Below are 57,671 nucleotides of genomic sequence, written 5' to 3'. Positions count from 1 at the left end.
CTCCTGCTCGGTGAGAGCGCGGGTCTGATCATGGCCACCGACCGATCCCAGCAGGAGCGTGTCCTGCTGGTGCGCGACCGCGACGTACTTGGGCTCCTGACAAGGCTGTTCCGAACCCTGTGGGCCGGTGCGATCGACCTGGAGCTGTTCCTCGGACGCGGGGGTGACACGGGGGAGGAGAACATCCACCACCTGGTCCTGCTGTGCCTGTCCCAGGGGCTCAAGGACGAGGCCGCGGCACGCGAGCTCGACATGTCCGTGCGCACGTACCGCAGACACGTGGCGGACCTGCTCCGGAAGTTGGGCGCCACCTCCCGGTTCCAGGCCGGGTTCCAGGCCGCCGTGCGCGGCCTGGAACCCGGGAGCCTCGATGACGTGGGGCTCAACGAGCTCTCAGGGCGATCGGCAGGGACTCGTAACCCCAGATGAGGTTGGACCTCAGCCGGACGTGCGCGGCTGTGGGCTCGGCGCTCCCCACACGGGCCACCCACTCCTCGAACACGGCGCGCAGCTCCAGCGACGCCAGGGACGACCCGACGCAGAAGTGCGGTCCGTGGGCGAAGGCGACGTGTCGGGCACCGGGCTTCCGGTCGACGGCGAACCGTCCACCCTGGGGGAACACGCCCTCGTCCCGGTTGGCCGCACCGAGCCAGAGGGTCACCCGGTCTCCTGCCCGGACCGGTCGCCCGGCCAGTTCGGTGTCGCGCGCGGCCGTGCGCATCACATGCAGCGCCGGACTGGTGTGGCGCAGGATCTCCTCCACCGCGCCGGGCATGATCGCGGGCCGCTCACGCAGCAGACGCCACTGGTCGGGGTGCTCCATGAGGGCGCGCACCCCGCCCACCACGGCGTGCCTGGTGGTCTCGTTCGCCCCCGAGATGAGCCCGTCGCAGTTGAGCCGGATCTCGTCGTCGGTCAGGGGTCTGCCGTCCACGCGGCCCTGGACCAGGGCGCTGACCACGTCGTCCCCGGGGTGACGGCGCCGGTGCTCCATCAGGGTGCCGTAGTACACCAGGATGTCCGCGTGCGCCTCGGCCGCCTCCAGCGCCGGTGTGGAGCCGTCGAACGCCTTCGCCGTGCGGTCGAGCATGAACGACCGGTCCGACTCGGGGACCCCCAACAGGTCGCAGATCACAGCGACCGGCAGATGGGCCACGACCCTGGGCAGGTCGCACTCACCCCGCTCCAGCGCCTCCTCGACCACCTCCACCGCCGTGCGGCGCACGCCCGCCGCCAGGCGCTCCACCATGCGGGGGGTGAAAGCCGCCCCCACGACACGGCGCAGCGCGGCGTGCCGTGCGCCGTCCGAGACGATGAGCATGCGTCCGGAGGCCGCCCCGACGGCCGAGGGGTGGGCGCCCAGGCGCATGCCCCGGGCGGAGACGAACGTGTCCGTGTCCCTCAGGACCCGGGTGACGATGTCGTGCGTGGTGACGGCCCAGAAGGGGCCTTCTCCGCCCGGCCCTGCCGGGTTGAGGTAGACGGGCGACCGCTCCCGCAGCTGCGCCCACACCGGTTCGGGGTCCCCGAACGCGTAGAGGTCGGGGTCGGCCAGGTCGATGTCCCGCGGCTCGTCCGGCGCCGCCCGCGGTGGGACGGCGCCGACGGGCGGCGCGTGTTCGCTCCGAGTGTTCTCCACCGGTCGGCTCCTCAGATCGCGCCGTCCCGGCCCATGCGGTCGACCAGGCTCCGGGGACGCATGTCGGTCCACGCGGACTCGACGTACTCCAGGCACTCCTGACGTGGGGCGGGGCCGAACGCGTTGCGCCACCCGGCGGGCGCGTCGGCGAACGAGGGCCACAGGGAGTGCTGGTTCTCGTCGTTGACCACGACCAGGTAGGTGCCGTGCTCGTCCTCGAAGGGATTGGTGGTGGTGTCGTCCATGGGGTCTCTCCGATACGGTGTCGGCGCCGACCGCGGTGTGGCGGCCGGTCGCGTTGCGGTGGTCAGGGGCGACGGGGCGCCAGTGTCCGGCGAAGGACGGCGGCGACCTGGTCCAGGGCGGCCGGACCGATCATTCCCGCGTGGTCGGCAGGTACGTCGTGCGACGTCATCCCCCCTTCCAGGTAGGGCTCCCAGGCGCTGGGGGAGGGCGGTGCGCCCTCCCAGCCCAGTGCGGCGCGGAAGAACAGGGCGTGCGCGCGGACGGGCTCGGGCCGGTAGGACCTCGCGGCCCGGGAGGATCGGTCCAGGGCGGTCCGGATGGCCGCCAGACGTGTGGGGGCCAGGTCTGCCAGGCCCGACGCGCGGAGCAGCCGGGCCGCGTCCTCGGGGCCGGTGACGGCGTGGACCCCCTCCGCCCCGAAGTACTCCGAGAGCAGGAACCTCAGGGCCTCGTCCGGAGCTGGAGGAGTGTACGGGGGAAGGGTCTCGGGCGGATAGGCGTCGAGCAGGACGAGCAGTTCCACCTCCTCGCCCGCGCGTTCGAGCACGGCAGCCATGGCCTGGGCCACCTGGCCACCGAAGGACCAGCCGAGGAGCCGGTAGGGGCCCTTGGGGGCCACCTCCCGGATGCGGGCGACGTAGGAATCGGCCGTCTCCGGGACCGACGAGGGCGCGTCCGGGGCCGGACCGTTCAACCGCTCGTCCTGGAGGGCGTGGATCGGGATCCGGCGGTCCAGGCGGCTCAGCAGCCCGGTGTAGCACCACCCGATCCCCCCGGCCGGGTGGACGCAGAACAGCGGCGTCTCCGTCCCGTTCCCGCGCAGAGGGAGGAGGGGCGCGAACCCGTCCCCCGGGACCGCGTCCCCGCGCAGCCGGTCGGCCAGCCGGCGGGGGGTGGGCGATTCGAGGAGATCCCGCATCGAGACCCCCTTGCCCAGGTCGGCGCGCACCCGGGCGGCCAGGCGCGGCACCAGCAGCGAATGCCCGCCCAGGTCGAAGAAGTCGTCGTCGGCCCCGACCCGGTCCGCCCCCAGCACGTCGGCGTAGAGCGAGCACAGGAGGATCTCCACGGGGGTCCGGGGCGCGCCGCCGGAGGGGGAGGGGGCGGGAAGGCGCGCGCGGTCGACCTTCCCCGTGGGGGTCCGGGGGAACGCGTCCAGGACGACCAGGCCCGAGGGGACCGCGTGCGAGGGCAGGAGCCCCGACAGCCGCGCCCGCATGCCCGCTGTGTCCACCACGCCGGACGAGGACGGGTCGCGGACCACGTGGGCGACGAGCCGGTGCCGCGAAGGGGAGTCCCCGTGGACCGAGACCACGGCCTGGCGGACCCCCGGCAGGGAACGCAGCGCCGACTCCACCTCGCCGGGTTCGATGCGCACCCCCCGCACGGTGAGCTGGGCGTCGGCGCGGGAGACGAAGTCCAGCCTGCCGTCGGGCCGGCGCCGGACCAGGTCGCCCGAGCGGTACATCCTCGATCCCGGCGGCCCGTAGGGGCAGGGGACGTAGCGTTCGGCGGTGGCGCCCGGCCGCCCGAGGTAGCCGCGGGTCACCCCCGGCCCGGAGTAGTACAGCTCGCCCACCTCACCGACCGGGACCGGGAACAGGGCCGCGTCCAGGACCAGGGCGCCGGTGTTGTGGATCGGCCGCCCCAGCGGGGCGTCGTCGTGCCCGCAGACGCCGCACAGGCTCTCGCACGAGACCTCCGTGCACCCGCAGAAGTTGACCAGTCGTACGTTCGGGAGCCGCCGGGCCACCCGCGTGGCCAGGACGGGGGGCAGGATCTCCCCGCTGGCGGCCCACAGGCGGCAGCCGGAGAGCAGCGAGGGCTCCTCCTCGGTGGCGTCGAGCACGGCTTCGAGCAGGCCGGGCGAGGACACGAGGACGCCCGCGCCCGTCGCGGCGACGAACTCCGCCAACAGGCGCGGGTCCCGGGCGGTGTGGGAGTCGGCGAGGGCGATCCGCCCACCGTGGGCGAGCGTTTGCAGGATCTCCACCGTGCCGTCGATGAACGCCGGGGAGCTCTTCGCGCACAGCGTGACCTGTCCGCCGTCCCCGCCCGTGAAGTCGCACAGCTCGGAGAACCAGGCCAGCCGGTTCACCAGGCCCTCCTGGGTGCCGACCACCCCCTTGGGGGCTCCCGTCGACCCCGACGTGTAGATGACCGAGACCGCCGAGGCGGGGGTCAGCGGCGCACCGCGCTCCCGGTCGGACGGGGCGTGTCCGGGGCGCGCCGCCACCCGGGCTTCGGTGGAGCGGTCGCCGAGGACCACGATCCCTCCGGGCGGGGCGGACACCTGGTCCGGCACCGGCGAGGAGGCGTGCGCGACGACCACGTGGGGGCGGGCGTCCCGGAGCGTCGACGCCAGCCTCGCGGGAGGGTGGTCGACGTCGAGCGGCAGGTAGGCGCTCCCGGTCTTGACCGCGGCGAGCAGGGCCACGGCCAGGTCCGTGCGCCGGGGCAGCATCAGGGCCACCGTCCGCTCCGGACCGCAGCCCAGGGCCAGCAGGTGGTGCGCCAGCCGGTTCGCGCGGGCGTGCAGCTCCCGGTAGGTGAGTGCCTCGTCCCCGCTGAACAGGGCGGGCAGGTCGGAGTACGAGCGCGCCCCTTCCTCCAGGAGCTCGGGAACCGTCTCCGCGGGCGGCGTCGCCTCCTTCCCCCTCTCGCCCGTGCGGGGCCTGGAGGACAGGCCCAGGACGTCGATCCGCCCGACGGGCTCGTCCGGGTGCCCGGCGTACGCGATCAGGGTGCGCCGCAGGTGGCCGACCAGCGCTGTCGCCCTCTCCCGGTCCACCAGGTCGGGCCGGTGGTCCAGGCGCAGGTGCAGACGGCGCCCGGGGACCACGACCAGGGTCAGCGGGTAGTGGGTGCTGTCCAGGCCCTCCCGGGCACGGAAGGTCGGCGTGTCCTGCCCGGGCCGGTCCGTACGGGGCCCGGAGCGCGGGTAGTTCTCGAAGACGACGACGCTGTCGAAGAGCCGGCGCACCCCGCAGGCCCGGTGGATCTCGGCGAGCCCGGTGTACTGGTGGTCCATCATGCGGGTCCGGCGCCGCTGGACCTCCATCGCCGTCTCCACGGGGGAGGCGTTCGGGTCGAGGACCGTCCTCGCCGGGACGGTGTTGATGAACAGCCCGATCATGCGCTCCACACCGGGGACCTCGGGGGGACGGCCGGCGACGATCGCGCCGAAGACGACGTCACGGCGCCCGGTGAGCCTCGACAGCACCAGGCTCCAAGCCGCCTGGACGAGCGAGTTGAGGGTCAGGCCGCGCTCGCGTGCCAGGGCGGAGAGGGCCTCTGTCTCCTCCTCGGACAGTTCCTCCTGGACCCTCCCCGGCAGTACCGGGGCCGCCCCCGGCGGCAACGCGCCGGCCAGGAGCGTGGGGGCCTTCACCCCTTCCAGTTCCGTGCGCCAGGCCCGGGCGCCGGCCGCGGGGTCCTGCCCCGACAACCACGCCAGGTAGTCGCGGTAGGGGGGAGGCGGGGGCGGGGGCGCGCCGGTCCCCGCCTCCCGATAGCGGGCGGACAGCTCTTCGACCAGCAGCGGCGCGGACCAGCCGTCCATCAGGATGTGGTGGTTGGTCAGCACCAGGCGGTGCAGGCTCGGGGACAGGCGCGCGAGCAGGACGCGCACCAGCGGGGGGCGGTCGAGACGGAAGCGGGTCAGGCGCTCCTCCGCGGACAGGTCCGCCAGGGCGCGTGCGCCCTCTTCCTCTCCGAGCCCGCCGAGGTCGGCCTCGCGCCAGGGCACGGCCGCCTTCTCGGGGACCACCTGGACGGGAGGGCCCTCGCCGCGTTGGAGGAAACCGGCCCGGAGGTTGGGGTGCGCGTCCATCAGCCGTCCGAACGCCTCCCGCAGGCGCACGGGGTCCAACGGCCCGTCCAGGTCGAGGACGAGTTGGACGTTGTAGGCGTCGGGCCCCTCACCTCCGTCCGCCACGTGGTGGTACAGCAGGCCTTCCTGGAGGGGGGTCAGGGGCCAGATGTCGGCGATGGCCGGTGCGGTCATGGTGTGTCCCTCCACGCGGATTCGATCTCCTCGATCTGTGCCTGGTCCAGGTCGACCAGCGGCAGGTCGGAAGGGGTGCGGCCCCCCGCGCCGCCGGCGGCGACGTGGGCGGCCAGCACTTCCAGCGCCCGCCGCCAGTCCTCCGCCAGGAGGACCACCTCCTCCCGGTCGGCGGACGTCGGGGCCCAGCTCCACGTGGCCACCAGCCGGGACCCGTGGACGGCCGTGTTGAGATCCAGCGCGTGGGCCAGGGGCATCTCCGGGTCCGCGCCGCCGCCGACGGCGGCCCCGAGCGGCGACGGTGTCCAGGCGGACCCGCCGGTCCCCGGACTCCGCCCCAGGTAGTTGAAGCCGATGTCGGGCGGTGTCGGAGGTGTGACGCGACCGGCGGTGTCGGGGTTGAGGTGGCGCAGCAACCCGTGGCCGAGCCCTCGGTCGGGGTGGGCGCGCAGGGACTCCTTCACCCCCTTCAGGGCGTCGGAGAGCAGCGCTCCCTCGTCCGGGACCGTCGCCGGCGCCGCCGCGGGCCAGGAGAGCAGGACCGGGTGGGCGCTGGTGAACCAGCCCACGGTGCGCCCCGGGTCCAGGTGTTCGGCCAGGTCCTCTCGACCGTGGTTCTCCACCTCCACGAGCAGGCCGTGGGAGGGGTCTGCGCCCCCTGCGCGTGCCCGGTGCCGGGAGGCGGCGGCCAACAGCGCGGTGAGCAGCACGTCCGGCACACCGGCATGGAACGCGGTGGCCACCGGGCCGACGACGGCCGCGGTCAGCTCCTCGGGAAGCTCCACGACCAGGTGTCGGGCCCGCCCCCAGACGTCCTGTGCCGGGTCCGAGGGCGGGGGCAGCAGGGGCGGCGGGGCGCTGGAGAGAACGTGTTCCCACCGGGCGGCCTCGGCGACGCGCTCCGGGGACAGGGCCTCCTTCCCCAGCGCCTCGGCCCAGGCACGGAAGGGCAGGGGGCGGCGGAGCGCGGCCGGGGCCCCCTCGTCCAGCGCGCGCCAGGCGGCGGCCAGGTCGGCCCCGATGACGCCCCACGAGACCGCGTCGACGGCCAGGTGGTGGATGACCAGCAACAGGTGTCCTGGCTCCCCGTCCCCCCGGTCGAACCAGACCGCGCGCACCATGTCGCCCCGTGCGGGCGCCAGCGTGTCGGCCGCGGTATCCGCGGCCCCGGAGAGGATCGCCGACAGCTCTTCCTCCGACGCCTGCGCCACCGGAACCCGGCGCAGCACGTCCCCGGCCCGCACGCTCCCGGCCTCGGCGACCTCCAGCAGCCACCCGCCGTCCTCGTCCCGGCCCAGCCGCGACCGCAGCATGCCGTGGGTGTCCAGCACGGCCTGGAGGACCGACGCCATCCGCTCCGGGGTCGCCCCCGGCGGGGTCGCCAGCACCTGCGCCTGGTGGAACCGGTCCACGGGGGCGTTCTGCTCCCGGAGCCAGTGCATGACGGGGGTCAGCGGTACCGGTCCGCTGTCGGGAACGTCGTTCGCGTCGTCCTCGACGCCCGTGGCGGGCGCGGCGGCGACGGCGGCCAGCTCGGCCGCGGTCGGCGTGCGGAAGACGTCGCGCGGGCTGAGCACGAGCCCGTGCTCGGCCGCGCGGGCCACCACCTGCACGGACAGGATGCTGTCCCCACCCAGGGTGAAGAAGCTCCGGTGCGGGTCCACCTCCGGCAGCCCCAGCACATCGGCGAAGACGGCGGCCATCACCTCCGCGCCTCCTCCGGCGGCCTCCCGTTCCGGGGGCGGGACGGGAACGGGGGAGGCGGCCAGGGCCGCTCGGTCCAGCTTGCCCGTCTCCGTCAGCGGGAGCGCTTCGAGCACGACCACGTGCGAGGGCAGCATGGCCGAGGGCAGGATCCGGGCCATGTGCTCCCGGACCCCCTCGGGGTGGGGCCGCGCGGTGTCTGTGCCCTGGACCGGGGTCACGTAGCACACCAGGCTCTGTCCCGTCCGCTCGTGCACGCGCAGGTCCACCGCGGCGTCGGCGACCCCGGGGTGGTCCACGGCGGCGGCGACGATCTCGGACGGTTCCACGCGCTGCCCGCGCAGCTTGAACTGCCGGTCCGAACGCCCCATGAAGACCACGCCGCCGTCGGGGCGGCGCCGGGCCAGGTCGCCCGTGCGGTACATCCGAGTGCCGGGGGGCCCGTAGGGATCGGCGACGAACCGCTCGGCTGTCAGGTCCGGCCGTCCGAGGTAGCCCCGGGCCAGACCCGGGCCCGCCAGGTAGATCTCCGCCACGACCCCGTCGGGGACCGGGCGAAGGTCCGCGTCGAGCAGGCGCAGCGCCACGCCCCGGACGGGGGAGCCCAGGTGCGGCACGTCCGAGGCGTCCAGGGGCTCGGTGACCGTCGCCGAGACGGTGGTCTCCGTCGGCCCGTAGGCGTTGAGCATGCGGGTGTGCCCGTGCCAGAGGCGGACCAGGTGCTCCGGGCACGGTTCGCCGACGACGTACAGCACGATCCCCTTGGGGAGGCCGTCCGGGGGGACGGTGGCCAGGACCGACGGCACGATCGCGGCGTGGGTGACCGCCTGGCGGTGGGCCAGGTCCGAGATCAGCCTGCCCACCAGCGGTTCGCCGCTGCCCGGCAGGACCACGGCGGCCCCGCACAGGATCGGTACGCACATCTCCCACGCCGCGCCGTCGAAGGCGGGGGAGGCCATCTGCAGCACCCGCCCGCCCGTGCCGAGCCCGCCCAGCTCGCCGCGGGAGGCCGCGGCGGTGTTGGCGATGCCGCCGTGGCGGATCTCGACCCCCTTGGGCCGTCCGGTCGACCCGGAGGTGAACACCACGTAGGCGACGTCCTCGGGGTCGACGGCGCGGCCGCGCTCGGTGTCGGTGACCGGCGTCGTGCCGCTGCCGTCCCCGGGGGCGTCCGCGACCCGGACGTCGACCCGGGCCGGACCGCCGGGGACCGCGACCGGGTCGGCCCCGGTGATCAGGAGCCGTGCGGAGGAGGCCGTGAGCAGTTCGGCGATCCGGGACGCGGGGTGCCCGGTGTCGATCGCCAGGTATCCGGCGCCGGCCTTCCAGACGCCCACGATGGAGGTGATGACGTCGCAGTTCCGGGGAACCGCGATCGCGACGAGGTCACCGGTGCGCACGCCCCGTCCGATCAGGTGACGGGCGAGGCGGTCGCCCCGCTCGTCCAGCTCCGCGTAGGTGAGCTCGTCGTCCCCGCACACGACCGCGGTCGCCAGCGGGGTCGCGCGCGCCTGGCGTTCGAACATCGCCAGGGCGGTGTCGGCCACCGGCGCGGGAAGCCCCGGCGTGTGGTCGGTCCTGTCGCGTTCGACCCCGGTGCGCACGTCCAGCTCGCTCAGCCGCAGCCCCGGGTCGGCCGCCATGGCGGTCAGGACGCCGCGGAACCGGTCCGCCAGCGTCTCGACGGTCGCACGGTCGTACAGGTCGGTGCTGTACTCGATCCCCCCGGTCAGACCGCCCGGACCGGCCCCGTCCCGCACCTCGGTGAACCCGAAGGTCATGTCGAGGCGGGCCGTGCCCGTCTCCACCGGCAGGGCGCGCATCCGCACCCCGGGCAGCTCGGCGTCCACCGAGGGCGTGTTGTCCAGGGCCAGCTGCACCTGGAAGAAGGGGTGCCGGTCCGTGCTCCTCTCGGGGGAGAGCGCGCCGACCAGCCTCTCGAAGGGGATGTCCTGGTGGGCGTAGGCGTCCAGGTCGGCGGAGCGCACCCGGCGGAGCAGCTCCTCCAGGGAGGGGTCGCCCGAGGTGTCCACCCTCAGGGCGAGGCTGTTGACGAAGAACCCCACCAGGGAGTCCAGCATCGGGTTGGAGCGGCCCGCCACGGGAGTGCCCACCACGATGTCGGTCCCCGCCCCCATCCGGGTCATCAGCGCGCACAGCGCCGCGTGCAGCACCATGAAGAGCGTGACGCCCCGTGCGCGGGCCAGCTCCACCAGGTCCGCGTGGGACCGGGCGGGCAGGGAGAAGGGAACGGTCTCCCCCCGGTGGGAGGGGACGTCCGGGCGGGGCCGCGACGTGGGCAGGGTGACTGTTCGCCGCACCCCCTCCAGAGCGGTGCGCCAGTACGCGAGCTGTGCCGCCGCCGGTCCGGCCGGCGCCTCCAACAGCTCGTGCTGCCACAGGGCGTAGTCGGCGTACTCCACCGGCAGGGCGGGCCAGCCCGGCTCCGACCCGTCCAGTCTAGCGGCGTAGGCGGCGGCCAGGTCGCGGATCAGCGGCCGGAACGACCATCCGTCCCCGGCGATGTGGTGCAGCAGCAGGAACAGGACGTGCTCGTCGCGGGAGAGGGCGTACAAGGTCCCGCGCAGCGGCGGTTCGACGGTCAGGTCGAACGGTTCCCGGGCGGCCCGGCTCAGCTCCTCGGCCAGTGCGTCCCCGTGCACCGCGACCCTCCGCACGTCGATCCGGGCGGCCTCCGGCGGCAGGACCCGCTGGGTGGGCGTCCCTCTCTGCTCGGGGAACACGGTGCGCAGGACGGTGTGGCGGTCGACCACATCCTGCACGGCGGCGGACAGCGCCGCGTGGTCCACCGGACCCACCAGTGCCAGGGCCATCGGGATGTTGTGGGTGTGGCCGCCGCCCTCCATCCGCTGGAGGAACCACAGGCGCCGTTGGGCGTGGGACAGCGGCCGGTCGCCCTCCTCCGCCCGGGGGCGCAGGGGCGGCAGGGCCGGGACGGGGGAGGAGGCGGCGATCAGTTCCTCCAGGGCCGCCGGGGTGGGCGCCCTGAACACGTCGCGCACGTCGATCTGTGCCTCCAGCACCGAACGGACCCTGCTGACCATCTGGGTCGCCTGGAGGGAGTGGCCGCCCAGCCGGAAGAAGTCGTCGTCGGCCCCCACACCGTCCACACCGAGGATGTCGGCGAACAGGTCGCACAGGATCTGCTCCCTCGGCGTGCCCGGCGGGCGTCCGCCCCCGCGCAGCAGCGGGAGTCTGGGGAGCGCTGCCCGGTCGATCTTGCCGTGCCGGGTGAGGGGCATCCCTTCCAGCACCCGGTAGGAGGAGGGGAGCATGAAAGCGGGCAGCCGGTCACCGAGGTGGGCGCGCAACTCTCGGACCAGCGCCTCGTCCTCGCCGGCGAGCCGCGGCCGGTTGGCGGTGGCGGCTCGCCGGGAGCGCTCTGGCCCGGGGGGAGGGGGCGGGACGAACCGCTGCGGAGCGGCCCCCTCGGCGAGGATGTACAGGTCGAGCAGGAAGGGGGCCCCGGCGACCGGTCCGGCCACGGCGGCACGCCCCCGATCGGCCGCCGCCCGCAGGAGCTGTTCGAGGAGGGGCGCCCCCACGCCGGCCGCCGTGTCGAGCCCGAGCCGCAGGGCGGCGACGGTCGTGTTCCCGGGCAGCTCCTCCCAGAGGTCGTGCAGGGCCTCGGCCCTGGCCAGGAGGGAGTTGGGGACTCCGTGCACGGCCAGGACCCCGGCCGGGGCCCCGTCCAGTGCCCGCCCCAGGGACTCCACCGTGCCCAGGTCCTCCCCCCAGTCCAGACGGCGGACGCGGGGCGCTGGCCCGACGGCCGTCCCGCCGACCGCGTACAGGACGGCCTCGTAGCGGTGCGCGGCCAGCTCCCGGGGGACGTCCCCGGCGCCTTCCTTGACCCGGACGTCCACCCCCGCGGCCAGCGGATGCTCCTCGGCCAGTGCCCGGAAGAACGCGGGGGACAGGCACAGCTCCCGTTCGTCGAGGGCGCGCAGATCCGCGGTCGAGCGCACGTCGGCGAGAACGGTGGAGGGCCGGGCGCGGTCCAGTGCAGCCTCCGCGTGCAGGTGCGGCAGCGAGTCCAGGTTGCGGACGTCGCCGACGTAGAGCGCGCCGCCCGGGGCGAGCAGGCGCAGCAGGCCGTCCAGCACGGTGGCCAGGTAGTCCTGGTCCGGGAAGTACTGGACGACCGAGTTCAGCACGACGGTGTCGAAGTAGCCCTCGGGCAGACCGGACAGGTCGTGTGCGGTACGCGTGGACAGGCGCACCCGCTCGTGCAGGCCGGGATGCGCCTCCAGCCGCGCCGAGAGTGCCTCGACGGCCGTTCGGGAGATGTCGGTGCCCCAGTACTCCTCGCAACGGGGGGCGACCCCGGCCAGGATCAGGCCCGTGCCGACGCCGATCTCCAGCACCCTGCGGGGCTCCAGGCGCAGGATGCCGTCCACCGCCGAGTCCCGCCAGTTCCGCATCCCCTCCTGCGGGAGCGGGGAGCCGTCGGTGACGCTGTTCCACCCCCGGAAGTCCTCGCCGAGGAGGCTCCCGGCCTCCTCGTACTGGCTGTCGAAGAGGTTCCGCCAGTCGTCGAGGTGGTGTTCCCGGCGCTCGCCGCCGGTGTCGGCGGCCCGCCGGGTCACGTAGGCGGCCAGGGAGCCGCCCAGGCCGTCCTCGCGCAGGACCACCGCGGCCTGGGCGACCCCGGGGTGGGAGCCCAACAGGTGCTCGACCTCATGGGGCTCCACCCGATGACCGCGCACCTTGACCTGGTCGTCCGCTCGGCCGACGAACTCGATCTCACCGTCGGAGCGGAGCCGTGCCAGGTCGCCGGTACGGTACATGCGCTCACCGGAGCCGCCGAACGGGCAGGCGACGAACCGCTCGGCGGTCAGGCCCGGACGCCCCAGGTAGCCGCGCGCCAGTGCCGGGCCGGAGACGTAGAGCTCTCCGACGGCGCCCCTCTGCACCGGCCGCAGCAATGCGTCCAGGACGTGCAGCCGCGTGGTGGACAGGGGGTCGCCGATCGGCACCGAGGGGGCGCCGTGCCGCAGGGGCGGGCTCATGGACGCGCACACGGTGGTCTCGGTGGGACCGTAGGCGTTGACCATGGTCCTGTCCCCCGCCCACCGTTCCACCAGGGACGGTGAGCAGGCCTCCCCGGCCACCACCAGCGTGCGGACCGAGGGCAGGGTCTCCTCGGGGGCCAGGGTGGCCAGAGCCGAGGGCGGGACCGTCAGGTGCGTCACCCCGTGCCGGGAGACCGCGTCGGCCAGGTCGTGGCCGGACAGCACCAGCTCGGCCGGGGGCACGACCAGCGTCGCCCCCGACAGCAGGCCCATCAGCATCTCCCAGAAGGCCGCGTCGAAGCTGAAGGGGGCGAACTGGAGGACGCGGGCCCCCGCTCCGGCGCCGAGCCGTTCGCGCTGCGCCCGAACCAGGCCGGCGACGCCCGTGTGGGTGACGCCGACGGCCTTGGCGCGTCCGGTGGAGCCGGAGGTGTGGATGGCGTAGGCCAGGTGCGACCGGGACCGCGCCCGTACCACCCGGGAGGGAAGCCCGGCCGGCCGCGAGGCCACGCGCTCCGCGGTCCCCGGGGCGTCGAGGTCCAGGCGCGTGATCCCCCCGGCGGAGTCCGGCAGGACGGTCGCGCCCCGGGTCACCAGAACCGTCGGCGGGGCGTCCTCCAGAACGGCGGCGACCCGTGCCTCCGGGTAGTCGGGGTTCACCGGCAGGTAGGCGGCTCCCGTCTTGAGCACGGCCAGAGCGCACACCACCAGGTCGATCGACCGGGGCAGGACCAGCGCTACCGTGCGCTCGGGTCCGGCTCCCAGTTCCAGCAGCTCACCGGCCAGCCGTCCGGCTCGCGCGTCCAGGTCACGGTAGGACAGCTCCGTGTCGCCCCACACCAGGGCGGGCGCGTCCGGGGAGGCGCGGACCACCTCCTCGAACAGGTCGGCCGCGGTCTCGGCCCGCTCCTCGGCCGCGGAGGGGGCGAGGAGCGCAGGGGCGGCGTCGAGCGGGATCGCGGACAGGGGGGTGTCGGCGGCCTCGGTCACAGCAGCCAGCACCGAGGTCAGCATGGCGGCCATGCGCCGCACGGTGTCCGCCTCGTACAGCTCGGTGCTGTACTCCACGTAGCCGCTCAGCCCGGCGGGCTCGCCGTGGACGTCGTACTCCTCCTCCAGGCTGAACGACAGGTCGAACTTGGAGACACCGGGGGAGACCGGCTCGGACCTGACCCGCAGGTCCCCCAGGCGCAGATCGGCGTCGGGCGCGCTCTGGAGCACGACCATCACCTGGAACAGCGGCTGCATGCCGAGCGCCCGGTCGGGGTTGAGCCGTTCCACCAGCTGGTCGAAGGGCAGGTCCTGGTTCGCATAGGCCTCGAGGTCGGTCGCTCGCACCCGGCGCAGCAGCTCCGAGAACTCCGGGTCCCCGGAGGTGTCGGTGCGCAGCACCAGCGTGTTGACGAAGAACCCGACCAGGTCGTCCAGGGCCTGGTCGGTGCGTCCGGCGATCGCGCTGCCCAGGGGCAGGTCGGTCCCAGCGCCGATCCGTGTGAGCAGCGCCGCCACGGTCGCGTGGACCACCATGAACAGCGTGCAGCCGTGTTCGCGGGCCAGCCGGATCGCACGCCGGTGCAGGTCGGCGTCCAGGTGGATCCTGTGGATGTCCCCCCGGTACCCGGGCACCGGGGGGCGGGGCCGGTCCGCGGCCAGGTCCAGGCTGCGCGGCGCCCCCCGCAGCCGTGTCCGCCAGTAGGAGAGCTGGCGGGCGGCCCGGCTCCGCGGGTCGTGGACGTTGCCGAGCAGCGACTCCTGCCACAGCGTGTAGTCCGCGTAGTGCGCGTCGAGCGGGGGCCGCGGGCCGGTCCCCAGGGTACGGGCGTCGTAGGCGTCGGCCAGGTCTCGCATGAGCGGCCGCAGGGACCACCCGTCGCAGGCGATGTGGTGCACCAGGAGCAGCAGGACGTGGTCGTCCGGCGCGACCGAGAGCAGCACGGCCCGGACGGGGATCTCCGAGGCCAGGTCGAAGCGGTGGGAGACCGCCTCCGAGAGGTGCGCGGCCAGGTCTTCGCGAGCGACCTCGGTGTGGTGCAGGGGCACCTCGGCCCGGGGGAGGACACGCTGCTCGGGTGCGCCCCCGACCTCGGGGAAGACGGTGCGCAGGGACTCGTGCCGCGCCACCACGTCGCCCACCGCCGCCTCCAGGGCCGCGAGGTCGGGAACGCCGCTCAGTCTCAGGGTGAGGGGGATGTTGTAGGTGGAGGCGGGGCCCTCCAGCCGGTGCAGGAACCACAGGCGGCGCTGTGCGTAGGACAGGGGCACGCGCTCGGGTCGAGGCACCGCCCGTACGGCGGGCCTGGGCTCCCCGCCGTCGGCCAGCTTGGCGGCGACACCGGCCGGCGTGGGCGTGTCGAACACCGCCCCGAGGGGGACCTCGACCCCCGTGGCCGCACGGATACGGCTGACCAGGCGCGTCGCCGACAGCGAGTGCCCGCCCAGGGCGAAGAAGTCGTCGTCGGCGCCCACCCGGTCCAGGCCCAGGACCTGGGCGAACAGCGTTGCCACCAGCTCCTCGTGGGGGGTGTGCGCGGCCCGCCCGGACACCGGCGGGGCGGGTACGGGCAGCGCGTCGTGGTCGACCTTGCCGTTGGGGTTCAACGGCAGCCGGTCCAGGGGGACGACGGCGCTCGGCACCATGTACGCGGGCACGATCCCCCTCACGTGCGCCAGGACGTCTTCGGGCCGGGCCCCGCCCGCGTCCTCGGGGACCGCGTAGGCCACCAGGCGGTACGAACCCGCGGCGTCTTCCCGGACCGACACGGCGGCCTGCGCCACGCCGGGCGCGGTCAGGACCGCGGCGAGCACCTCGTCCGGTTCGATGCGGAATCCGCGGATCTTGACCTGGGCGTCGGCCCGGCCCAGGAACTCCACCTGCCCGTCGCGGTTCCAGCGCACCAGGTCGCCGGTCCGGTACATCACCGATCCCGGGGGGGCGAAGGGGCAGGCCACGAACCGTTCTGCGGTCAGGTCCGGCCGCCCGAGGTAGCCCCGGGCCACTCCGGCGCCGCTGATGTACAGCTCGCCCCGGACCCCCGGAGGGACGGGGCGCAGGTCCGCGTCCAGGACGTGGTGGCGCACACCGTCCATCGGCCGCCCGATCGGTGGCGCGGCATCGGCCTCGACGTGGGCGGCCTCCAGGGGCAGGCAGGTGCTGAACGTGGTCGTCTCGGTGGGGCCGTACACGTGGACCACCCTGGTGTCCGGGCAGGCGCGCGCCACCGCGCGCATGGCGCGCGCCGACGCCCGCTCACCGCCGGTCCACACCTGGCGCACGCCGCGCAGGGCCTCGGGGCGTTCCTCGGCGAGCAGGACGAACAGCGCGGTGGTGAGGAAGACCGCGCTCACCCGGTCCCGCTCCAGGACCTCGGCCAGGGCCTCCACGGACAGGGGCCCGGCGGGGGCCGCCACACAGGTGTCCGACCGGAGGAGCGGTACCCACATCTCGTAGGTGGAGGCGTCGAAGGCGTGCGGGGAGTGTGCCAGGACGCGTGCGTGGTCGCCGCCCTCCCACCGTCCGTCCCCGGCCAGGTCGAGTACGTTGCGGTGGGTCACGGTGATGCCCTTGGGCGCCCCGGTGGAGCCGGACGTGAACATCACGTACGCCGCCCGGTCCCGGTGGGCGGGCGTCTCCGGAGGCAGGGGCGCCCCCTTCCCGTCCTCCGGGTCGACGACCATGACGTCGGGGGCGAGGGCGCGTGCGCGCTCAGCCGAGGCGGGGTCGCTCACCAGCAGAGCGGCCCCGCTGAGGCGCAGCACGTCCGCCAGCCGCTCGTCCGGCTGGTCGGAGTGCAGGGGTACGTAGCACCCTCCCGCCTTGAGGACGGCCAGGGTTGCCGTGAACAGCCCCGGGGACCTGTCGTGCAACAGCGCCACCGGGACCTCCGGGCCCACGCCCCGCTCACGCAGCCGGTGCGCCAGGAGGTTGGCGCGCCGGTCCAGATCGCGGTAGGAGAGCGTGACCCCGCCCTGGACCAGGGCGGTCGCGTCAGGGGTCGACGCAGCCCTCTCGGCGAACGCCCGGTCGACCGTGGTGTCGGCGCCGCGCGCCGGCGCGGGGGCGGTCCCCCACGCGTGCAGGTCGGCCCGCTCCCGTTCGTCCAGGAGGTCGATGTCGGCCAGGGGACGGTCGGGCTCGGCCGCCGCACGTGTGAGCAGTGTGGTCAGACGCGTGGTCAGTGACCGCACGGTCGACGCGTCGAACATGTCGGTCGCGTACTCGACGAACCCCTCCAACCCCGACGGCTCGCCGTCGGGACCCCGGTGCTCGGCCAGGTCGAAGGTCAGGTCGAAGCGGGCGGTGCCTGTGGGCAGGGTGGAGGGGGACACCCGCACCCCCGGCAGGTGGAAGGAGGGCCTGGGGTTGTTCTGCAGCGCCAGCATGACCTGGAACAGGGACCGCTCGTGCCCGGTCCGCTCGGGCGACTGGTCCTCGACCACCCGGTCGTAGGGGATCTCCTGGCGGACGTAGGCGTCCAGGTCGGTCGCGCGCACCCGCTCCAGGAGCCCGCGCAGGGTGGGACGGCCCGAGACGTCCGTGCGCAGGACCAGGGTGTTGACGAAGCAGCCCACCAGACCGCGGGTGTGCTCGTCGTACCGGTTCGCCACGGTCGTGCCCAGCGGGATGTCGGTTCCGGCGCCCATACGGTGCAACAGGGCGGCCAGTCCCGCCTGGAGCACCATGAACAGAGTGGTTCCCGTCTTGGCCGCCGTCTCTGCCAGGGCGCCGTGCAAGGACGCGTCCACGCGCCAGTCCACCCGCGCGCCGCGCCCGTCCCGCCTTGCCGGGCGGGGCCGGTCCGAGGGCAGGTCCAACGTCTCGGGCAGGCCTGTGAGCCGGTCCCGCCAGTGGTCGACCTGGTCGAGGACCGCCCGGTCCCGGCTCCGGGCCAGGGCGTCCTGCCACAGGGCGTGGTCCCGGTAGCCGATCTCCGGGGCGGTCAGCCCGGCGGTCCCGCCCCGCAACCGGGCGGTGTAGGCCTTCCGCAGGTCGTCGACGAGGGGTTCCACCGATGCGCCGTCGGCGGCGATGTGGTGGAGGGTGAGCAGGAGGACGTGCACGTCCGGCCCCGTCGTGAACAGGCGTGCGCGCAACGGAGGCTGCGAGGACAGGTCGAAGGGCAGGGCCGCCTCGGCGAGCAGGGCCGCTTCCAGGTCGTCGGCGGCGGCCTCCTCCAGGCGTGGAGCCCGCTCCGGCCCCAGGACCCGCTGATGGGGGACCCCCTCGTGCTCGGGGAAGACGGTGCGCAGCGGTTCGTGCCGGGCGACCACGTCGTCCAGCGCCCCGGCGAGCGCCGCCTTGTCCAGTCGCCCGTGCATGCGCAGGACGAGCGGGATGTTGTACGTGGGCGCGTCGCTCATCCGGTTGAGGAACCACAATCCCCTCTGCGCCGGCGCGAGCGGCACCGGCCCGGTGTGGTCCGCGCGCTCGGGACGGGAGGGTCCGTGCGCGCCGCTGCGCGCCGCCCCGACCACGCGCTCGGCCAGCCCCGCCACGGTGGGGTGGTTGAACAGGTCGCGCACCGACAGGTCGACGCCCAGCTCCGTGCGGACGCGGGTGACGGTCCGCGCCGCCGAGAGCGAGTGCCCTCCCAGCCGGAAGAAGTCGTCGTGCGGACCCGGGGCGGGAACGGACAGCTCGTCGGCGAAGATCTGCCGCACGAGCTGCTGGACGGGGTCGTCCGGTGCGGGGACCCTCTCCTGCGGCTCCAGGGCGGCCAGCTGCGCGCGGGCGACCTTGCCGTTGTGGTTCAGGGGCAGGGAGTCGAGCGAGGTGATCCGGTGCGGGACCATGTACCCGGGGAGGCGGCGCGCCAGCAGCGCCTCCAGACCGACGGTGTCCACGCTCCCGTGCGGGGTGTCCGCGGTGACGTAGGCGTCCAGGGAGCCCCCCGCCCCGTCGGCGCGCACGACCACCGCGGCCCGCCCCACACCCGGGAACCCCTCCATCAGCCGTTCCACCTCGCCGGGCTCGACCCGGTGGCCGCGTACCTTCACCTGGTCGTCCGCGCGCCCCTCGAACACCAGGGTGTCGGGAGCCGAACGCCGGACCAGGTCACCGGTGCGGTACATCACCGATCCGGGCGGTCCGAACGGGCAGGCGACGAATCGCTCAGCGGTCTGGCCGGGGCGGTCGAGGTAGCCTCGCGCCACTGCCGGGCCGCGCACGTACAGTTCCCCCGTCCGCCCGACCGGCACCTCCCGCAGGCGCCCGTCCAGGGCGTACAGCGCGAGTCCGGGCAGGGGGCGGCCCATCGGCACCGGATCCGCCCCGTCCACGCCGACCTCCATGGACGCGCACACGGTGGTCTCGGTGGGACCGTAGGCGTTGACCATGGTCCGGCCGGCCGACCATCTCCTGACCAGCGAAGGCGGGCACGCCTCACCCGCCACGACCAGGACGCGGACGGTCTCCAGGTCCTCCCCGGAGTCCAGGGCGGTCAGCGCGGAGGGCGGAAGGGTCAGGTGGGTGACGCCCTCCGACCGCACCAGTTCGGCCAGCCCGGCCCCCGGAGCGACGAGGTCCTTCGGAGCCGTGACCAGAGTCGCGCCCGTGAGCAGGCCCATGGCCAGTTCCCAGAAGGAGGCGTCGAAGCCGGCGGAGGCGAATTGGAGCACCGTGTCGCCGGGTCCCACGCCCAGGTCGCCCGTGTGGGCCCGGACCAGCGCGGCCACGCCGCGGTGGGTCACCACCACCCCCTTGGGGCGTCCCGTCGAACCGGATGTGAAGATCACGTAGGCGGCCCGCTCGACGTCACGGACCCAGGGGAGCGGGGTGTCGGGGGCGGCGGCGATCCGCGCGACCGTGTCGGGGGAGTCCAGGACGACCGGTTCCCGGGCGGTGCCGGGAAGTCGCGAGACCACGGAGGAGTGCGTCACCACCAGGGAGGGCCGGGCTTCCGCCAGCACCAGGGCGACGCGTTCGTCGGGGTGGTCGGGGTCCACGGGCACGAACGCCGCCCCCGCCTTGAGGACGGCCAGGACCGCGACCGGGTGGTCCTCGCCCCGGGGCAGGACGACCGCGACGCGGTCCTCGGGCGCCACGCCCCGCGCGAGGAGGTGGTGGGCGAGTTGTTCGGACCGGGCGTCGAGCTCGGCGTAGGTGAGGGACCGGCCCCCGCAGCGCAGGGCCGTGGCCCCGGGGTCGGTCGCCGCCCGCGCCGCGAACAGCTCGGTCACGGTGCGGGCGTCCGCCCCCGGGACGGCGGAGGGGCGCGACGGGGGCGGAGCGGACGGGGCGTGTTCGCGCACGGTCGCCGCGGACGGGGCCGGTCCGCCGGGACCTGTGGTGGCGGCGGAGCCGCTCCCGGCGGCCACGCGCTCCAGCTCCTCGGAGACACCGGACAGGTACCCCTCGCAGGCGGAGCGGGACTGCACGGCGGGATTGGCCCACACGACGAGTTCGAGGCCTCCCCCCGGGTGGGGGTGCAGCATCACCTCCAGGTCGTCGACCGGTCCGATGGCGAACCACTGCCGCGTCGTGGTGCTCCGGCCGAAGGGGGGTTCGTCCGAGAAGCTCAGGACGTTGACGACGGGGCCGGGCAGGCGGGGCGCGCCCGGGTCCGGGTTCAGGTCGCGGCGCAGGTCGGTGTACGGGTAGCGCTGGTGGCGCAGGCTCAGGCGGATCTCCTCCGCGACGTGGCGCACCAGGTCGTCGAAGGGGCCCTCCACCGCGTCCCGGAGGGGCAGGGGCTGCAGCGTGGTGAGCATGCCCGGGACCGTGCGCTCGGCCTCGGTCGTGCGCGCGGTGACGGGCAGCCCGATCACCATGTCCGGGCGCCCGGCGCGGCGGGCCAGGTACCTCGTGACGGCCGCGACGGCGACCCGCGCCCATGAGGTTCCCAGGTGCGTGGAGCGCGCGCGCAGACCGTCCAGGACCTGGTGGCCGAGGGTGCGCGACAGGCGCAGGTAGCCGGGCTCGGGCGGACGCGGCGGTCCTCCCAGCTGGACCGGGTCGGGGAACCGGTCCAGCCGCTCCCGCCAGAACGCCCGGTCCCGTTCGTAGGCATCCGAGGCCTGGTAGGCCCTCTCGTCGCTGATCAGCTCCTCGAATCCGGGAGCGGGGTTCGCCGGCGGCGGGTCCCCGGCGAGATCCGCGGCGTACAGGTCGGCGGCCCGTCGGGACAGGAGCATGACGCCGACCCCGTCGAAGGCGATGTGGTGGTAGCGCTGATACCACAGATGGCGCTCATCGGACAGGCGGAGTACGGCCTGGGCGAACAGCGGCCCCCGGGACAGGTCCACCGGTGTGGCCACCTCCGCGCGCATCCATGCGAGGGCCGCGCTCTCGGGATCGTCCTCCCCGGCCATGTCCTCCACGTGTACCGTCCAGGCCCCGGGAGGCATCGGCCGCTGGACGGGGGCGCCCGCGTCCTCCTCGAACCGGCAGTGCAGCGCCGGCGTCTCGTTCACCGCGTGCGTCACCGCGCGGACCAGCGCTCCGACGTCGAGGGGGCCCCGGACGTCCAGGAAGGAGGCCTGGTTGTACACCGACCCGGTCGGGTCCAGCTCGTGTCCGAACCAGGAACCGGCCTGGGCGGCGGTCAGCGGCAGGGGGCGGGGGGAACTGTGGGGCATGGGTGACTCCGTTCAGGAACGCCGATCCGCGGGACGGCACAGCAGGAGGGCCTTGCCGCCGCCGAGGGGGCGGACCGCCTCCAGGGTGAGTCCGGCGGCCGTGATCAGGGAGTGGAATCCTTCGGTGTCGCGCTCGCCTCCGGAGAAGAGCGACATCATGTACAGGTCCATGAGCGCCGGCAGCGTCCGGTCCTCACCGGGCTCGCGGCCGTAGAGCAGCTCGACGACCGCCAGGCGGGAGCGCGGCCCCATGGCCCGGCGGCAGTTGCGCAGCAGGCGCAGGCACGAGGCGTCGTCCCAGTCGTGCAGGATCTCGCGCAGCAGGTAGACGTCGCCCTCCGGGAGGGGGGAGAAGAAGTCGCCCGGGACGGTGACGCAGCGGTCGGCCAGCCCCCGCTCGCGCATGCGTCGTTCGGCCGCCGCCGCGGCGGCGGGCAGGTCCACCAGGACACCGGACAGGCCGGGCCGGGCGTCGGCCAGGTGCGCCAGGAGGGCACCGTCCCCGCCCCCGACGTCGACGACGGTGCCGTCGAGGATGTCGCCGAGGGCCGCGCGGATCGCCTCGCACTCGCGGTCGACGTCGCGTTCCTGGGAGGTGTCGAAGGCGGCCCGCAGCTCCGGTCGGGCGTCCAGGTGGTCGAAGAAACCCTCGCCGTGGACGTGGGGGAACGCGGGCTCACCGGTGCGGACGGTGTGGCCGATACCGTTCCACGCCGCGCCCACGGCGCGTCCCGCCAACAGCGCGGTGGAGTGCAGCGAGGCGGGGGAGCGGGAGTCCAGCGTCGCTCCGAGCGGTGTGACCGCGAAAATGCCGTCGGGCGACTCCGCGAGCACACCGAAGGCGGCCAGCGACCGCAGCAGCCGCCGCAGCGAGGGCTCGTGCGCCCCGCACGCCCGGGCCAGCTCCCCGGCGGTCCGGGGACGGTCGCCCAGCAGATCCACGACTCCCAGCTCGCAGCAGGTGTACAGGGCGCTGCTGAGGAGCTGGCCGTACAGCATCGACCGCATGGTGTCGGTCTCGGAGCCGGGACACTCCACCGCAGCTCCGTGCGCCGCCGACCCGCCGGAGGAGGCGGGGCCGGTGTTCGTCGAGGGGTTCACCGGCGCTCCCCTCCCCGGCCCCGCGGCGTCCCGACCGGCGACGGTGCGAACCTGCGGGAGGCCTCGGCGGCGAGGCCGCGCATGAAGGGGTCCCTGAACGCGCCCGCGGCCTCCTCGGGGAAGTTCTCCCGGTACCGCTCGAACCATCGGCGCTCCCCGTTGAGGAAGAGGACGTCGTGCGGGGCCATGAAGCGGATCGCGAAGAGGGGGTAGGGGGAGCGGGCCACGGGGAACAGGGGGTTGCGCGCCGCCCGCTCGTCGCACGCCGGATGGAACTGCCCGAGCATGAGGCCCAGTTCCACGGCGACGTCCTTCAGCTCCGGGTGCACCTTGTCGATCACCGACCAGTGCGCCGGGCCGATCAGGGGGAAGGCCACCACCTCGCACTCCAGGCGGGTCCCCTTCAGGGGTTCGCCCTCCTTGCGGTGACGGGCAGTGAACGAGCGCATGGCCTCGTACACGACCGTCCGGACCAGGTCGGGCGAGCTGCCGTCCACGTCGTAGCGCAGGACGGAGTCCAGGGCGCCGGCCCTGAGGGCGGGGGTCGTGAAGGGGCACACGGCACCGGAGCGTCCGATGCGGGGCGAGGGCCGGCCGACGGCCTCGCGAAGCCAGTCCTCCAGTGCGGCCAGGTCACGGGCCGCTCGTTCCTCATGGCCGCTCGTCGGGTGGACGCTCACCGCGCCGCGATGCTCCGGTCGGCCTCCGGCCGTCGGTTCCATCGAGATCTCTCCTCGGTGCTCCGGTGCCCGGTCCGCGGGCACGGAAGGGCTTGTCGATCAGGTCGTCAGCTTCGTGAACACGTCTTCCACGCGGGCCAGGGCGGAGGACACGTGGGGGATCAGGAGGGGCTCGTCGGAGTCGAAGGCGTGGCGCCGCCGCTGTTCGGTCGTGCCGCACAGCAGGCTGGTCGAGGCACGGAAGCGCAGCAGGCGGGGGTCGTCCCCGAAGTGGTGTCCGCCGAGCACGGCGGTCTCGTGGTGTTCCAGCAGGTGGGCCTCCAGCGAGGGGGAGTCGACCACCCCGTGCAGGGCCAGCTCGTCGCGGTAGGCCTCGAAGTCGGGGTAGACGTAGAAGGCGCCGTCGGGACGCGGTGCGTCGGCCCCCGTCCGGCGGACGATCCGGTACACGGCCTCGGTGACCGTCCGGTGCAGGCGTGCCGCCCTGGCACGGTAGGAGACGATCTCGGGCGGCTCCGACAGCGCGTACTCGGCGGCCTCCAGCTGGGGGCCGGCGGTGGTCGACCACACCTCGCTGGCAACGGCCTCCACCCGGTGGAACAGGTCCGAGCCCAGGGGGCCGTCCGGGAAGCGGGCCAGGCCGATGCGCCATCCGCCCAGTCCCAGGCTCTTGCTCGGTCCGGTGGTGACCAGGACCCGCTCCGGGCAGAACTCGGCGGGGCTCGCCTGCGCGGCGGGGTCCACCGCCATGACGTCGCGGTAGATCTCGTCCGAGACCACGAGGAGGTCCTCCTCCTCGGCGATCCGGCACACCCGTTCGGTCTCCTCGCGGCCCGCGACGACACCGGTCGGGTTGTCGGGGAGGGTGAGCACGAGCACGCGGGGGTCGGCCCCCGCGGAGCGCGCGTCTCGCAGGCGCCGGGACAGCTCCGCCGGGTCGGGAAGGCCGCCGAGGCCGGGGGGGACGTCCGCCCAGACCACGCGCTTGCCGGACAGGACGGCCTGGGAGCGGTAGGTCAGCCAGGACGGCCGGGGGAGCACCACGTCGCCCGGCACCACTTGGAGGAGCGCCCACAACAGCGCCTTGCTGCCGGGCCCGAAGAGTATCTGCCCGGACTCGGAGGGCACTCCGCGACGCCGGAAGTAGGCCGCGGCCGCGTCCCGGGCCCGGGCGTCGCCCGCCACCGGTCCGTAGGAGGTGCGGGAGGCTCCCTGTGCCAGCCGGTCGGCCAGGTGCTGGTGGAAGGGCAGGCGGGCCTCGCCGAACCCCAGGTGCAGGATGTCGGAGCCCTCGCGTGCCATGCGCGCCACACGGGCGTCCAGGGCCAGATTGGCGGCCACGTGTGTCGGGGCACGGCCCTCCGACTGGGCCTTTCCCGGTTGTCGGGACACCAGCGGCTCACCTCCGGAACATTGCGGGGCGCCTGACGGCGCTGGAGCGGGATCCAGTGGTCAGGCTAGGGAGAGAAAAGGCATATGTCGGTAATGAGGCAGCAAGCTGCAACTCCAAGGCCAATTGCGGACAAGTCACCCATTGACGGTTGCAGCTTCCTGACAAAGGGCCGGTTGCGCCGGAGGAGACCTCTAACCTCTGTCCGGACGCGGTTCCCCTAGGCGAGGAGCACTCCCATGTCCGACACCTTCGAAGCGAAGCGCCCACCGACGGGGGTGGGTGACGGCGTCGACCTGATCGCGTGGTGCAGGCGCATGCGCGAGCACCACCCCGTGTGGCTGGACGACGAGACGCAGGGCGCGCACGTCTTCCGCTTCGACGACATCCAGACCGTGCTCTCCACACCCGAGGTGTTCGGGTCGGACTTCGGCGAACTCACCCCCGACTTCGGAGAGGACGTCCCCAACTTCATGGAGGGCGTGCTGACGATGACGGACCCTCCCATGCACGGCAAGCTGCGGAAGCTGGTCAGCCAGGGCTTCACGCCCAGGTCCATCGCCCGTCTCGAGCCCCGCGTGGCAGAACTCGCCGACGAGCTGTTCGAGTCGGTGGCCGGACAGGACCGGTTCGACTTCGTCTCCTCGATCACCTATCCGCTGCCGGTCATCGTCATCGCCGAGATGCTGGGCATCCCGGCCTCGGACCGCGACCTGTTCCGCCAGTGGGGCGAGGCCCTGCTCGCCAGCAACTACGAGCTGCCGGTCGGCGCGATCCCCGAGGGCGACATCTCCAGCGACATCGTCGACCAGATGAAGGAGATGCGGGACTACCTGCTCTCCCACGTGGAGGACCGCAGGAACAACGACCGGGGCGATCTGATCAGCCGGCTGGTGGCGGTCGAGGTCGAAGGCGAGCGGCTGAAGGACACCGAGGTCGTCGGCTTCCTCAACTTCCTGCTCCTGGCAGGACATCTGACCACGACCCTGCTGATGGGCAACGCGCTGCTGTCCTTCGCCGACGCCCCCGACGCCCTGGCGCGGGTGCGGGGCGATCGCTCCCTGGTCCCCGCAGCGGTGGAGGAGACCCTGCGCCACCGGCCGCCCGTCATCTTCCAGTACCGGCTGGCCAAGCAGGACACCGAGATCGGCGGCGTACACGTCCCGGCCGGGCGGCCCGTGGTGACGTGGCTCCTGGCGGGCAACCGCGATCCGGAGAAGTTCGCCTCCCCGGACCGCTTCGACCTCGACCGCGCGACCACCGGCCACCTGACCTTCGGCCACGGCATCCACTTCTGCCTGGGAACGCCCCTGGCACGGATGGAGTCGCGCCTGGTGATGGAACGCCTGCTCGACCGCTACTCCGACTGGTCGTTGGGCGACCCCGTCTACTACGAGCGCAGCCCCGACATCTTCGGCGTCAAGTCACTGCCCCTCGACGTCACACCGGCCTGACGTCCCGCCCGGATCCGCAGAAGGAGACGACGATGACAGCACAGTCCGACGAACCGGTGGCCGGCGGCCCTCCCCACGAGGTCGGTGACGGACACGAACTCCTGGCCTGGCTCAGACGCCGACGTGAGCACACGCCCGTCTGGGCGGACGAGGAGACGGGATCCTTCCACGTCTTCCGCCACGCCGACGCCGTGCGAGTCCTCTCCGAACCAGACCTGTTCTCCTCGGACTTCAGCGCCCTCGCCCCGCCGCCGGACCCAGGCTCCCCCGACTTCAGCTCCGGTGCGCTCTCCGTCACCGATCCGCCCTTCCACGGGCGCCTGCGCGGTCTCATCAGCCAGGCGTTCACCCCCCGCACGGTCGCCGGCCTGGAAGGGCGGATCGGCGAGGTCACCGACCAGCTCCTGGACTCCCTGGACGGCCGCACCGAGATCGACCTGGTCTCCGACATCGCCTATCCCCTGCCGGTCACGGTCATCGCCGAGCTCCTGGGCATCCCCAGCCAGGACCAGGACCTGTTCCGCAGCTGGGCCGAACTGCTGCTCCCCGACGTCCAGGAGGTCAGGGTCGGCCGACTCGGCGACGGCCCGCAGCCCGCCGAACGGGCCAGGCGGCTGAACATGATGCGCGACTACCTCCTCTCCCACGTCCGCGACCGGAGGGGGAAGGACCGGGGCGACCTCATCAGCCGCCTCGTCGCCGCCGAACAGGACGGCGAGCGGCTGACCGACGACCAGGCCGTCAACTTCTCGGCGTTCCTCCTGCTGGCCGGCCACCTGACCACCACCCTGCTCCTGGGCAACGCCCTGCTCTGCCTCCAGGAGGAGCCCGGGGCCATGGCGCGGCTGCGCGAGGACCGGTCCCTGGTCCCCGCGGCGGTCGAGGAGACCCTGCGCCACCGGCCCCCCGTGGTCTTCCAGTACCGGTTGGCCAAACGGGACACCGAGATCGGCGGGGTGCCCGTCCCCGCCGGGCGCATCGTCGTCAGCTGGGTCCTCTCGGCCAACCGCGACGCCGAGCGCTTCCCCGACCCGGACCGCTTCCTCCTGGACCGCGGTTCCGTTCCCCACCTGACCTTCTCCCACGGCATCCATTACTGCCTGGGGGCCCCGCTGGCCCGGATGGAGGCGGTAACGCTGTTCAACCGCCTCCTGGACCGCTACGGCACCATCGAGTGCGGGGAGCCGGTCTTCCAGAGGCGCCCCGATGTCTTCGGGGTCAGGTCGCTCCCCCTGCACGTCAAGGAATAACGGCCCGGAGGGAAAAGGCGGCACGCGGGGGCGGAAGCACGGCCCCCGCCCCGGGGCACGCGTCCTCCGCGGAGGACGCGTGCCCGCCGCTCCTCCACCAAGGAAACGGAGAGACGAGGCAGTGACCGACCACGACGGGCTGGAAGCCGGTGACAGGCGGTCCCGGAGCGACCGCGAGTGGGCGCGACAAGCGCTGGAGAGGCTGTCCGGGGAGGCACGGCGCACCGCGCAGGTCTCCCGCACCATGTACCGGTGCCCCATCCCGGAGAGCTGGGGCGTCGACCTGTACCTGAAGGACGAGTCCGGATATCCCACCGGAAGCCTCAAGCATCCGATGATGCGCGCGCTGCTCGGTTACCTGGTCCTCAACGGGGAGCTGGGCCCCCACAGCACCGTCGTCCAGGCGACCAGCGGCAACGCGGCCGTCGCGGGAGCCCATTTCGCCGCACTCCTGGACCTGCCCTTCGTCGCCGTCCTGCCCCGCAAGACGAGCGAGGACAAGCTGGCGCGGATCAGGGACCAGGGCGGGAGCTTCCACTTCGTCGACCGCCCCCCGCGAATCTACGAGGAGGCACGGGACCTGGCCGCCGAACGCGGGGGCGCCTACATCGACCACTTCGCGCTCGCCGAACAAGCCATGGACTGGCGCACACAGAGCGGTCCGCCGGGGGTGCTCTTCGACGTGCTCCGGGGACGGCCCCGCCCGGTCCCCGACTGGGTGGTGGTCGGCGCCGGCACCGGGACCACCGCGACGACCCTCGGCCGCCACATCCGCGCGCACGGCCTGCAGACACGGCTGGCCGTGGTGGACCCCGAGCACTCGGCCTACTTCCCCGGGTGGGTGACCGACACGCGCGACTACACCACGGGCATGCCCTCCAGGATCGAGGGCATCGGTCGGCCCAGGATGGAGCCGGGCTTCTTCCCCGGGCTCGTCGACCTGGTCATCCGCGTGCCCGACGCCGCCAGCGTCGCCACGATGAGGATCCTCGCCGGATCCATCGGGATCCCCGTCGGCCCGTCGAGCGGCACCGCTCTGTGGGGGGCGTTGAGCCTGGTCGAGCGTATGCGCAGGGAGGGCCGGACCGGCAGCGTGGTCGCGCTCGTCGCCGACCAGGGCGAGCACTACCAGGACACCTACTACTCGGACGCGTGGGTGCGGGGGAAGGGGTTGGACCCCGCCCCGCACACCCGGGCCGTGGGGGACTTCCTGAGGACCGGGAACTGGGCCCCTCCCGCGTCGGACTGACCGCGGTGAACCCGCGTTCGGCGAACGCCTCCGCCTTGCCCGGCGCCCGCCCCGACCCGGTGAGGGCCAGGGGCCGGGGCTCCCCGCTCATGTGCAGCAGCGCGGCGGCGCCCCCTCCCGGGCCCGAGGCCATCGGCAGCGCCGCGGTCAGGACCGCCGAGGCGGTGACGGCCGAGTCGAAGACGGTGCCCCCCTCGCGGAGGACGGAAAGCGCGGCCAGGGTCGCCGGGGCGCTCCCCGTCGACACCATCGCCCGGGACGCCCATTGCTGCCGGTCGCGCAGCACACTACGCATCGCCGTTCCCCCGAACCCGCCGCAGCACCGCCACGACGCTGGTGTGGCACACGGTCATCGGCCTCTCCGCGCCGCCGAGGGCCTCGGTGACTGCGCGGACGGCCTCGTCCGGCGCGACCTCGTCGGCCTTCCACGGACCTCCGCTGGAGACCCACCATTCGGCTTAGGTCCCCGCCGCAACCTCGGCCGAACGCTCCACGACGAACGCGTCCTCCGTCTCCAGGCCCGTGCGCCCGGCCAGGGCGGAGACCTCGTCCGCGGTCAGCCGCCTGGCGCCGAAGGGATCGGGGTCCTCCGCGTCCAGGAGGTCGGTGACCACGCCGCGTTGATGGCGAACGAGGGGGTCTACGCCGAACTGTACGGACTCCACATCGACGCCTACAGCTGACCCCGATCACGTGGGAGACCACGAACGCGAGGGTCCTGACGGCATGTCCACGAGGGAGCCGGACCAGGCGCGGCTCCTACTTCTCCGGCTCGGCCTTCGACCCGTGCCGGGTGCTGCGCCACACCCCCAGCAGCAGGGCCGCCCCGACCACGACCAACGCGATCGCCCACGACCCCACCGGGGCCAGGGCCGTCCCGCACACGGTGGTCCCCATCCCCATGCTGGGAGCGTCTCCGTAACCGATCCACCCGAAGGAGGCGTTCACGCTGACCAGGGGCCACCAGCCCGCGCCGCACGGTCCGCCGGGAACCAGCCCGAGAGCCCCGCCTCCGGCGATCAATGCGAAGGCCGCCGTGCGGATGATCTGAACAGGGGACACGGAACTCTCCTCGACGCGGGGGGTTTTCACGTTGGACATTCTGGGGCACACCCCGGTTGCGCTCCTCGGCGGGGATGCCTTTTCTTCACCACGCGCAATGCACGTGTCGTCGGCCTCGCCGCGGTCCCGTTCCGCCGCACCGCTGACATCTCTACTACGGCAGGGGAGAGTCCGCCAGAGGAGAAGGGCACGAGAATGGATCTGACATCGGCCTGACGGTTTCTCCGGTGGCAGGGGGTGCGGGAATCCTCGCACGCGCCCCGAGTGGTGTCCGGACTGGTCAGGGCTTTTCCTGTCTTCGGAAGGTCCGTCGGGTGGTTTCGTGTGGACGGCGACGGGTCGGCCGATTGCTTTCCCGAGCTCTCCGGAGCCTCCGCGCAGTGGTGGAGCATCCGAGGACCGGCCCTGCGGGGAAACCCCGCGGGTATTCCCGAAGTGGCGCGGAAAGGCTGTATCAGCGAAGGAATCGCCTTCAGGTCGACCCCGGGTCGGTCAGATGCCGCAGCGAGGACATGGGCACACCTCCGAGGGTGCACGAAAAGCTTTTCACCCCTCCATCGTTCTGTGCGGACAGCTGCCGGTGGAGCGCTTCGGAGCACCTGAGGCGGGCCACGGCAAGCCGTGTTCCACTCCACCCCGTGAAAAGGGGTCCGTCGTACAAGAACGCGGGCCTGAGCCGCCCATGTCGCCCAGGGCCGGGTCCCGTACGTGTGCCACGGCCAGGACGAGCGGATCCCGGTCACCTCGCCCGGGGGCGATCCGTCCTGGCATTCGGTGGCCGCCCGGTCGCGGCGACATGTGGTGACGAGCACGGACATGCCAGTGGGCGCGACCACGGAGACGTCGGCGGCTCAGCCCAGGCCGTCCCGACACGGCCGGAACCAGCGCGTTCGGAACACAAGCCGGCCCCCGCGACGGTCGGCGAATTCCGGCGGTCGTCGCGGGGGCCGGTCCGGTCACGGCCCGAAGACCTCCAGGAGCCAGCCCACCGGGGCGTCCTCGACGGAGTCGGCGGCCGACTTCTTGACCCGGCCCAGGCTGATCTTCTGCGCGCCGGGACGCAGCTTCTGGGCGACGCGGCCCCCGCCGAGGGGGACGTCGACGTTCGTGACGCTCCAGCTGGTGCCGTCGTGGACGGCCAGCCGGACCTTGACGTCGGCGAAGTCCGAGGCGAAGGAGATCCAGACGTCGCCCCACGCCCCCGCCTGGTTGGCGCCGGGGGTGGCCAGCGCGATGACGTTCCGGTAGTGGATGAGGGAGCCGTTCTCGTTGAACGCGAAGCCGTGGGGGATGCCGCCGAGCTGGAAGTTGTTGCTCACCATCGCTCCTTCGGTCCGGCCTCCGGCGCCGCTCAATGAGCGGCACCTACCGGGGGCCGGTGAAACCCTGTGACCCAGGGTCATCGCCCATCGTGGCCTCGCGGGCGTGCCCGGCGGAAGCTTTCGTCGCGAAGCTGTCCTGACCTGGCCAATTGTTCAGAAATCTCCTCAGGGTACGCCGTTGGCGTGTAACGCAGCGTACAAAACAGGGCAGACATCCACAGAACGGCCGGGGTGCACCACGTGAAGGTGAGCCGGGCGCCGGCGGCCACGCGCATGCGGGACCGGCCGTGCAGATGCTTCGCCTGCAGCGTCCCGGACTGCGAGGGCGAAGCCGTCCTGACCGCGCGCAGTGCCGGGCGCCGCCGTCGGAGGTGTCCGGCACATGGTCGTGATCTACGTCGTACAGGTGTGCACTCCGGAGTCACCGCACCACGCAACTTTCGTCGCCCGCCGACCCCCGTGGACACCGCCCTACGTCGGGGTGGAACTAGTCCTCGCGGCCGATGTCCCTGTGCACAGGGCTTTCTAGTGTGGGCGGTGCCGGTGAACAGCACGGGCACACACTCCACGACGAAGGGCCGGGCATGGTCGACCGCCACAGTGACAGGATCGGACGAGGCCGCAGGGCGGCGCTCGCGGGAGCGGCGGGGGCCGGGGCGCTCCTGGGCGCGACCGCGCTCGCCTCCCCGGCCGGCGCGATCATCGGTGGGGTCGACGCGACCGAGGAGTACGGGTTCATGGCGGTCCTGTACGACGACAACGGCGCGCACTACTGCGGTGGTTCTCTGGTTGACGAGCAGTGGATCCTCACGGCGGCGCACTGCACCGGTCCCGAACAGATCACCGTCCGGGTGGGCAGCACCGACCAGACGCGGGGCGGCAGCGAGCGCGAGGTGGCCGAGGTCGTCGAACACCTCGAGTTCGAGATGATCGATGTCAGCGGCGACCCCGCCTACGAGCTCTCGGAGTACCTGCTCTACAACGACCTGGCACTGCTCAGGCTCGACTCCCCGGTCGAGCAGACCCCCATCGGCATCGCCGACGAGTCGGCCGCCCCCGGTGACGCAGTACGCATCCTGGGCTGGGGGATGCTCGACGAGTTCGGGGAGGCGGGCAAACCGGACATCCTCCAAGAGCTCGACACCGAGGTCGTCGACCACGGCCGGTGCGCCGCGATGGACCCCGACAGGGACCTGTGCTCACAGCACCCCACCGAGGAGGCCCAGGCCTGCACCACCGACTCCGGCGGCCCCATGGTCCGTGGGAGCGAGGGGGACTGGGAGCTGGTCGGGCTGGTCAGCCGCGACGGCGACTTCGACGCCGACCCGCTCTGCGTCGGCCCCTCGGTCTTCACCGACACCGCGGCGCACGCGGACTGGGTCGCCGCCACCGTCGAGGGCGGCCCCTCCGGCGCGCAGCGGCGCTGACCCCGGGGAGCGGGGCGGGGCGCGGGGCTGTGGATCGACCCCGGCCCCTGGCCCGGCGCGGTGTGGGGGAGCCGGGGCCCCGGCCGCAGTCGGCGCAGGGCCGGGCTCCGGGATCGCCGTCGCGAGGACGGCCCGGACCGGGAGGGGAAGGCCGGCCGGCGCCCTGCGGTCCTGCTCAGGGCGAAGGTATGACGCGGTGTCACTGGTGGTGCCGCGGAGCCGGAAGGATACTGGGACGGATTCCGCCGTCCCATCCCCGGAAGGGCTCACATGAGGTCCGAGCGCACCGAGGTGGCGCAGGGTCAGCTGCGCATGCTCAATCTCAACATCGTGTTCGCGTCGCTCTGCGCCATCGGGGCGCTCCTGATCTCGATCAACGCCGAGAACCCGGTACACGCCGTCGTCCTGGGCGTGGGGGTGGCGGCTGCCGTGCTGGCGTCCCGGGAGTGGAGCGGGGGCCGTGCCTCCCGTGTCCCGCTCCTCTGCCTGGTCGCGGCCGCGGCTGTGTGGCTCGTCGGTGTGCTGGTCCTGGACGACGCGTCCGCGTCCCTCGGCATCTCCGTCGTGGGGACCGTGGTCCTCTTCCAGCTGCCGCGCCCGCGCCGGGTCGCGGCGGCAGTGGCGCTGGGCGCCTTCGTCGTCGCGGTGGTCGTGGCGCGGATGGTGATGTCACCCGGTGACGCCCTCGACGTTCTTCTCGACTACGCCCTCCACTCCACCAGCGTCGCCGTGGTGGGGGTCACCCTCGTGTTCCTCAACCACCTGGTCTCAGGTCTGATCGCGGAGCTGGAGGAGTCGCGGGAGCGCGAGGCCGAGCTGGCCGTGGCCCGGGAGCGGATGCGCTTCGCCAGCGACCTGCACGACATCCAGGGCCACACGCTGCACGTGGTCAAGCTCAAGACCGCGCTGGCCCGCAGGCTGGTGCGCACCGACACCGGCCGCGCGGAGGAGGAGCTCGGCGAGATCCACGCCCTGGTCGGCGACACCATCGCCCAGACCAAGGCGCTGGCCCACGCACAGCGCAGGCTCAACCTGTCGGCGGAGCTGGAGAACGCCAAGAACCTCTTCGAGGCCGCCGGCATCCGCGTGGAGGTGCGCCGCGAGGGCGGGGACCGGGCCCGCGCGGGCGAGATGCTCGGCCAGGTCCTGCGGGAGACCACCACCAACATCCTGCGGCACGCCCAGGCCGAACGGGTGTGGATCACCCTCTCCGGGACCGGTATCTCCATCGTCAACGACGGCGCGCAGGAGGGCCCGGCCGCCGGGCTCGGCGGGCTCGCCACCCTGCGCGAGCGCGTGGCCGGCGAGGGCGGCGAGCTCACGGTGGAGCGCAAGGACGGGCGCTTCCTGACCGCCGCCAGCTTCCCGCACACGGGTTCGGGCGCCACCCGGTGAGAGACGAGGGGACGCCGTGAGCTCCCGGGCCCACGCGCCGCGATCGGATCCGAGGAGCGCACCATCCATCGGCCGGTCGCGGCCACCTCATGACGGGGTCGCATCGGGCGGCTGGTTGCCGCTCTCCTCCGGCTTGCCCTGCGGCCCGTAAGGGGTGTTGATCCACGCCCCCAGCAGCAGGGTCGCCCCGACCACGATCAACGCGATCGCCCACGACCCCACCGGGGCCATGGTCGTCCCGCACAGGCCGGCCCCTATCGCGGGGCGGGACACTTCCTCGTAGGCGAACCATCCGAAGGAGGCGTTCATGTCGACCAGCGGCCACCAGCCAGCTCCGCACGAGCCCCCGGGAACCAGCCCGAGAGACACGCCCCCGGCGATCAGCGCGAAGGCCGCCGTGCGGATGATCTGAACAGGGGACACGGAACTCTCCTCGACGCAGGGGGTTTCCACGTTGGACGCCCCTGTGCCCCCTCCGGTTGCCGCCGTCCCCGGCAAGGGTTGGCCAGTTGCAACGTGCAGACCGCAGGCCGGTCCCGGAGACCAGGTAGTCCGGGAGGCCGGGGCAGCTCCGGAGGAGGCGGGACGCATCAGTCGGCGCCCGAGGACGGTGTCGTCCGCGAGGGCGAACCGCGCGATGTTGCGGGCCGGTCGGGGGCTGCGCGGAAGCGACCGCCGCGCAGGGATGAGGTTCCCGGTGCGAAGCGGGTCTGTTCCCACCTGCGCGGACGCCGGTTCGGAGCGACGATTCCCGCTCCCGAAGCGGCGCGGCAACACGGACGAAATATTGGCCTGACCAATCCCTTGACCTCCTCGATCGCCTCCTTGTAGCCTCAGTCACATTGGTCAGGCCAATGGAAGGTGTCATGGACAGCAACTTCGACGCGCTCGTCGACGCCCTCGCCCAGGAGGCGCGGGTCCTGGGTCCGGACTCACGGATCATGACCGAGCGCGCGCTCGCCGAGCGCCTCGGGAACAGCCGCGCCACCGTGCGGGAGAACCTGGGGAGCCTGGAGGTGCTCGGCATGGTCCGGCGCACCCAGGGGGCGGGGACCTACGTCACCAAGCCCGACGCGTCGTTCGTGCGGCTGCTCTTCGACCTGATGTCGAAGTTCGGCCACGTCGACCACGCCAGCGTCGAAAGGGCCCGGGAGATGATGGAGATCTCCGTGGTCCAGGAGGCGGCGGACCGGGCCGACCACCACGACGTCGCCGCCCTGCGCGGACACATCGACGACATGGTCCGCGCGACCGCCGCGGGTGACGCCCAGGCCGGGCACGAGGCCGACTACGCCTTCCACAAACGGCTGTTCACCATCGCGGACAACCCGGTCATCGAACTCTTCGTGGACGGCATCAGCCTCGCCCTCCAGGACGTCCTGGCCAAGAAGCGGGCCCGGGCGCTGAGCGTCGAGGCCGCGGAGCTGCCGGTGGGCTCCGACGAGCCCCGCCGGACCGACACCGTCCACACGCCCATCGTCGACGCGATCGAGGCGCACGACCGCAGCGCCGCCGCGGCCGCCATGGTCGAGCACTTCAGCCTGTGGCGCCGGATCACCGAGAGCTCCGACATGACGGACGAGCACTAGACCCACCGCAACCCCACCCGCCGGGACCCCGCGTACCCGGACCCCGATCCGTGCCCCGCCGGGGGCGGTCCCGAGCTCCGGGACCGCGCGATCCCAACCCCCGAGGGGGAGAAGGAAGACACATGAACGCGACACAGGCTCCACAGCCATGCCCGAAATCGACTGTCATGTTCGTCGGCATCGGCGCCATCGGCCTCCCCATGGCCGAGCGGATCGCCCGCGCGGGCCACACCGTGCTCGGGGTGGACCCCTCGCCCCGTAGGCGTGAGGCCGCGGCCGAACTCGGCGTACCCGCCCGGGCCGACCTCACGGGGATCGAGGAGGCCGACACCGTCCTCGTCATGGTCGCCACCCCCGAACAGCTGCACCAGGCGGTGTCCGCACCCGGCGCCGCGCTCGACTCCATGCGCCCCGGAGCCGTGCTCGCGGTCATGAGCACCGTCGGCCCCGGACCGGTCCGCGAGGCCGCGCGCAGGGCCCGGGAGGTCGGGGTCCGCCTGGTGGACGTACCGGTGACCGGCGGCGTGGCCGGCGCCAGACGCGGCGCCCTGACCCTCTTCGCCTCCGGCGACCCGGCCGCGCTCGCCGACTGCTCCGACGTCCTCTCCGCCATGGGCTCCGTGCGCGACTGCGGCGCCGAGGTGGGCAGGGGACAGTCCTACAAGGTGGTCAACCAGCTCCTGTGCTCGGTGCACATCGTGGCCGCCGCCGAGGCGCTCGCGCTGGCCGAGAAGCTGGACCTGGACCCCGCGGAGGTCCTGGAGGCCGTGGGCGGCGGCGCGGGCGCGTCCTGGATGCTGGGGGACCGCGGACCGCGCATGCTCCCGGAGGCCGCCGAGGAGGTCACCAGCACCATCGGGATCTTCGTCAAGGACTCCACGCTCGTCACCGACACAGCCGACGCCGTCGGCTTCTCCGCGCCCCTGGCCCGCGCCGCGCGCGCCGCCTACGAACAGGCCGCCGCCACCGGGCTCCTCGACCGGGACGACTCCCAGGTCATCCAGGTCTACCGCGACTGACACCGCGCGTCGCCCACGACGCACCGCGCACGCGAGCCGGACCGCCGCCGCGTCGCGCCCCCTCCGCACCACGGCTCCGGGACCCGGGGAAGCCGGTCGGCGGAACCACCAAGCCCGTAGGGGTCACTCGTCATGCCCGGAAACACCCGGCCGTGAACGTGCTGGCCCCACCGATACACGAGAGGGGATCCACCTATGGATGCTCTTGTGCTGACACTGATCGCTCTCGGGTCGATCGCCCTCCTGCTCCTGCTCATCATCCGGTTCCACGTGCCGGCCTTCGTCGCCCTGATCCTTGTCGGCGTCGGAACCGCCCTGGCCACCGGCATGCCCTTCGCGGAGATCATCCCCACCATCGTCGAGGGCCTGGGCGGAACGCTCGGCAACGTCGCCCTCCTGGTCGGGCTGGGGGCGATGCTGGGGGCGATCATCGAGCACTCCGGGGGCGCGGACGCGCTGTCCCGGCGCTTCGCCCGGATCCTGGGTCCCGCGCGGGTGGGGGCCGCCCTGCTGATCGCCTCGGCGGCGATCGCGACGCCCATCTTCTTCGACGTCGCCTTCATCATCCTGGTACCGATCATCTACGCCTTCTCGCGGGCGGCCAGGCTGCCCTCGCCCATGGCGATCGGCCTGCCGATCGCCGGCCTGATGCTCTTCATCCACGTGGTGGTGCCCCCTCACCCGGGGATCGTCGGCAGCTCGGCGATCATGGAGGCCGACATGGGCCTGGTCACGCTCCTGGGCTGTGCGCTGGTGGTGCCGGTGGGCTTCGTGGCCCACTACACGGCCCGGCTGCTGAACCGGCGCGTCTACACGGTGCTCCCGGAGACGCTCGCCCGGTACTCGGAGGGTTCGGCCGCGGACCCCGGCGACGGGACCGGCGGCTCCGAGCCCTCCGGGGCCGGGCCCGCCGACCAGGGCGGCGGCCCGGTGAAGGCCCCGGCCAGGACGGAGCCGCAGGCGCCCCCGGGCACGGGCAGCGTGCTGACGGTCATCCTCGTCCCGATCGCCATGATCGGCCTCCAGACCGTCGGCAGCGTCTTCCTGGACGAGGGCTCGGCCGCCCTGGGCCTGCTGACGATGCTCGGCGCCCCGCCGTTCGCCCTGCTCACCGGCTGCCTGCTGGCGGTGTACCTGCTGGGGGTGCGGCGCGGGTGGTCGATGCGCTCCGTGGGCCGGGTCATGGAGGGGGCCCTGGCCCCGGCGGCCATCGTCGTCTTCGTCACGGGGGCCGGCGGGGCCTTCGCCAAGGTTCTCAGCGAGAGCGGTATCGGTGAGGCCCTCTCCGGCGGCCTGCTCGGACTGGGCATCCCCCTGCTGCTCCTGGCGTTCGTCCTGGCCGCACTGCTCAGAGCCGCCCAGGGGTCGGCGACGGTGTCGGCCATCACCACGGCCGGGCTGCTGGCGAGCACGGTCGCCGAGGGCGGCTACAGCGCTCTGGAGATCGCCCTGATCAACCTGGCCATCGGCTGCGGGGCGATCTGCCTCTCCCACGTGAACGACTCCGGGTTCTGGATCGTCTCGCGCTACCTCGGACTGCAGGTCGCGGACGCGCTGCGCACCTGGACCGTGCTGGTCACCGTCCTGGGCACGACCGGGTTCGGCCTGGTCTGCCTCGTCTGGGCGCTGGCGTGAGGCCTCACCGGCGACCGGCCCCGCGGCGCGGCCGCCCACCGGGCCCGCCTCCGGACCGCCCGCCAGGACGAACCACCGGATCGCCCCCCGGAACCACCGACCGAACCACCCGACCAGGAGGACCGAGATGAACCAGACCGCCACGGCGCCCGGAAGCGGGGTCGACACCGCCCGGACCGACCGGGTGCGGGCCGCCGCGTACCGGATCAGGCTGAACGCCCTGACCCAGGGCGAAGTACAGGGGCAGGGCTACATCGGCCAGGCCCTCGGGATCGCGGACGTCCTCGCGGCCCTCTACGCCGACCAGCTCGACCTGCGTCCCGAGGACCCCGGGTGGGAGGGGCGCGACCGCTTCCTCCTCTCCATCGGCCACTACGCGATCGCCCTGTACGCGGCGCTGGCCGAGGCGGGCGTGATCCCCGTCGAGGAGCTGGACACCTACGCCACCGACGACTCGCGCCTGCCCATGTCGGGCATGTCCACCTACACGCCCGGCATGGAGGTCTCCGGCGGCTCCCTGGGCCACGGGCTCGGCGTCGCCGTGGGGATCGCCCTGGGGCTGCGCCGCAAGGACAACCCGGCGCACGTGTACAACCTGCTCTCCGACGGCGAGCTCAGCGAGGGATCCACCTGGGAGGCCGTGCAGGCCTGCGCCCACCACGGCTTGGACAACGTCATCGCGATCGTGGACATGAACCGCCAGGTCGCCGACGGCCCGGCGCAGGAGGTCATGGGCACCGAGCCCGCCGACGACAAGTTCAGGGTCAACGGCTGGCACGTCCTGCGGGTCGACGGCAACGACGTCGCCGCGCTGCTCGCGGCACTGGACGAGCTCAAGGCCCACCGCGGCCGGCCCAAGGCCCTGATCTGCGACACCACCATGGGCAAGGGCGTGCCGATGCTGGAGTCCAGGGAGAAGCTTCACTTCATGCGGGTGGCCCCGGACGAGTGGCAGACGGCCCGCGAACAGCTCAAGGAAGGGGACAGCGCATGAGCGCCACCACCGCCAAGCGACTCACCTCGGACGCGATGATCGCCTCGATCGCCGACGACGGCGCGCGCACCGCCCAGGCTCCGCTGGGGCACGCGCTGCTCGCCGCGGCGCGGGAGGACCCCCGCATCGTGGGCCTGTCCGCGGACCTGGCCAAGTACACCGACATGCACGTGTTCCGCGACGCCATGCCCGACCGCTTCTACCAGATGGGCATGGCCGAGCAGGTCATGATGGGTACCGCGGCCGGCCTGGCCCAGGAGGGGTTCGTGCCCTTCGCCTCGACCTACTCGGTCTTCGCCACCCGCCGCGCCTACGACTTCCTGTGCCTGGACATCGCCGAACCGCGCCTGAACGTCAACATCGTCGCGGCCCTGCCCGGGCTGACGACCGGTTACGGTCCCAGCCACCAGGCCACGGAGGACGTCGCCCTGCTCCGCGGGATCCCGGGGATGACCGTCGTCGACCCCTGCGACTCCGTCGACATCGCCCAGGCCGTCCCCCAGCTCGTCGCGCACGAGGGGCCCACCTACACCCGCATCCTGCGCGGTGCGGTGCCCACGGTGCTGGACGAGTACGACTACGAGTTCCGCCTCGGCAGGGCCGCCCTGCTCCGCGGCGGCTCGGACGTCCTGTTCATCTCCTCGGGGCTGATGACCGAGCGCGCCCTGCGCGTGGCCGCCGCGCTGGAGAAGGACCGCATCGGCGCGGCGGTCCTGCACACGCCGACCATCAAGCCGCTGGACGTGGACACCGTCCTGGCCGAGGTCGCGGCCGACCGGAAGGTCTTCGTGCTGGAGAACCACTCCGTGGTGGGGGGCCTCTTCGAGTCGGTCGCCTCCGCGCTGGTGCAGAGGGGCGTGACCCGCCAGGTGACGCCCATCGGCCTGCCGGACGAGTTCCTCGACGCGGGCGCCCTGCCCACGCTCCACGACCGCTACGGGGTCTCGGTCCGACGCATCGGCGAACGCGTGCGTGCCGCGCTGTGACCGCGGGTTCCGGGGCGCGCCGCACGGCGCGCCCCGGAACCCCGGGCCCTGGGGGCCGGCCCCGCTCGCACCGCAGCTGAACCGGGCGGGCGGCGCCCGTCGCGCGGGCCGGCCCCTCTGTCACAGGGGCGCGGCGCCGGGACGGGGCGAGGGCCCGGGAGTGTCCGGGGCCTGGCCACGGCGACCCCGGAAGCGCGTGCGCCGGGGGCGTCGGCAGGGGAGCGCCGGGGGCGGGCGGGTCCGCCCCCGGCGCCCAGGGGCGACAGCCCCCGACCGCGCGGTGTCAGGCGGTGTCGCGGAGCCGGTCCAGGGTCCGGGTCCGCAACAGCTCCGCCCCGCTGCCGGACTCCGGGCCGGCGTTCGCGGAGGCCCCGCAGGAGACGTCCCGCTCCGGGAACTCGCCGTCGACGAGGAAGCCCGTGGTGACGTTCCAGGCGCAGGCGTTGTCACCGTAGAGGTAGGCGCCGTGCCCGTTGCCGTCGACGCTCACCAGCCGCGACCGCTGCCCGAACTTCTCGTCCAGCATCACGCCGCCGGCGTAGGGGGTGGCCGCGTCGCGCAGGTTCTGCACGATCAGGACGTTGTCCGGCCCCTCCGCGGTGATCTCCACCGGCGCCTCGGCCGGCTCGTGGTGCCAGTAGGCGCACGGCGTGACGTTGGCGGGGGCCGCGCCGTACATCGGGTACCGCTCCCGGTCCTCGGCGACGCCGCTCCGGTAGGCGTCGAGGTCCTCCGGCCACTCGGAGTCGTTGCAGGCCACCGCGAGGAACGCCGACCAGGCGTTGTCCGCGGCCACGGGCTCGGCCGCCTCCTCACCGCCACCGGCCGCTCCGTCCAGGTGCCGCTGGACCGCGCTCTCGTCGCTGCTGTCCAGCGCCTGCCACAGCTGCGCCGTCCGGGCGTAGTTCGGCTCGCCGTACAGTCCGATGAAGGAGGCGAATCGGAAGGCCGGGCCGTCGACGCCCGCCACCGGCGCCTCGTCGAGTCGCTCCGCGATCTCGAAGTAGGTCTCCCGTACCTGCTCCGGCGAGTCACCCAGGCCGTAGCTGCCGTCGCGCCGCGCCAGCCAGGCGGCGAAGTCGGGGAAGGCCTCCTCGAAGCCCAGGCTGAACCGGCGCATGCCGTCGTAGCCGAGGAAGGTGTCGCCGATGTTGCTGTCGAGCACGATCCGGTCCGTGCGCCCGGGGAACAGGGAGGCGTAGGCGGCGCCCAGCGCCGACCCGTAGGACACCCCGAAGTAGCTGGCCTTCTCCTCGCCGAGCGCTGCCCTGATCCGGTCCATGTCGCGGGCCGTGTTCGCCGTGGAGATGTGGGGCAGCAGCCCGTCGGCGTCGTTGGCCGCGCACCGGTCGGCGACCGCCTCGGCGGTCACAGCCTGGTCGGTGATGGCCGCGTCGTCGACGGCGTACGGCGGAATGTTGCCGTAGTACGCCTGGTCGGTGGTGAAACCACAGCTCACCGGTGCGGAGTGCCCGACCCCGCGGGGGTCCATGCCGATCAGGTCATAGGTGTCCAAGAGGCTGGCGGGCGCACCCAGGGCGGCCAGGTCGGCGGGCATCGACAGACCGGAGCCGCCCGGGCCGCCAGGGTTGAGCATCAGGATGCCGCGCCGCTCACCCGGTGCCTCGCCGGCCAGGCGGGAGACCATGATGTCGATCCCGGCGCCCTCGGGGGCGCCGTAGTCCACCGGCACCGGCACGGTCCCGCACTCCAGGGGGTACGGCCCGGCGGGGACGTCGGCGGGGCACGCGCCCCACTCCACCTCCGGCACCGGACCCCCGTCCCGGTCGTCGGCCGCGGCGGGCGCCGCCGCGACCAGCGAACCGGCGAGGAGGACCAGCGCCGTCAGCGGCGCACTCCGAGCCGTGCTCCATTGTCGTTCCACGTGTGCAGCCTCCTGGGTAGCGGATTCCCGCCTCCCGGCAGCCCGTCGCCCCCGCTGTGGGGGGCGGCCGTCGCAGTCGGGAGGCACCCCCTCAGACTGCTGTCACCCCGCCGCGCCCACCAGTGACGCGGCGTCATCGGTTCACCCCGCAAACGTCATGGGCGCCCCCGTGGCACCGGTCGACACATGCTCATCGCGCACCGCGCCGAGGCGGCCATGAAGGGATACCGGATCCGCCGCGCGTCCGCCGCGAAGCCGGTGAACGAGCTGTTCGGGGCCGCCGCGGAGAAGCAGTCGAACACGAGCATCGCCGCTACGACCGTGGGGAACCTTCACGCGTCGATGAGTCCGGTGGCATGGAACCCGACCGGCACGGCGGTGTGACGGTCAACCACCTCGGCCTCCGATGCAGTGGGCAGGCCACACGCTGTCGGGACCGACAGGACACCGGTGGGCGCGTGGGACCCCGGTCCGGGCCTACCCGGCCATGTCTCGGAACAGACCCTCGAGGTCCCGCTCGCCGCCGCGGGTCTGGGCACCGCGGGCCAGACCGCCGCGGATCAGGCGCTCTGCCGCGGGGCGAACGATCTGGCCGGCCCAGGAGGCGTGCTCCCGCAGGAGGCCCTCGGCCATGTCCTGGGGGGCGATGGCGTGCTTGGCCGCCGCGATCACCCCCTCGGGCAGGGCTGCGATGTCGCGGGCGAGGCGGTCGACGACGTCGTCGAGTTCGTCGGCGGGGACGGCCCGGTTCACCCAGCCGTAGCGTTCCGCGGTCTCGGCGTCGTAGAGGTCGGCGCCCAGTACCGCCTCCAGGGCGCGGTTGCGGCCGATCCGGTCGGCGAGGTACTGCGTGCCCCCTCCACCGGGGACGATGCCCATGAGTGCCTCGATCTGGCCGAGCCCCGCGCGACCGGTCGCCGCGAACGCCATGTCCGCGGCCGTGACGAACTCCGCTCCGCCGCCGCGCGCCTTCCCGGCGAGCTTGACGACGGTCACCTGGGGCTGGTGCCGGAGCAGTTCTCCCAGGGCCTGGAAGACGTTGACGCCGTCGGGGAGGTCGGCCGCGATCTCGTCGAAGGCGTCCGGCGTGTCGACGAGCGACATGTCGACGTGGGCTATGAAGAACTCCGGATCGGCGCTGTCGAACACGATCACCCGGACCGAGCCGTCGTCCTTCAGCGCGGTCAGCAGGCGCCGGAGGTCGGCCATCAGGGCGGCGTCCAGGACGTTGACGGGCGGGTTGTCGAGGGTGACGCGGGCGATGCCGTCCTCGCGACTCACCCGCAGGGTCGCGTAGGCGTCGTGGTTCATGGGGGTCTCCGATCCGTACCTGATAGGCATCTAGGTTCCCGATGCATACTTACAGTGCGGTGGTGGACGACCGACGTCAATAACGCACTTTCGGCATCGTAAGGATCGCGAAGGATACCGATATGGCCACTTCTGAAACCGGCGGCGAGGCCGGCACCGACATCGTCTACAGGTCCGACTGCCCCAGCCGGCCGATCCTCGACCAGATCGCCGACAAGTGGTCGATGATGGTGATGGCGGTCCTCGACAAGCCCACCCGGTTCAACGAGATCAAGCGCCGCCTCGAGGGCGTGACCCAGCGGGTCCTGACCCAGACCCTGCGCCGACTGGAGCGCAACGGGATGATCGTGCGCCGCGTGCTGCCGACCTCGCCGGTCGGGGTCGAGTACTCCCTCACCCCGCTCGGCGAATCCCTGCGGGAGCCGTTCGGCCGGTTGTACGACTGGACGGTCGACCACGCGGACGAGATACAGGCGCGCCGAAGGGATTACGACCAACGTGTTCAGGGCTGAGAAGGAGCGCCCGGCAACCTCGTCGTCCTGAGCCGAGGTCCGGGGCCCGGGCCATGCCGGTGCCGAAGGTGGGGGCCGGTTCGGTGCGCGGGTGCGGGACGCGCTCGGTCGGCACGGTGCGCGGGTGGTGTTCTGCCCCGCGCGGACCGGGATGTGCACTCGACCGGGCCGGGCCGTGGGACCGGGCTCCCCGACCCGGGACACGGCCCGAACAGCGCAAGATCGGTCAGGCCGCAGCCCCGGGGACGCCGCTACGGTTCGGGCATGACCACTTTTCACGCCTTCCTCGGCTGCAGCCTCGACGGGTACATCGCGGGGCCCGACGGCGAGCTGGACTGGCTGACCGTCTTCGACAACACCGGCTACGAGGAGTTCTTCGCCACCGTCGACGCCCTGGCGATGGGGCGCGCGAGCTACGACACCATGCGGGAGTTCACGGGGGACCACTACCGGGGCACGCCGATCCATGTGCTCTCCACGACGCTGCCCGCCGGACCGCGACCTGACCTGGGAAGTTCGCCGGTGACCGTCCATCCAGACGTCCCCGCGCTGCGGACGGCCCTCGCCGAGGCCGGGGTCAAGCGCGCCTACGCCGACGGGGGTCGCACCGTCCAGGCGTTCCTGGCCGCCGGTCTCCTCTCGGACCTCACCGTGACCCGTGTTCCGGTGCTCCTCGGGAAGGGGATCCCCCTCTTCGGGCCCGAGCCCGGCCCCCTGCGCCCGCACCTGGTCTCCTCGTTCGCGACGGACCAGGGGGCGGTCCAGTCCTTCTACCGCTTCTCGGCCAGGGAGAGCTGAACGAGCGGGTAACGGTAGCCGTCCACGGGGATCCCAGTGGACGGCGCCTCTGACGTCCACTGCTCGGCAGGCGACGGGCCCCTTTGTCCACGTCCACTTCTCGGCCCCGCCGGAGGACGCGGACTCCGTGACGCCGCACGCCGCCGACTTCGGAACCTTCGAGGTGACCGTGGAGCAGGGGAGGGGCCGCCGACCGCGGCCCCGCTTCCCGGCGCCGTGGTCGAGGCGCGCATCGCACGAACGCCGCACCGCTCCGGGGGAGGGCCGGCCGGGGACCTCTCCGCCCGGACCTCCCCGTCCGCACCTGTCTCCCGCTCCCCGGACCGCCGCCCCGCGGGCCGACCGCGCTCCCGGCGGCCTTCGGAAACAGCAGTACGCGCTGGTCAGGATGCCTGTTGCCCGAGGTGTAGCCGGTGTGGGCGGGGGAAGGTGGTACGCACGGTCGGTGTGGGGCGAATGCGTGAAAACGCTGGGGGCGACGATGGCAGGTGACCGGCTCGGACTGGCGGAGATACTCGCCGAGGCGGAGGACGCCGCGCCGATGGAGTCCCTCAACGTGGTGGCGCGCAATCTACGCGACCGGTTCGACGCGCACGCGGTCTCGTTCCTGTTCGCCGACATGGTCGGCCAGCAGGTGGTGCGGGTCGGGGAGGAGACCGTCACGCGGGCGGACCGCCACCCCGAGGAGATTCCGCTGGCCGGCAGCGTCTACGACCAGGTGCTGCGCACCCAGGAACTGGTGCGGGGCCGCGGGGGCGGGCACGGACAGCGGGTGCTCGCCCCGGTGACCAACCGCGGCGACGTCATCGGCATCCTGGAGCTGACCCTGCCCCATGTCACGGGGGAGATCCTGGACGAGGTCCGCGGGGCCGCGCACGCGCTGGCGTACATCATCGTCACCGACCGCCGTTTCACCGACCTCTACCACTGGGGCCGGCGCACCACCCCGATCAGCCTGGCCAGCGAGATCCAACGCCACCTCCTGCCCAGCGCGTCCTCCTGTGAAGCCGCCCAGTTCGTCCTCGCCACGGCCCTGGTGCCCGCCGACTCCGTCGCCGGGGACACCTACGACTACTCCCTGGACCGCAACACCCTGAACCTGTCCATCACCGACGCCATGGGCCACGACGTCAACGCCGCCCTCATGGCCACCCTGCTGGTCAACGCCTCCCGCAGCGCCCGCCGAGCCGGCGCCGACCTGGCCGAGCAGGCGTATCAGGCCCACCGGGCCCTCCTGGACCACGGCGATCACTCGTTCGCCACCGGCCAGCTGGTGCGCATCGCCCTGGACGGCACCGGTGCGCAGATCGTCAACGCCGGACACCCCTGGCCGCTGCTCCTGCGCGAAGGGGTGGTGGAGGAGCTCGGCCTGGACGTCGACCTGCCCTTCGGTATGTCCGCATCCGTCGCCTATCACGTGCAGGCCTTCGACCTGCGTCCCGGCGACCGCCTCGTCTTCTACACCGACGGCATGCAGGACCGCCGGGCGGAAACCGTCGACCTGCCCCGTCTGATCCGCGACACCGCCGACGACCACCCCCGTGAGGTCGTACGGACCCTGACCGCCGCGGTCACCGACGCCTCCGGAAAGCGCCCGGAGGACGACGCGACCGTCGTGTGCCTGGACTGGCGCGGCTCCCACCTCGAGGGCCGCCGAGCCCGGGCCGGAGCCGACGGGTGAGCACCGGGCGGCCCCGCCGCCCCCGCGAGCCCAAGCGGGGATTCCGCCTGCGCGAGGCCGGAGCCGACCCGGTGCTCGTGCGCACCCCCGTGATCGTGATCGTGTTCCTGGGCATCGTGGCGGTCCAGACCGTCCTGGTCTGTGTGTGGCTCCTGGTGACGAGGGTGCGGCGCGGAACCGTGTTCTCCAGCGCTGCCTTCCGCTACGTCGACGTGATGATCGGCGCGATCGTGGCGGCCGCCCTCCTGGTGTTCGGGCTCGGGTTCGTCATGGCCCCGGGCGAGGCCGTGCCGCCGGGCGTGGTCCTGCTGGTGGGCGGGGTGGGCACGGCGCTCCTGGGGGTCGCGCTCATCGTGGTCGTGCTGAGGGCGCTGCTGGCCCAGGCGATCGAGAGCAAGGCCGAGGCGTCCCGCCTGCGGGGCGAGCTCGACGAGGTGATCTGATGCCGATCGTCGTCGACATCGACGTGATGCTGGCCAAGCGCAAGATGTCCGTCGGGGAACTCGCGGACCGCATCGGGATCACGCCCGCCAACCTGGCGGTGCTCAAGAACGGCCGCGCCAAGGCGGTGCGCTTCACGACCCTGTCCGCCCTGTGCACGGTGCTCGACTGCCAGCCGGGGGACCTGCTGCGCTGGGAGCCCGAGCCGACCGAGGCCCCCGAGCCCGCCGCCACGCGGCCGGGGCGGTGAACAGCGGGGCGTACGAGGCCGACCGGCGAGGGGCGACGGGCGGGCCGGGGCCGGTCACCACGCGTCGCCCTCCGCGCCGCTACCGCCTGCTAGGCGGTTCCCGCCCGCCGGTTGACGACGGCCGCCAGGATCGCGTTGCGCATCCCGGGGACCTCGGCGCCGAAGCGCTCGTGGACCGCCTTGAACCCGGCCCTGTGCTCGTGGCGCTCCTGCGGGGTGAACACCGTCCAGACGTCGCCGTCGGCCGCGATCGCGGCCAGGGCCACGTCCTCGGCGGGGGCGGCCGCCACGGTGTGCTCGGAGCGGACGGCCTCGTGCACGCGCTCGCGCAGCCGGCGGACCTTCTCGGGGTGTTCGAGGGTGACCTCGAGGGTCGGGAAGATCCCCAGTACCCGGCCGCGGTCGACCGTGATCGTCCCGTTCGCGACGAGCTGCTCGCGCACGGCGCTCTCGGCCTTCCACTCCCGGTCCGGGACGGCGTTGACCCAGTGGCCCGGCTCGTGCGGCGACAGGCCGTCCAGCACCTGGGCCAGGAACGGGTCCTCCGGCGTGCGTGAGGCGTCGCGCTCGGCCCTGCCGTCCCGGGCACGGAGCAGGCCGCCGAGGATCAGCTCGGTCAGCGCCGCGGCGCGCAGCAGGTGGCCGCGGTAGGCGGTGCTGACGGGGTCGAACCGGTTCTTGCCGGTGTCGTAGCTGAGCAGGTAGAGCCGTTGCGGCAGTGTCGGTTCCATCGTCGTCTCCTCGGCGTCCGTCCCGCCAGGGGCGCCCGGTCGGCCGGGGCGCGGAACCGTCTCTCCCCGGCATCGGCGCGCCCGGCCCCCGTGCGGGCGTGTCCGTGACCCCGCCCCGGGGTCCGGTCCAGTATTCGCCCTGCTCCGACACGACACCAGTGACGCCGCGTCACCTCCTCACCCGCGCACGCGCCGCGGCGCCGACGGCCGGAACAGAGGGCACGGCACAGCTCCCCGCCGCTGCCGGGCGGGGACCGGTGGGACGCCGGGTGTCAGCGCCCGGTGGCGCGGGGCGCGTCGTACTGGTCGTCGGTGACCTCTTCCAACCACACCGTTTCGGGGAGGTCGGACTCGACGACGCCCTCCCACAGGGCGAGGTGCTCCATGAAGGCGTCGGGGGCGGCCCCGTGCCAGTGTTCCTCCCCGGGAGGGGTGTGGACGGTGTCGCCGGGGCGGGCCTCGACGACCCGCCCGCCGCGCGACTGGACGAGCGCGATCCCGGAGACGATGTGCAGGGTCTGGCCCAGGACGTGCGAGTGCCAGTGGGTGCGTGCGCCCGGCGCGAACCGGACCAGGTTCAGACGGGCCCGGGAGGGTTCCCGGCCCGCGTAGATCACGTCCCACCAGGCATCCCCGGTGAACACCTCTTCCGGCGCCTTGGCGCTGGGCTGTCGTCGCAGGATCTCCATGTCATCAGCTCCTCGGTGTACTCGGGCTCGTGCTGCTGCCCGTACTGTGGGCGGGCCCTGCCGGTCGGGCCGTGTCCGCCGGGCCCGGCAAGGAGGCCGCGCAGACCCTCAGTGCGGGTCGGAGGTCAGCGACGCCGGGCGGAGACCGCCAGTTCGTCGGTGCCCCCGACCCCGGGTCGGGAGCCCTCACGTGAGGGCTCCCGACCGTTCCGCCGCCCTTACCCATTCACACCTGCGCGAACGCGTGTCGTGCGAAGACACGAGGACGACGGCTCACTCGGTTCGACCGTGACGCGCCTCCCACGGGCCCCGGACGACCCGAAGGACACCGGGCCGGGGAGGTGACGCCGTAGGCGGCCCCCGGATCTACCGACGTGACAGGTCCGTCAGCGCCAACCCTCCGCCGAACGCGATCAATGCTCCTCCGGACGCCTGGTCCAGGCGACGCAGCGTCACCGGCCGCAGGCGGCGCCCCGCCAGCACGCGCCCCGCGGTCGCCCAGACCAGTGCGGTGACCGCCTCGCAGACGATGTAGAGCGCGCCCAGCGTTACCAGCTGCACCCCGGCCGCGACGCCGGTCCCCGAAGAGACGAACGGCGGCAGAAACGCCGTGAACAGCAGGAGCGCCTTGGGGTTGGCAGCGGCGGTGACGAACTCCTGCCCTGCGAGTTTCCACGGCGCCGCATCAGGGGTGCCCTCGTCCGCCCGTTCGGGTGCGGACCCGTTCGGCGCGGAGGCGGCGCGCGCCGACCACACCACCCACGCCCCCAGTCCGACCATGACGGCCGCCCCGACGACGCGGAGGACCTCGAAGGCCGTCCGGGAGGTGTGCAGGAGCGCCCCCAGGCCGGTGGTCACCGCACCGAGCATGAGGGCGAACGCGGTGAAGCGTCCGAGGAGCGCGACGGCGGCCGGACGCAGGCCCTGCCGCAGCCCGTTGCGGAAGGCGAGCAGGTTGTTGGCTCCGGGCGAGGCGGCCACCGCCAACGCCGCGGGTACGAAAACCGCCAGCTGCGCCCAAGAGAGCATGCTTCCAACCTCAGGTCGGCTCCGGAAGTCCTTGGGACCAAGCTGCCATGGCGGCGCAGGATTGCGCCAGGCCGTCAGTGGTGTCCTCGGTGAAACGGCTCCGCCGGGTGCGCACGGTGTTCACGTGCACGCCGCCCCGCCCGGCCATCCGCGCGTTCGGCAGCCCGCGGGCCGCGTGCGGCACGATCTGCGCGCACACGGAGCCGGTGCTCGGTCGTGTAGCCCCGGACTGCCTTCTTCGACCGGCGCGGATCAGTGGCGGTCGGGGATATCGGGCGGGCGGCGGCCACGGGCATGGCAGCCGAGCTGACTTCCGGAGCCGGTCGATCAACCCCGCAGGGCGGCCACGTCCTCGTCACGGAGACGGAGATCGTTCGCCGTGAGGTTCTCCTCCAGGTGGTCGAGAGAACCGGTGCCCGGAATCGCCAGCACGGACGGCGACTTCGCCAACAGCGAGGCGATCGCGACCTGCGCGGTGGTCGCGCCCAGGCGTGCCGCGACCTCGCCCAGCCGTTCGGCGTCGAGCGGGCCGCCGACGCCGCCGCCGAGCGGAAAGTACGGCACATACGCGATGCCCGCCTCCTCACACTCGGGCAGCAACCCCGTGTCGCCGGTGTGCCGGTTCTGCACCGCCGTGACGGGCGCGATCCTCCGGGCCTGCGCCAGCTGGACGGCGTCGACGTTACTGACACCCAGGTTCCGGATCAGTCCCTCCGCGCGGAGTTCGGCCAGGACCGCGAACCGTTCGGCGATCGACTCCTCACCCGGGCCGGTCGTCCCGCCGACCCGCAGATAGACCAGGTCGAGCCGGTCGAGACCCAGAGAACGCAGATCTGTCTCGACCAGGCCGCGCAGCTGATCAGCCGTCGCCTGCCCGATCGGCACACCGTTCGGTCCGGGCAGCGGCCCCACCTTCGTCGCGATCACCAGGTCGTCACGGTAAGGGGCCAGCGCCGTACGGATCAGCTCGTTGGCCCACACCGCGTCCCTGCCGTAGAAGCCTGCCGTGTCGATGTGGTTCACTCCCAGCTCCACGGCTCTGCGGAGTACCGCGACGCCCGTATCGGGATCTCGCGGCGGGCCGGCGAAGGTTCCCATCGCCAGGCGCATCGCGCCGAAGCCAAGCCGGTTGATCGTCAGTTCTCCGCCAAGGGTGAAGGTCTTGATCGTCATGACGCTCATGGTGTCCGCCGCCACGGCGCCCAGCGAGCTCGTGGCAGCTTGCTGCCAGACTGGCGGGATGCGGAAGGAAGAGGTTTTTTCAGTGCGAGGAGGCGCGGAGCTGACCGCGCGCGCCGGTCATCTCTTCGAGACCGCGCGGACCGAGTTCCTGTGCGCCGCCCGAGATCTCAAGACCTGGTCGCGACCCGGGGCCAGGGCTGCGGTCCGGAATCGGATGCGCGCTGCGGACAGCACCGGCCTCATCCCTCGAAAGCTGCTCAGCCCGGTGGCACTTGCCGACGAGGAGGCCCGCGCGCACCTGCGGCTGGTGCGGAGCAAGGGCGCTCTCGTTCGGATCAGCCGTTCGCCGCTGCCGCACGAAACCATCCTCATCGACCGGAGGGTGATGATCCTCGCCGGCCAGGAGGCCCCCACCGGCCGCGAGTACACCGTGACGACGTCGCAGATCCTGGTCGACGGCGTCCACTCGCTGTTCCGGGCGATCTGGGACACCGCCGTCGATCTGGAAACCTATCTGCGCAGCGACGTCCCGCACCTCGACGCCGAGGGCCGGATGATCCTCGAAGCCCTCGGTTCGGGCCTGACCGACGCATCGGCGGCACAACGGCTCGGCGTCTCACTGCGCACCTACCGGCGGCGTGTGGCCGAGCTGATGGCCGAACTCGAGGCCGACTCGCGCTTCCAGGCCGGGCTGCGGGCAGGTGAGCTGGGGCTGTCCCACTAGAACCACAGCGATCGCGGCTCTTGGGCAGTCTGCGCGCCTGGGCACTCCAGACCGCACAACCAACCGTCACCTCGAACCCCGACGAACTTTCAGCGGCGACCACTGAGCGGCGCCTGGTCCCTGGCCGGGGGACGCGTCGGGACCTAACCTCCGGACGGGGCCGCCGCCCCGCCTCCGTGCCCCTGCGCCGCTGCGCGGGGCCGGGGCGGCTCCGACGGAACGCGAACGGGGCGCGGTCACGGTGCGTCTCCCATGGGGAGTACCGTTCCACACGCGTCGGTTCCCCGGCAGGGGAGGAACCTGTCCCCGGCGGCCGGGACGACGCCGGAGCCCGTAGCGCGTTCACGCGGTTCGACGGCCTGTGCGGGCCGGTCGGGCCGGGTAGGAGGGGCACAGGGCGACGGCACGCGGGCGCAGCACGCGAGGACGGAGAATGGCGATGGACGGCGAAACCTTGCAGGACACGGCCCAGGAACACGCCGAGACCCTGGTGGATGCCGGGTTGGAGCACCCGTTCGGACCCGACTGGGAGGTCTTCAAGGTCTGGGGCAAGGTGTTCATGCTGATGACCGAGGCCCCCGGAAAACCGGTCGTGATCCTCAAGTCCGACCCCGGTGAGGCCGAAGCCCTGCGCGAGACCCACGCCGACATCACGCCGGGCTACCACATGAACAAGAGGCACTGGATCACGCTCGCCCCCGGCGACTCGATCGACAAGGACCTGGTCAGGGAACTGGTGACCGAGTCCTACCGGCTCGTGGTGGGCAACCTGCCCCGGTCCCGCCGACCCGTCGGGGCGCCGTCGGGAAAGCCGGCCGCGCGCTCGGAGGTTCGCGCGGCGGACTGACCACCGGGCCGCACCCGGCCGTCGGGCGGTGACGGGAGCCCCCCGTCCATCGCGTTCGAGGCCGGGCGGCGCGGCGGCTCCCTGTGGTTCGAGGCCGTCCTCGTCGCGGCGAACGCCGTGAGCAGCACGGCCGAACGATCCCTAGACGACGTCGAACTCGTTGCCCTCGGGGTCCTGCATCAGGACCGCGTACTGCCCCGCGTCCGGCTCGTCCGTGGTCCGGAGCACGCGGGCGCCGGCCTCGACCAGCCTCTCCACCGTGGCGGCGACCCGCTGCGCGCGCACCGCCAACGGGACGTCGCGACCGCCGCCGACCTGCAGGTCGAGGTGTATCCGGTTCTTGGCGGCCTTGGGTTCGGGAACCTGCTGGAACCACACCCGGGGCCCTCGCCCTGCGGGATCGACGATCGACTCCGGGACGTCGCCCGCACCCGCGGGCAGCTCCTCCTCGGGCACCCCCGTGGCTGCCCAGTACTCCCGCCACGTGGCATGGCCGCCCGGCGGAGGTTCGGGTATGTATCCCAGAGCCTCGCTCCAGAACGCCACCAGTCTCCGCGGGTCGCAACAGTCGATCGTCAGTTGCAGCGTCATCTCCATGAGCGGAGCCTGGCGGACACGTCCGACATTCGTGCCGGACCGGTCCCGCGGACGGCAGGGGCGCACTTTCGCGACGGACCTGAGGAGTGGACATGGCCATCACCGGGGAGCAGCTCCAACAGACCGCGCGCAGTACGGCCCGGGACCTGCCCGGGACCGATCACGGGCGGCCCTTCGTCGACAAGCTGGACGTGTACAAGGTGGCGGGCAAGGTCTTCCTGATCGTCACCGACGACCCCGACGAGCGCATCATCACCGTCAAGGTCGAGCCCGACCACGGCCGCTCCCTACGGCGCCGGTACCCCTCGATCATTCCGGGCCGTTACCTCGACAAGACCCACTGGACCTCCGTGGGCGCCGGTGAGGAGATCACCGCGCACATGGTCCGGGACCTCGTGGACCACTCCTACGAACTCGTCCTGGACTCCGTGCCCCGGGCCCGCCGCCCCCGGACGGGAGGGGACGACCGCGGGAAGGGGTGAGGCGACCGGGTAGGAGCACCGCGCCGGCCCCGCAGGTACGGGGCCGCTGCCCGGGCGCGCCCGCGGCTCACGGCTCGGGGGACGCCGCCGGTTCCGGGGCGACGGCGCGGCGGACGCAGTCCCGCAACAGGTCGCGCCGCTGTTCGTGCACCTCCTGCGGCTCCGTCGCGGTGGCGGCGTAGACGTTGCTCACCGGCGACCAGGCCATGGACATGGCGATGACCACGGCCATCACGTCGAAGGGGTCGCCCTGTCTGACGCGCCCGGCGGCCTGGGCCTCGGCGATGGCGCCGAGCTTGTGGTCGTCGTAGCGCTCGTGCTCCGCGACGAGGTGCCCGCTCGGGCGCCGCTCCAGGCGGGCCCAGGTGGCGAGGCGGATGAGGTCGGGACGGGCCAGGTACTCGTCGTAGAGGCGCACGGCCCAGTCGGCCAGGTCCCCGGCGTCGATGGGGGCGACATCGATGATGCGCTCCAGCGAGGCGAAGAAGATCGCGTCGAAGAGCTGTTCCTTGTTGCCGAAGTAGCCGTAGAGCTGGGCCTTGTTGGTCCGCGCGGCGGCGATGATCCGCTCGATGCGGGCTCCGGCGATGCCGTACCGGGCGAATTCCTGTGTGGCGGCGTCGACGATCCGCCGGTGCGTGGCGGCCCCGCGCGCGCTCGATGGCTGTTCGGGCATGGCCGCCACATTAGCAGACAGACCAGTCTGTTTGCGTATCCGGTCCCGACCGCCTAGGTTCAAATAGACCGAACAGTCTGTCTTTGGAGAGATATGCGCACCACCATCGGATGGCAGGCGGACCCCGCGACCCACGCCCTGCGCCGCACACACCTCCTGCGCCGGGACCTGCGTCCGGACGACGTCGCGGTGCGCGTGGACTACTGCGGCGTCTGTTTCAGCGACCTGCACGCCCTGCGCGCCCACAAGAGCGACGCGGACGGGGCCCTGGTGCCGGGGCACGAGTTCACGGGCACGGTGAGCGAGGTCGGCAGCGCGGTCACCGGCTTCGCCCCGGGCGACCCCGTGGCCGTCGGCAACATCGTCGACTCGTGCGGCACGTGCCCCATGTGCCGGGCCGGCCAGGAGAACTTCTGCCGCGGCTTCCCGACCCTGACCTACGGCGGAACCGACCGCCGTGACGGGGCGACCACGCTGGGCGGCTACTCCCGCGAGTACGTGGTCCGCGACACGTTCGTCCACCGCCTGCCCGCCGGTCTGGACGCGGCCGGAGCGGCCCCTCTGCTCTGCGCCGGCGTCACCGTCTGGGAGCCACTGCGGGCCCTCGGGGTGGGCCCGGGCAGCACGGTCGCCGTGGTCGGGCTGGGCGGCCTGGGGCACCTCGCCGTCAAGCTGGCCGCCGCGCTCGGCGCCACGACCACCGTCATCAGCCGCACACCGGACAAGGCCGACGAGGCGTACGGCCTCGGCGCGGACGGATTCGTCGTCTCCACCGACGCCGCGCAGATGGAAGCCGTCCGGGACCGGTTCGACGTGGTCGTCGACACCGTCTCCGCCCCCCACGACCTGACCCCCTACCTGCGCACCGTCGCCATGGACGGCACTCTCAGCCACCTCGGGCACCTCGGCCCGGTCACCGTGGAGACCACCGAGCTGCTCATCGGCCGCAAGAGGCTCAGCTCCGCCGGCAGCGGCGGCCGCCCCTCCACCGCCGCCCTGCTGGGCTTCTGCGCCGAGCACGGCATCACCGCCGACATTGAACTGCTGCCGTCGTCGCAGGTGAACACGGCCCTGGAACGCCTGGAACGCAACGACGTCCGCTACCGCTTCGTGCTCGACATGTCCGACCTGGACTGAGGGGGCGCGCCGACCTCGACCGGCTGGAGGACGCGGCGCCGCCCGCACCGGTCGATGTCTGGGCGGGGGTGCGTTCCGGTGTTCTCGACCCCGAACCGGTCTACCCCGGGAACTCGATGCCGCCGCTCCCGGTCGGGCTGCTCAGCTGAGCGTGCGCCCGGGGACCGGGAACGACCGGGGTGCCACCGGTGACCGCGAAGAAGCGTTCCAGGCCGGGAACCACCACGCTCACCACGTACACACCGGTGGCGGCGGTGTGCATCTCGGCGGCGTAGGGCGTGTGGCCGCTCGCTGCCACGGCCGCCACCGGCCCGCGCAGGTGGCCGCCGGGGGTGTCCGGTGCGGCGGTGTCGTGAAAGTCCACCGGGCGGGCGGCGCCCAGGCGCTGACCGACGTCGGCCCGGCCCGCCGCCAGCCGGGCCGGGTAGGGTCGCAGCTCGCGCAGATCGGGCGTGAGGGCCTCTTCACCAGCGTGGTCGGCCACCGCGGGGCACTGGACGAGCGCCGGACAGGCCGTGTGCGCTGGACGCGGGAACCCCGAGGCCGGTGGTCATGTCCAGCACGTGTGTGGTCGGGAGACGGGCATCCGATGCGATTCCTCCGAGATCACCTCATCGGAACGGCGCTTTTTCCGAGCTGCCACATTTCATAGTTCCCACACTCTGCCGTGATCTCGGCCGCCTCCTGAGCCGCGGCGAAGAAGTCGTCGACCAACGGCGAGGTGTGCGATGCCGCCACCGCGAGGCACACCTGGTCGGACGCCAGATCCGGGACGGGCACGTAGCTGATGTCCGGATGGGAGTAGAACACGGTCGCCGAACGGGCCATGAACGAGATGCCCCGGCCGGCCGCGACATGCTCGAGAGTCTCGTCCACCCCGCGCACCAGGTACCCGGCGTTGGGGTGCGGCCGCCTGGTGGGCTGCGTGCTGGTGTCCCCATGCCAGACCAGCGGCTCGCCGGCCAGCTCGGCCTCGGTGATCTGCTCCCGGCCGGCCAGTCTGTGGCCGGCGGGCAGCACCGCCACCCGCGGCTCGGTGTACAGCGGGGCGACGCGCAGGCCGGCCTCGGCCATGGGCGGACGCACATAGCCGACGTCGATACGGCCGTCGAGCAGCATAGGGGCCTGGTCGTCCCCTTCGATCCGCTGCACGTCCACCAGGACGTCCGGGTGCCGGGCGGCGAACAGCCGTGTCGCAGGGGCGATCGCGATGCCCGCCCGGAAGCCGATCATCAGCCGCTGGACGGCCCGCGCTGCCACGGTCACCCGGCGCCGGACCGCGTGCGCGGAGGCCAGCAGCGGGCCGGCGTCGGTCAGCAGCTGCCTGCCGGCGTCGGTCAGCGCCACGCCGTGGCTGTCCCTTGTCAGCAGCGGGGTGCCGAGGTCCTGTTCCAGCGCGCGGATCTGCCGGCTGAGCACGGGCTGCGCGATGTGCAGCTCATCGGCGGCGCGGCCGAAGTGCAGCCTGTCCGCGACGGCGACGAAGTAGCGCAACTTGCGCAGGTCCAGATCCATGGAGCCTCCCGGCCGACGATACCTCCAGGGTATCGCAACAGCTGAAAGAGGTCTTGGACACCCACTCACACCAATGGCATCCTGAATATGTGCCCGGGGGAAGAGTGAATTCGGCGTAAGATTTCGACGCCGGGCTTGGCGGCAGGATTCAGGGCCGGAACGGGCGCATCATGAAGTGATCCAGGCCCATCGCGTTGTTCGACGGAGTCGGCGAAGCAAACGTTGATAACGACGGTGGGAATGGTTTCCTATCCAGATCGAGAAAGCAGACACACCAATGAGCAGCGTCAGTATCATCGGCCTGGGGAACATGGCCGGCGCCCTGGCCGGCCGGGCGCTCGCCGGCGGCAACGACGTCGAGATCATCGGCCGCGACCCGGCCAGGGCCGAGGAACTGGCCGCCGCGCTCGGCGGCGCCACCGTCGGGACGGCCGGCGCCGTCCCGACCGGGGACATCGTTGTCCTCGCCGTGCCGTACGCCAGTGCGGCGGCGGTGGTCAGGGAGCACGGGGACGCGCTGAGCGGCAAGGTCATCATCGACATCACCAACCCCTTCACCCCTGATTTCACGGGTCTTGCCACCCCCGACGGCAGTTCCGGCGCACAGGAGATCGCCAAGGCCGCCCCTGACGGCGCGCATGTCGTCAAGGCGTTCAACACCCTTTTCTCCCATGTTCTGGCCGCCGACCCGGTCGAAGGCCGCCCCTTGGACGTGTTCATCGCCGGGGACGACCCACAGGCAAAGGCACGCGTGTCAGCATTCATCGAGAGCATGGGAATGCGCCCGATGGACACCGGCCAGCTGTCAATGGCGGGGGCACTGGAGAACGCCGGCCTGCTGGAGTTGGGCCTCGTCGCCCACTCTCTCAGGCACACCGACTTCTCCCTCGGCGTCAGAATTCTCAGCTGAGCGCACCCGCACCACCACTTCTCGCGCCACATCATTCACAAGGAGCAGTAGCGTGCGCGTTTTCGTCACTGGCGGGACCGGCCATTCCGGTTCGTACATCATTCCCGAGCTCATCGCCGCCGGGCACGAGGTCACCGGCCTGGCCCGGTCGGACACGGCTGCGGCGGCGGTGTCCGCGCTCGGCGCGAAGGTGCGTCGCGGCGACCTCGAGGATCTCGACGGGCTCAAGGAGGCGGCCGCGGATTCCGACGGAGTCATCCACGTCGCGCACAGACAGGATCTGCTTCCGTCCGGCGGGATCGACGCCGTGGCCGCTGCGGAGCTCCCGATCATGCTCGCGTACGGCGAGGCACTCGCGGGAACCGGGAAGCCGCTGGTCGCGGCCGGGAGCATCGGCTCGGCCGGGAACCTGGGCCGACCGGTCACCGAGGAGGACCCGGCCCTCCCCGGCGGCGACGGATACAAGGGGACCCTGCGGGTTCGCAACGACGTGGAAACCGCCGTGGTCGGCCTCGC

General features: G+C 73.0%; 44 protein-coding genes and 1 pseudogene (2 of these 45 cut by a window edge). 23 read left to right on the top strand and 22 right to left on the bottom strand.

Annotated features, from left to right (window positions below; all coding sequences use genetic code 11):
• Positions 1-429 carry the 3' portion of a helix-turn-helix transcriptional regulator gene (locus ACQPYD_RS19050; RefSeq protein WP_433696939.1) on the top strand. 357 nt of this gene lie to the left of the window's left edge, so the window shows 429 of its 786 coding nt (coding positions 358-786); its start codon lies off the left edge, out of view; the stop codon is at positions 427-429.
• On the opposite strand, the gene ACQPYD_RS19045 is transcribed toward ACQPYD_RS19050, so the two are convergent.
• From ACQPYD_RS19045 to ACQPYD_RS19015, 7 genes are all read right to left on the bottom strand, one after another.
• On the bottom strand, positions 383-1,639 hold the full coding sequence (locus ACQPYD_RS19045; protein WP_433696938.1) for a cytochrome P450: 1,257 nt from the start codon (positions 1,637-1,639) through the stop codon (positions 383-385). The two genes, ACQPYD_RS19050 and ACQPYD_RS19045, sit on opposite strands and share 47 nt — an antisense overlap.
• A gap of 11 nt (positions 1,640-1,650) precedes the next feature.
• Positions 1,651-1,884, bottom strand: coding sequence for an MbtH family protein (locus tag ACQPYD_RS19040; RefSeq protein WP_433696937.1), 234 nt, complete (start codon positions 1,882-1,884; stop codon positions 1,651-1,653).
• A 62-nt stretch (positions 1,885-1,946) separates the two neighbouring features.
• On the bottom strand, positions 1,947-5,891 hold the full coding sequence (locus ACQPYD_RS19035) for an amino acid adenylation domain-containing protein (RefSeq protein ID WP_433696936.1): 3,945 nt from the start codon (positions 5,889-5,891) through the stop codon (positions 1,947-1,949).
• A complete protein-coding gene (locus ACQPYD_RS19030) occupies positions 5,888-21,205 on the bottom strand; it encodes an amino acid adenylation domain-containing protein (RefSeq protein ID WP_433696935.1) in 15,318 nt (5,105 codons plus the stop codon). The genes ACQPYD_RS19035 and ACQPYD_RS19030 overlap by 4 nt, the downstream gene beginning before the upstream one ends.
• A gap of 12 nt (positions 21,206-21,217) precedes the next feature.
• A complete protein-coding gene (locus ACQPYD_RS19025; RefSeq protein ID WP_433696934.1) occupies positions 21,218-22,306 on the bottom strand; it encodes a methyltransferase in 1,089 nt (362 codons plus the stop codon).
• Positions 22,303-23,028, bottom strand: a complete 726-nt coding sequence (locus tag ACQPYD_RS19020; protein ID WP_433696933.1) for a DUF6875 domain-containing protein — start codon at positions 23,026-23,028, stop codon at positions 22,303-22,305. The genes ACQPYD_RS19025 and ACQPYD_RS19020 overlap by 4 nt, the downstream gene beginning before the upstream one ends.
• A 57-nt stretch (positions 23,029-23,085) precedes the next feature.
• Positions 23,086-24,378, bottom strand: a complete 1,293-nt coding sequence (locus tag ACQPYD_RS19015) for a pyridoxal phosphate-dependent aminotransferase (protein ID WP_433696932.1) — start codon at positions 24,376-24,378, stop codon at positions 23,086-23,088.
• A gap of 237 nt (positions 24,379-24,615) precedes the next feature.
• Between ACQPYD_RS19015 and ACQPYD_RS19010 the strand changes: the two genes are divergently transcribed.
• From ACQPYD_RS19010 to ACQPYD_RS19000, 3 genes are all read left to right on the top strand, one after another.
• The gene (locus ACQPYD_RS19010) at positions 24,616-25,830 is read left to right on the top strand and encodes a cytochrome P450 (RefSeq protein ID WP_433696931.1); all 1,215 of its coding nucleotides are present in this window, start codon (positions 24,616-24,618) and stop codon (positions 25,828-25,830) included.
• Positions 25,831-25,862: 32 nt separating this feature from the next.
• A complete protein-coding gene (locus ACQPYD_RS19005; RefSeq protein ID WP_433696930.1) occupies positions 25,863-27,080 on the top strand; it encodes a cytochrome P450 in 1,218 nt (405 codons plus the stop codon).
• Between the two features lie 121 nt (positions 27,081-27,201).
• On the top strand, positions 27,202-28,329 hold the full coding sequence (locus ACQPYD_RS19000) for a pyridoxal-phosphate dependent enzyme (RefSeq protein WP_433696929.1): 1,128 nt from the start codon (positions 27,202-27,204) through the stop codon (positions 28,327-28,329).
• Positions 28,330-28,366: 37 nt separating this feature from the next.
• Here ACQPYD_RS19000 and ACQPYD_RS18995 read toward each other — a convergent pair.
• The 4 genes and pseudogenes from ACQPYD_RS18995 to ACQPYD_RS18980 form a co-directional block, all read right to left on the bottom strand.
• A pseudogene (locus tag ACQPYD_RS18995) lies at positions 28,367-28,579 on the bottom strand (gamma-glutamyltransferase); the annotation flags it as partial.
• Between the two features lie 208 nt (positions 28,580-28,787).
• Positions 28,788-28,943, bottom strand: a complete 156-nt coding sequence (locus ACQPYD_RS18990; RefSeq protein ID WP_433696928.1) for a hypothetical protein — start codon at positions 28,941-28,943, stop codon at positions 28,788-28,790.
• Between the two features lie 145 nt (positions 28,944-29,088).
• Positions 29,089-29,391 carry a hypothetical protein gene (locus ACQPYD_RS18985; RefSeq protein WP_433696927.1) on the bottom strand — a complete coding sequence of 101 codons (303 nt, stop codon included), beginning with the start codon at positions 29,389-29,391 and terminating at the stop codon, positions 29,089-29,091.
• A gap of 956 nt (positions 29,392-30,347) precedes the next feature.
• Complete coding sequence (locus ACQPYD_RS18980; protein WP_433696926.1) at positions 30,348-30,710, bottom strand: hypothetical protein; 363 nt, start codon at positions 30,708-30,710, stop codon at positions 30,348-30,350.
• Positions 30,711-31,297: 587 nt separating this feature from the next.
• Between ACQPYD_RS18980 and ACQPYD_RS18975 the strand changes: the two genes are divergently transcribed.
• The gene (locus tag ACQPYD_RS18975; protein ID WP_433696925.1) at positions 31,298-32,140 is read left to right on the top strand and encodes a S1 family peptidase; all 843 of its coding nucleotides are present in this window, start codon (positions 31,298-31,300) and stop codon (positions 32,138-32,140) included.
• A gap of 270 nt (positions 32,141-32,410) precedes the next feature.
• Complete coding sequence (locus tag ACQPYD_RS18970; RefSeq protein ID WP_433696924.1) at positions 32,411-33,535, top strand: sensor histidine kinase; 1,125 nt, start codon at positions 32,411-32,413, stop codon at positions 33,533-33,535.
• An 87-nt stretch (positions 33,536-33,622) separates the two neighbouring features.
• On the opposite strand, the gene ACQPYD_RS18965 is transcribed toward ACQPYD_RS18970, so the two are convergent.
• Positions 33,623-33,958, bottom strand: coding sequence for a hypothetical protein (locus ACQPYD_RS18965; protein ID WP_433696923.1), 336 nt, complete (start codon positions 33,956-33,958; stop codon positions 33,623-33,625).
• A 443-nt stretch (positions 33,959-34,401) separates the two neighbouring features.
• On the opposite strand from ACQPYD_RS18965, the gene ACQPYD_RS18960 reads away from it, so the two are divergent.
• The 5 genes from ACQPYD_RS18960 (at position 34,402) to ACQPYD_RS18940 (ending at position 39,758) form a co-directional block, all read left to right on the top strand.
• Complete coding sequence (locus ACQPYD_RS18960; protein ID WP_433696922.1) at positions 34,402-35,124, top strand: FadR/GntR family transcriptional regulator; 723 nt, start codon at positions 34,402-34,404, stop codon at positions 35,122-35,124.
• Between the two features lie 122 nt (positions 35,125-35,246).
• Positions 35,247-36,143: an NAD(P)-dependent oxidoreductase gene (locus ACQPYD_RS18955; protein ID WP_433696921.1), complete on the top strand. Its 897-nt coding sequence runs from the start codon at positions 35,247-35,249 to the stop codon at positions 36,141-36,143.
• Between the two features lie 195 nt (positions 36,144-36,338).
• The gene (locus tag ACQPYD_RS18950; RefSeq protein WP_433696920.1) at positions 36,339-37,778 is read left to right on the top strand and encodes an SLC13 family permease; all 1,440 of its coding nucleotides are present in this window, start codon (positions 36,339-36,341) and stop codon (positions 37,776-37,778) included.
• A 127-nt stretch (positions 37,779-37,905) separates the two neighbouring features.
• Positions 37,906-38,772, top strand: coding sequence for a transketolase (locus tag ACQPYD_RS18945; protein WP_433696919.1), 867 nt, complete (start codon positions 37,906-37,908; stop codon positions 38,770-38,772).
• Positions 38,769-39,758 (top strand): transketolase family protein, encoded by a 990-nt coding sequence (locus ACQPYD_RS18940; protein WP_433696918.1) that lies wholly within the window; start codon positions 38,769-38,771, stop codon positions 39,756-39,758. Before ACQPYD_RS18945 ends, ACQPYD_RS18940 begins: the two co-directional genes overlap by 4 nt.
• A 283-nt stretch (positions 39,759-40,041) precedes the next feature.
• Here ACQPYD_RS18940 and ACQPYD_RS18935 read toward each other — a convergent pair whose 3' ends face one another.
• Positions 40,042-41,643 carry an alpha/beta hydrolase gene (locus tag ACQPYD_RS18935; RefSeq protein ID WP_433696917.1) on the bottom strand — a complete coding sequence of 534 codons (1,602 nt, stop codon included), beginning with the start codon at positions 41,641-41,643 and terminating at the stop codon, positions 40,042-40,044.
• A 186-nt stretch (positions 41,644-41,829) separates the two neighbouring features.
• Between ACQPYD_RS18935 and ACQPYD_RS18930 the strand changes: the two genes are divergently transcribed.
• Positions 41,830-42,027 carry a hypothetical protein gene (locus ACQPYD_RS18930; protein WP_433696916.1) on the top strand — a complete coding sequence of 66 codons (198 nt, stop codon included), beginning with the start codon at positions 41,830-41,832 and terminating at the stop codon, positions 42,025-42,027.
• A gap of 93 nt (positions 42,028-42,120) precedes the next feature.
• Here the strand turns inward: ACQPYD_RS18930 and ACQPYD_RS18925 are convergent, their stop codons facing one another.
• Complete coding sequence (locus ACQPYD_RS18925) at positions 42,121-42,984, bottom strand: enoyl-CoA hydratase/isomerase family protein (protein ID WP_433696915.1); 864 nt, start codon at positions 42,982-42,984, stop codon at positions 42,121-42,123.
• Positions 42,985-43,076: 92 nt separating this feature from the next.
• On the opposite strand from ACQPYD_RS18925, the gene ACQPYD_RS18920 reads away from it, so the two are divergent.
• The 5 genes from ACQPYD_RS18920 to ACQPYD_RS18900 all read left to right on the top strand — a co-directional run bounded on the left by ACQPYD_RS18920 (position 43,077) and on the right by ACQPYD_RS18900 (position 46,636).
• Positions 43,077-43,466: a winged helix-turn-helix transcriptional regulator gene (locus ACQPYD_RS18920; protein ID WP_433696914.1), complete on the top strand. Its 390-nt coding sequence runs from the start codon at positions 43,077-43,079 to the stop codon at positions 43,464-43,466.
• A 264-nt stretch (positions 43,467-43,730) separates the two neighbouring features.
• Positions 43,731-44,264, top strand: coding sequence for a dihydrofolate reductase family protein (locus ACQPYD_RS18915; RefSeq protein ID WP_433696913.1), 534 nt, complete (start codon positions 43,731-43,733; stop codon positions 44,262-44,264).
• A 481-nt stretch (positions 44,265-44,745) separates the two neighbouring features.
• A complete protein-coding gene (locus tag ACQPYD_RS18910) occupies positions 44,746-45,945 on the top strand; it encodes a PP2C family protein-serine/threonine phosphatase (RefSeq protein ID WP_433696912.1) in 1,200 nt (399 codons plus the stop codon).
• Positions 45,942-46,388, top strand: a complete 447-nt coding sequence (locus tag ACQPYD_RS18905; RefSeq protein ID WP_433696911.1) for a DUF2975 domain-containing protein — start codon at positions 45,942-45,944, stop codon at positions 46,386-46,388. The genes ACQPYD_RS18910 and ACQPYD_RS18905 overlap by 4 nt, the downstream gene beginning before the upstream one ends.
• Positions 46,388-46,636 carry a helix-turn-helix domain-containing protein gene (locus ACQPYD_RS18900; protein WP_433696910.1) on the top strand — a complete coding sequence of 83 codons (249 nt, stop codon included), beginning with the start codon at positions 46,388-46,390 and terminating at the stop codon, positions 46,634-46,636. The genes ACQPYD_RS18905 and ACQPYD_RS18900 overlap by 1 nt, the downstream gene beginning before the upstream one ends.
• Before the next feature lie 89 nt (positions 46,637-46,725).
• On the opposite strand, the gene ACQPYD_RS18895 is transcribed toward ACQPYD_RS18900, so the two are convergent.
• The 4 genes from ACQPYD_RS18895 to ACQPYD_RS18880 form a co-directional block, all read right to left on the bottom strand.
• Positions 46,726-47,367 (bottom strand): GOLPH3/VPS74 family protein, encoded by a 642-nt coding sequence (locus ACQPYD_RS18895; protein ID WP_433696909.1) that lies wholly within the window; start codon positions 47,365-47,367, stop codon positions 46,726-46,728.
• Positions 47,368-47,639: 272 nt separating this feature from the next.
• Positions 47,640-48,056: a (R)-mandelonitrile lyase gene (locus ACQPYD_RS18890; protein ID WP_433696908.1), complete on the bottom strand. Its 417-nt coding sequence runs from the start codon at positions 48,054-48,056 to the stop codon at positions 47,640-47,642.
• Positions 48,057-48,422: 366 nt separating this feature from the next.
• On the bottom strand, positions 48,423-49,085 hold the full coding sequence (locus ACQPYD_RS18885; RefSeq protein ID WP_433696907.1) for a LysE family translocator: 663 nt from the start codon (positions 49,083-49,085) through the stop codon (positions 48,423-48,425).
• A gap of 327 nt (positions 49,086-49,412) precedes the next feature.
• On the bottom strand, positions 49,413-50,258 hold the full coding sequence (locus tag ACQPYD_RS18880; RefSeq protein ID WP_433696906.1) for an oxidoreductase: 846 nt from the start codon (positions 50,256-50,258) through the stop codon (positions 49,413-49,415).
• Here ACQPYD_RS18880 and ACQPYD_RS18875 point away from each other — a divergent pair.
• Positions 50,257-50,991, top strand: a complete 735-nt coding sequence (locus ACQPYD_RS18875) for a DNA-binding response regulator (protein WP_433702088.1) — start codon at positions 50,257-50,259, stop codon at positions 50,989-50,991. The genes ACQPYD_RS18880 and ACQPYD_RS18875 overlap by 2 nt on opposite strands.
• A 439-nt stretch (positions 50,992-51,430) precedes the next feature.
• On the top strand, positions 51,431-51,838 hold the full coding sequence (locus ACQPYD_RS18870) for an MmcQ/YjbR family DNA-binding protein (RefSeq protein ID WP_433696905.1): 408 nt from the start codon (positions 51,431-51,433) through the stop codon (positions 51,836-51,838).
• 141 nt (positions 51,839-51,979) lie between these two features.
• Here the strand turns inward: ACQPYD_RS18870 and ACQPYD_RS18865 are convergent, their stop codons facing one another.
• On the bottom strand, positions 51,980-52,429 hold the full coding sequence (locus ACQPYD_RS18865) for a VOC family protein (protein WP_433696904.1): 450 nt from the start codon (positions 52,427-52,429) through the stop codon (positions 51,980-51,982).
• Positions 52,430-52,527: 98 nt separating this feature from the next.
• On the opposite strand from ACQPYD_RS18865, the gene ACQPYD_RS18860 reads away from it, so the two are divergent.
• Positions 52,528-52,917 carry an MmcQ/YjbR family DNA-binding protein gene (locus tag ACQPYD_RS18860; RefSeq protein ID WP_433696903.1) on the top strand — a complete coding sequence of 130 codons (390 nt, stop codon included), beginning with the start codon at positions 52,528-52,530 and terminating at the stop codon, positions 52,915-52,917.
• 67 nt (positions 52,918-52,984) lie between these two features.
• Here the strand turns inward: ACQPYD_RS18860 and ACQPYD_RS18855 are convergent, their stop codons facing one another.
• Positions 52,985-53,593 carry a TetR family transcriptional regulator gene (locus ACQPYD_RS18855; RefSeq protein ID WP_433696902.1) on the bottom strand — a complete coding sequence of 203 codons (609 nt, stop codon included), beginning with the start codon at positions 53,591-53,593 and terminating at the stop codon, positions 52,985-52,987.
• A 93-nt stretch (positions 53,594-53,686) separates the two neighbouring features.
• Between ACQPYD_RS18855 and ACQPYD_RS18850 the strand changes: the two genes are divergently transcribed.
• Positions 53,687-54,730, top strand: coding sequence for an NAD(P)-dependent alcohol dehydrogenase (locus tag ACQPYD_RS18850; protein WP_433696901.1), 1,044 nt, complete (start codon positions 53,687-53,689; stop codon positions 54,728-54,730).
• Between the two features lie 100 nt (positions 54,731-54,830).
• Here the strand turns inward: ACQPYD_RS18850 and ACQPYD_RS18845 are convergent, their stop codons facing one another.
• Together ACQPYD_RS18845 and ACQPYD_RS18840 are read right to left on the bottom strand one after the other, a co-directional pair.
• Positions 54,831-55,214, bottom strand: a complete 384-nt coding sequence (locus tag ACQPYD_RS18845) for a hypothetical protein (RefSeq protein WP_433696900.1) — start codon at positions 55,212-55,214, stop codon at positions 54,831-54,833.
• A gap of 122 nt (positions 55,215-55,336) precedes the next feature.
• Positions 55,337-56,245, bottom strand: coding sequence for a LysR family transcriptional regulator (locus tag ACQPYD_RS18840; protein ID WP_433696899.1), 909 nt, complete (start codon positions 56,243-56,245; stop codon positions 55,337-55,339).
• A 277-nt stretch (positions 56,246-56,522) separates the two neighbouring features.
• On the opposite strand from ACQPYD_RS18840, the gene ACQPYD_RS18835 reads away from it, so the two are divergent.
• Positions 56,523-57,155 (top strand): NADPH-dependent F420 reductase, encoded by a 633-nt coding sequence (locus tag ACQPYD_RS18835; RefSeq protein ID WP_433696898.1) that lies wholly within the window; start codon positions 56,523-56,525, stop codon positions 57,153-57,155.
• Between the two features lie 52 nt (positions 57,156-57,207).
• On the top strand, positions 57,208-57,671 hold the beginning of the coding sequence (locus ACQPYD_RS18830) for an SDR family oxidoreductase (protein ID WP_433696897.1). It continues 472 nt past the right edge of the window; the window shows 464 of its 936 coding nt (coding positions 1-464); its start codon is at positions 57,208-57,210; its stop codon lies beyond the right edge, outside the window.

This window comes from Nocardiopsis sp. CA-288880 (assembly GCF_050955985.1).
In the GTDB taxonomy this organism is placed as follows: domain Bacteria; phylum Actinomycetota; class Actinomycetes; order Streptosporangiales; family Streptosporangiaceae; genus Nocardiopsis; species Nocardiopsis tropica.
Note: the sequence above shows the minus strand (reverse complement) of the source record. Positions and strands in the feature narration are given on the sequence as shown.

Coding starts and splice junctions, on each gene's coding strand:
- ACQPYD_RS18955 (WP_433696921.1), top strand. CDS start 35,247: ATGAACGCGACACAGGCTCCACAGCCATGCCCGAAATCGACTGTCATG.
- ACQPYD_RS18970 (WP_433696924.1), top strand. CDS start 32,411: ATGAGGTCCGAGCGCACCGAGGTGGCGCAGGGTCAGCTGCGCATGCTC.
- ACQPYD_RS18885 (WP_433696907.1), bottom strand. CDS start 49,085: ATGCTCTCTTGGGCGCAGCTGGCGGTTTTCGTACCCGCGGCGTTGGCG.
- ACQPYD_RS18895 (WP_433696909.1), bottom strand. CDS start 47,367: ATGGAACCGACACTGCCGCAACGGCTCTACCTGCTCAGCTACGACACC.
- ACQPYD_RS19020 (WP_433696933.1), bottom strand. CDS start 23,028: ATGGAACCGACGGCCGGAGGCCGACCGGAGCATCGCGGCGCGGTGAGC.
- ACQPYD_RS18925 (WP_433696915.1), bottom strand. CDS start 42,984: ATGCCTATCAGGTACGGATCGGAGACCCCCATGAACCACGACGCCTAC.
- ACQPYD_RS19010 (WP_433696931.1), top strand. CDS start 24,616: ATGTCCGACACCTTCGAAGCGAAGCGCCCACCGACGGGGGTGGGTGAC.
- ACQPYD_RS18940 (WP_433696918.1), top strand. CDS start 38,769: ATGAGCGCCACCACCGCCAAGCGACTCACCTCGGACGCGATGATCGCC.
- ACQPYD_RS18950 (WP_433696920.1), top strand. CDS start 36,339: ATGGATGCTCTTGTGCTGACACTGATCGCTCTCGGGTCGATCGCCCTC.
- ACQPYD_RS19030 (WP_433696935.1), bottom strand. CDS start 21,205: ATGCCCCACAGTTCCCCCCGCCCCCTGCCGCTGACCGCCGCCCAGGCC.
- ACQPYD_RS18930 (WP_433696916.1), top strand. CDS start 41,830: ATGCTCATCGCGCACCGCGCCGAGGCGGCCATGAAGGGATACCGGATC.
- ACQPYD_RS18880 (WP_433696906.1), bottom strand. CDS start 50,258: ATGACGATCAAGACCTTCACCCTTGGCGGAGAACTGACGATCAACCGG.
- ACQPYD_RS19035 (WP_433696936.1), bottom strand. CDS start 5,891: ATGACCGCACCGGCCATCGCCGACATCTGGCCCCTGACCCCCCTCCAG.
- ACQPYD_RS18875 (WP_433702088.1), top strand. CDS start 50,257: ATGACGCTCATGGTGTCCGCCGCCACGGCGCCCAGCGAGCTCGTGGCA.
- ACQPYD_RS18890 (WP_433696908.1), bottom strand. CDS start 48,056: ATGGAGATCCTGCGACGACAGCCCAGCGCCAAGGCGCCGGAAGAGGTG.
- ACQPYD_RS18915 (WP_433696913.1), top strand. CDS start 43,731: ATGACCACTTTTCACGCCTTCCTCGGCTGCAGCCTCGACGGGTACATC.
- ACQPYD_RS18865 (WP_433696904.1), bottom strand. CDS start 52,429: ATGACGCTGCAACTGACGATCGACTGTTGCGACCCGCGGAGACTGGTG.
- ACQPYD_RS18975 (WP_433696925.1), top strand. CDS start 31,298: ATGGTCGACCGCCACAGTGACAGGATCGGACGAGGCCGCAGGGCGGCG.
- ACQPYD_RS19040 (WP_433696937.1), bottom strand. CDS start 1,884: ATGGACGACACCACCACCAATCCCTTCGAGGACGAGCACGGCACCTAC.
- ACQPYD_RS18840 (WP_433696899.1), bottom strand. CDS start 56,245: ATGGATCTGGACCTGCGCAAGTTGCGCTACTTCGTCGCCGTCGCGGAC.
- ACQPYD_RS18870 (WP_433696905.1), top strand. CDS start 51,431: ATGGACGGCGAAACCTTGCAGGACACGGCCCAGGAACACGCCGAGACC.
- ACQPYD_RS18835 (WP_433696898.1), top strand. CDS start 56,523: ATGAGCAGCGTCAGTATCATCGGCCTGGGGAACATGGCCGGCGCCCTG.
- ACQPYD_RS18945 (WP_433696919.1), top strand. CDS start 37,906: ATGAACCAGACCGCCACGGCGCCCGGAAGCGGGGTCGACACCGCCCGG.
- ACQPYD_RS18920 (WP_433696914.1), top strand. CDS start 43,077: ATGGCCACTTCTGAAACCGGCGGCGAGGCCGGCACCGACATCGTCTAC.
- ACQPYD_RS18850 (WP_433696901.1), top strand. CDS start 53,687: ATGCGCACCACCATCGGATGGCAGGCGGACCCCGCGACCCACGCCCTG.
- ACQPYD_RS18900 (WP_433696910.1), top strand. CDS start 46,388: ATGCCGATCGTCGTCGACATCGACGTGATGCTGGCCAAGCGCAAGATG.
- ACQPYD_RS18910 (WP_433696912.1), top strand. CDS start 44,746: ATGGCAGGTGACCGGCTCGGACTGGCGGAGATACTCGCCGAGGCGGAG.
- ACQPYD_RS18855 (WP_433696902.1), bottom strand. CDS start 53,593: ATGCCCGAACAGCCATCGAGCGCGCGCGGGGCCGCCACGCACCGGCGG.
- ACQPYD_RS18960 (WP_433696922.1), top strand. CDS start 34,402: ATGGACAGCAACTTCGACGCGCTCGTCGACGCCCTCGCCCAGGAGGCG.
- ACQPYD_RS18860 (WP_433696903.1), top strand. CDS start 52,528: ATGGCCATCACCGGGGAGCAGCTCCAACAGACCGCGCGCAGTACGGCC.
- ACQPYD_RS19005 (WP_433696930.1), top strand. CDS start 25,863: ATGACAGCACAGTCCGACGAACCGGTGGCCGGCGGCCCTCCCCACGAG.